Source organism: Cellvibrio mixtus subsp. mixtus J3-8, from assembly GCF_000766945.1.
GTDB classification, from domain to species: Bacteria; Pseudomonadota; Gammaproteobacteria; order Pseudomonadales; family Cellvibrionaceae; genus Cellvibrio; species Cellvibrio mixtus_A.
This window is the reverse complement of record NZ_KN266214.1, coordinates 1,627-54,572: the sequence shown is the minus strand read 5'-3', so window position 1 is coordinate 54,572 and position 52,946 is coordinate 1,627. Positions and strand designations below refer to the sequence as shown.

Annotated in this window: 37 protein-coding genes; 20 read left to right on the top strand and 17 right to left on the bottom strand. The window is 45.8% G+C overall.

The features are described 5' to 3' along the window. Positions 1-389 precede the first annotated feature (389 nt). From A596_RS22365 to A596_RS22980, 3 genes are all read left to right on the top strand, one after another. Complete coding sequence (locus A596_RS22365; protein ID WP_084128682.1) at positions 390-1,439, top strand: polysaccharide pyruvyl transferase family protein; 1,050 nt, start codon at positions 390-392, stop codon at positions 1,437-1,439. A gap of 277 nt (positions 1,440-1,716) precedes the next feature. After that, on the top strand, positions 1,717-2,418 hold the full coding sequence (locus A596_RS19515; protein WP_039918004.1) for a hypothetical protein: 702 nt from the start codon (positions 1,717-1,719) through the stop codon (positions 2,416-2,418). A gap of 114 nt (positions 2,419-2,532) precedes the next feature. After that, positions 2,533-3,051 (top strand): hypothetical protein, encoded by a 519-nt coding sequence (locus A596_RS22980; RefSeq protein ID WP_152600242.1) that lies wholly within the window; start codon positions 2,533-2,535, stop codon positions 3,049-3,051. Between the two features lie 794 nt (positions 3,052-3,845). Here A596_RS22980 and A596_RS19505 read toward each other — a convergent pair. Then, positions 3,846-4,745 (bottom strand): LysR family transcriptional regulator, encoded by a 900-nt coding sequence (locus tag A596_RS19505; RefSeq protein WP_039918001.1) that lies wholly within the window; start codon positions 4,743-4,745, stop codon positions 3,846-3,848. A 184-nt stretch (positions 4,746-4,929) separates the two neighbouring features. Here A596_RS19505 and A596_RS19500 point away from each other — a divergent pair, with 184 nt between their 5' ends. Together A596_RS19500 and A596_RS19495 are read left to right on the top strand one after the other, a co-directional pair. Continuing rightward, positions 4,930-5,367, top strand: coding sequence for a DoxX family protein (locus A596_RS19500; RefSeq protein WP_039918183.1), 438 nt, complete (start codon positions 4,930-4,932; stop codon positions 5,365-5,367). 98 nt (positions 5,368-5,465) lie between these two features. Continuing rightward, positions 5,466-6,158 carry a pirin family protein gene (locus A596_RS19495; RefSeq protein ID WP_039917999.1) on the top strand — a complete coding sequence of 231 codons (693 nt, stop codon included), beginning with the start codon at positions 5,466-5,468 and terminating at the stop codon, positions 6,156-6,158. A gap of 50 nt (positions 6,159-6,208) precedes the next feature. Here A596_RS19495 and A596_RS19490 read toward each other — a convergent pair whose 3' ends face one another. Together A596_RS19490 and A596_RS19485 are read right to left on the bottom strand one after the other, a co-directional pair. Continuing rightward, positions 6,209-6,880, bottom strand: coding sequence for a fumarylacetoacetate hydrolase family protein (locus A596_RS19490; RefSeq protein ID WP_052417716.1), 672 nt, complete (start codon positions 6,878-6,880; stop codon positions 6,209-6,211). 28 nt (positions 6,881-6,908) lie between these two features. Further along, the gene (locus tag A596_RS19485) at positions 6,909-7,475 is read right to left on the bottom strand and encodes a gamma carbonic anhydrase family protein (RefSeq protein ID WP_039917997.1); all 567 of its coding nucleotides are present in this window, start codon (positions 7,473-7,475) and stop codon (positions 6,909-6,911) included. Positions 7,476-7,557: 82 nt separating this feature from the next. Between A596_RS19485 and prlC the strand changes: the two genes are divergently transcribed. From prlC to A596_RS19445, 8 genes are all read left to right on the top strand, one after another. Then, entirely contained in the window at positions 7,558-9,630 is a 2,073-nt protein-coding gene (prlC, locus tag A596_RS19480) for an oligopeptidase A (RefSeq protein WP_039917995.1), read from the top strand. Next, complete coding sequence (locus tag A596_RS19475; RefSeq protein WP_039917994.1) at positions 9,630-9,878, top strand: YheV family putative zinc ribbon protein; 249 nt, start codon at positions 9,630-9,632, stop codon at positions 9,876-9,878. The genes prlC and A596_RS19475 overlap by 1 nt, the downstream gene beginning before the upstream one ends. 476 nt (positions 9,879-10,354) lie before the next feature. Continuing rightward, positions 10,355-13,432, top strand: a complete 3,078-nt coding sequence (locus A596_RS19470) for a TonB-dependent receptor (RefSeq protein WP_039917991.1) — start codon at positions 10,355-10,357, stop codon at positions 13,430-13,432. A gap of 98 nt (positions 13,433-13,530) precedes the next feature. After that, positions 13,531-14,292: a SapC family protein gene (locus A596_RS19465; protein ID WP_039918179.1), complete on the top strand. Its 762-nt coding sequence runs from the start codon at positions 13,531-13,533 to the stop codon at positions 14,290-14,292. Between the two features lie 2 nt (positions 14,293-14,294). Next, the gene (locus A596_RS19460) at positions 14,295-15,314 is read left to right on the top strand and encodes a cupin-like domain-containing protein (RefSeq protein WP_235425788.1); all 1,020 of its coding nucleotides are present in this window, start codon (positions 14,295-14,297) and stop codon (positions 15,312-15,314) included. A gap of 24 nt (positions 15,315-15,338) precedes the next feature. After that, positions 15,339-16,829, top strand: coding sequence for a tryptophan halogenase family protein (locus tag A596_RS19455; protein ID WP_039917990.1), 1,491 nt, complete (start codon positions 15,339-15,341; stop codon positions 16,827-16,829). A gap of 202 nt (positions 16,830-17,031) precedes the next feature. After that, positions 17,032-17,784: an RHS repeat-associated core domain-containing protein gene (locus A596_RS19450; protein WP_084128679.1), complete on the top strand. Its 753-nt coding sequence runs from the start codon at positions 17,032-17,034 to the stop codon at positions 17,782-17,784. A 31-nt stretch (positions 17,785-17,815) separates the two neighbouring features. Continuing rightward, entirely contained in the window at positions 17,816-18,361 is a 546-nt protein-coding gene (locus A596_RS19445; protein WP_152600241.1) for a hypothetical protein, read from the top strand. A gap of 65 nt (positions 18,362-18,426) precedes the next feature. Here the strand turns inward: A596_RS19445 and A596_RS23905 are convergent, their stop codons facing one another. From A596_RS23905 to A596_RS19405, 9 genes are all read right to left on the bottom strand, one after another. Then, complete coding sequence (locus tag A596_RS23905) at positions 18,427-18,585, bottom strand: SymE family type I addiction module toxin (RefSeq protein ID WP_084128676.1); 159 nt, start codon at positions 18,583-18,585, stop codon at positions 18,427-18,429. A gap of 131 nt (positions 18,586-18,716) precedes the next feature. Beyond that, complete coding sequence (locus A596_RS19440) at positions 18,717-21,293, bottom strand: glycoside hydrolase family 3 protein (protein WP_039917985.1); 2,577 nt, start codon at positions 21,291-21,293, stop codon at positions 18,717-18,719. A 355-nt stretch (positions 21,294-21,648) separates the two neighbouring features. Beyond that, positions 21,649-21,849: a CsbD family protein gene (locus A596_RS19435; RefSeq protein ID WP_039918175.1), complete on the bottom strand. Its 201-nt coding sequence runs from the start codon at positions 21,847-21,849 to the stop codon at positions 21,649-21,651. Positions 21,850-22,234: 385 nt separating this feature from the next. After that, complete coding sequence (locus A596_RS19430; protein ID WP_039917984.1) at positions 22,235-22,984, bottom strand: SDR family oxidoreductase; 750 nt, start codon at positions 22,982-22,984, stop codon at positions 22,235-22,237. Then, positions 22,981-24,204 carry an SGNH/GDSL hydrolase family protein gene (locus A596_RS19425; protein WP_039917983.1) on the bottom strand — a complete coding sequence of 408 codons (1,224 nt, stop codon included), beginning with the start codon at positions 24,202-24,204 and terminating at the stop codon, positions 22,981-22,983. The genes A596_RS19430 and A596_RS19425 overlap by 4 nt, the downstream gene beginning before the upstream one ends. After that, positions 24,201-25,553, bottom strand: a complete 1,353-nt coding sequence (locus tag A596_RS19420; protein ID WP_039917981.1) for an SGNH/GDSL hydrolase family protein — start codon at positions 25,551-25,553, stop codon at positions 24,201-24,203. Before A596_RS19420 ends, A596_RS19425 begins: the two co-directional genes overlap by 4 nt. Before the next feature lie 54 nt (positions 25,554-25,607). Further along, positions 25,608-27,008 carry an MBOAT family O-acyltransferase gene (locus tag A596_RS19415; RefSeq protein ID WP_039917979.1) on the bottom strand — a complete coding sequence of 467 codons (1,401 nt, stop codon included), beginning with the start codon at positions 27,006-27,008 and terminating at the stop codon, positions 25,608-25,610. 67 nt (positions 27,009-27,075) lie between these two features. Further along, positions 27,076-28,188: a pectinesterase family protein gene (locus tag A596_RS19410; RefSeq protein ID WP_152600240.1), complete on the bottom strand. Its 1,113-nt coding sequence runs from the start codon at positions 28,186-28,188 to the stop codon at positions 27,076-27,078. A 68-nt stretch (positions 28,189-28,256) separates the two neighbouring features. Then, complete coding sequence (locus A596_RS19405; protein WP_039917976.1) at positions 28,257-29,735, bottom strand: mannitol dehydrogenase family protein; 1,479 nt, start codon at positions 29,733-29,735, stop codon at positions 28,257-28,259. A gap of 259 nt (positions 29,736-29,994) precedes the next feature. On the opposite strand from A596_RS19405, the gene A596_RS19400 reads away from it, so the two are divergent. Continuing rightward, positions 29,995-30,936, top strand: coding sequence for a sugar kinase (locus A596_RS19400; RefSeq protein WP_084128672.1), 942 nt, complete (start codon positions 29,995-29,997; stop codon positions 30,934-30,936). 226 nt (positions 30,937-31,162) lie between these two features. Here A596_RS19400 and A596_RS19395 read toward each other — a convergent pair whose 3' ends face one another. The 5 genes from A596_RS19395 to A596_RS19375 form a co-directional block, all read right to left on the bottom strand. Beyond that, on the bottom strand, positions 31,163-31,567 hold the full coding sequence (locus A596_RS19395; RefSeq protein WP_039917975.1) for a VOC family protein: 405 nt from the start codon (positions 31,565-31,567) through the stop codon (positions 31,163-31,165). Positions 31,568-31,659: 92 nt separating this feature from the next. After that, positions 31,660-33,063, bottom strand: a complete 1,404-nt coding sequence (locus A596_RS19390; RefSeq protein WP_039917974.1) for an NAD(P)(+) transhydrogenase (Re/Si-specific) subunit beta — start codon at positions 33,061-33,063, stop codon at positions 31,660-31,662. Between the two features lie 2 nt (positions 33,064-33,065). Further along, positions 33,066-33,365, bottom strand: coding sequence for a proton-translocating transhydrogenase family protein (locus A596_RS19385; protein WP_039917971.1), 300 nt, complete (start codon positions 33,363-33,365; stop codon positions 33,066-33,068). A gap of 12 nt (positions 33,366-33,377) precedes the next feature. Continuing rightward, on the bottom strand, positions 33,378-34,535 hold the full coding sequence (locus A596_RS19380) for a Re/Si-specific NAD(P)(+) transhydrogenase subunit alpha (protein ID WP_039917969.1): 1,158 nt from the start codon (positions 34,533-34,535) through the stop codon (positions 33,378-33,380). Between the two features lie 247 nt (positions 34,536-34,782). Beyond that, the gene (locus A596_RS19375) at positions 34,783-36,303 is read right to left on the bottom strand and encodes a UxaA family hydrolase (RefSeq protein WP_039917967.1); all 1,521 of its coding nucleotides are present in this window, start codon (positions 36,301-36,303) and stop codon (positions 34,783-34,785) included. A gap of 908 nt (positions 36,304-37,211) precedes the next feature. On the opposite strand from A596_RS19375, the gene A596_RS19370 reads away from it, so the two are divergent. The 6 genes from A596_RS19370 to A596_RS19345 all read left to right on the top strand — a co-directional run. Continuing rightward, positions 37,212-38,591, top strand: a complete 1,380-nt coding sequence (locus tag A596_RS19370) for a glycoside hydrolase family 28 protein (RefSeq protein ID WP_052417735.1) — start codon at positions 37,212-37,214, stop codon at positions 38,589-38,591. A gap of 291 nt (positions 38,592-38,882) precedes the next feature. Further along, complete coding sequence (locus A596_RS19365; RefSeq protein WP_039917965.1) at positions 38,883-41,684, top strand: TonB-dependent receptor; 2,802 nt, start codon at positions 38,883-38,885, stop codon at positions 41,682-41,684. Positions 41,685-41,854: 170 nt separating this feature from the next. Further along, on the top strand, positions 41,855-44,371 hold the full coding sequence (locus A596_RS19360) for a glycoside hydrolase family 88 protein (RefSeq protein WP_235425787.1): 2,517 nt from the start codon (positions 41,855-41,857) through the stop codon (positions 44,369-44,371). Positions 44,372-44,503: 132 nt separating this feature from the next. Beyond that, a complete protein-coding gene (kduI, locus tag A596_RS19355; protein WP_039917963.1) occupies positions 44,504-45,343 on the top strand; it encodes a 5-dehydro-4-deoxy-D-glucuronate isomerase in 840 nt (279 codons plus the stop codon). A 113-nt stretch (positions 45,344-45,456) separates the two neighbouring features. After that, positions 45,457-46,251: a gluconate 5-dehydrogenase gene (locus A596_RS19350; protein ID WP_039917962.1), complete on the top strand. Its 795-nt coding sequence runs from the start codon at positions 45,457-45,459 to the stop codon at positions 46,249-46,251. A 270-nt stretch (positions 46,252-46,521) separates the two neighbouring features. After that, positions 46,522-52,946 (top strand): SpvB/TcaC N-terminal domain-containing protein (locus A596_RS19345; RefSeq protein ID WP_039917959.1); only part of this gene is annotated, 6,425 nt, incomplete at its 3' end.

Here is a 52,946-nt window from a genome sequence, read left to right as displayed (position 1 = left end):
ATGCACAAATGCACAAATGCACAAATGCACAAATGCACAAATGCACAAATGCAAATTTTTTAAAATGGACATTTTTGGATTATCAAGTTGCGAATGATCCATTTATCAATATGTGAGGGTTTTATAAAAATTATTCACACTAAGAAATGTCTCGCTACTTGTCGCATAAAGTTATACCGCTCCCTTATTCTCTTTTATGTAATTCATCCGCTGCTTAAACGCTGGCATTATATTTGCTGAATTCTTTTTCACTATTGCACGTGTCGTTTATTCGTAAGAATTGGGGCGTGTCATCAGGTGGGCATTATCGTATTAACAAAATTTTAGTAAAAGATTCAAACATCGTTTTCTAATTATTTTAAATTCGCCTTTGCAAAGGGATAGTTTTGATGAAAATAAGTATGTACGAAGATGTCCCTAATTTCGGTGACGTTTTGAATAGATACCTCTGGCAGCCTTATTTGGGGGAGTTTATTGGCCGCGATGACAATATCCTGATGATGGGAATTGGCACTTTATTGGGGCACAGCAAAGCCCATGATGGGCAAGTTATTGTTTGTGGTTCTGGCAGCGGATATGGTGGTGATTTCAGTCAACTGAAAAATGAGAACTGGAAAATCTTTTTTGTACGTGGACCATCTACAGCCAAAGCACTTGGCTTGCCCGCTGATTTGGCCATTACCGATCCGGCGATATTGACGCCAGAAATTTTCCCTGCTGGCCCTAAAACAGGAAAAACAATTTTCGTTCCCCATTGGGAGTCATCGTTAAACCCTTTGTGGGAAAGTGCATGCAAGCGTGCCGGGGTAGAATACGTAAATCCGTTGGATGATATCGCAAAAATTATGCAGGCTATTAGTGGCGCCAGTCTGGTGATTGCAGAAGCTATGCACGCAGCAATTATTGCGGATGCTTATCGGGTGCCCTGGGTATCGGTTTCCACTTCCTCAAGGATTAACGGATTCAAATGGCAAGACTGGGCAAGCTCACTGGGTATGCGTCACCATTTCCAGCGCTATGCTGCTCTTGGGTTAACGAATAAGGTGTTTAACCTTACTTCGGGCCGCGCTGATATGTTTGAAACGGCAATGACACCGTCGGCCAATCACAATCACGCTGCACAAGTTATAACGGCGCGGCAATCGCCATCTTTTGCGCAATCCGCCAAAGCAGTTTATAAAAAAGTAATTCCGCAATCCTGGCAGGGTGGAAAGGATCTTGAGGTTATTTCTGCCGCTGCAGTGGTTGCCGACCGGGCACTGAATGGAGTTCTGAAAACAGGAATCTACAATCGTTATTTTGACAAGACACTGGAAGATATTCGCATTTCTGCAGCGCAGCCCGGCATGCTAAGTGATGATAAAATTCATGACGAAAAAAAATCAATTTTGAAAGAAAAGTTGGCAGAAGTTCATAAGTATCTCGCAGATACAATCTGACCTAAATAATCGGTTTGATGTGATTTATAAAAAGCCGCTGTATAAAAACAGCGGCTTTTTATTTGAAGGTGGATATTTACGTTGCCAAGGTATGCCGATGCTAATTTTAAAATTAACTTTTTAATCATATTTTTATTAAATTTTCAAAATAAAATGATTTATATGCAATAAATATTTTCATTTGTAAAAAAATGTTATTCTGGCACCTGATTGCTCGTGTGTTTTTGAGCGTCTGTTATTCTCTTTGAGCTGTTTTGTGCAAGGGATGATTCAGGGTATGAATAAATTAATATTTACGGTATCAATATTTTTATCTGCAATGTTTGGATATTGGTTGGGAGATCATCAGCATATTGATGTAGCACCAGAGTCTAATGTTATTTTCGAAAATGATGATAAAGAAAAACTCCTAGAAAAAATAAAAAACTTAACAACAGAAAATGAAAAACTGATTGCAGATAAATATTCTAGGGCGCAATCTTCACTTCCTTCAAAAGAAAAGCCTCAAAAAATTGCTGTTGAAACAGCAAGCGATTTCAGTTCAGTAAACCCATCTGCGGGCAATATTGCAAAAGAAGAATACGAACTTAAAGAGCGCGCATCCGCTTTTACAAATTGGCTCACCAAAAGCCAGCAGGAAAAACCCTGGTTTGATTTGGGTGTGGAAATGGAAGGTCGTTTTGAGGCTGAAGAAAAAAATTTCACCTGGGCTGATCAGGAAGAAAGTCAAATACAAACATTATTTGGACAGGATAAATCTTTATCTGGCATCGCATTAAAATCAGCCAGCTGCAAATCAACCCAATGTCAGTTGAAAGTTGGTGTCGCTGATCAAGAGCAAGCTAATCAAGTCGCAATGGCAATTAGTAAAACATTTGGTGAAAACAATTTTTCGCAAATAATTATTGATAGTCGTATCACACAAGGCGAAGCCGTATTTTATGTCACTCGTAATGAGAAAGGATTTGAGCTTAATTAAAATTGAATTTTAATTGGCTTAAATAATTCGATAGGACGTCGAATTGCCGGGTTCTGATGTTTTAACACTGAAGAACTTTTGAAGGAAAAATTAATTTAAAAATCAGGAGACGTTATGAGAGTAATAAAAATGTTAGGTGCTGCGCTACTTGGGTTAGCCGTTTTAATTAATGTTGGTGCGAATGCGCAGGGAGTACCGGTATCTTGCACATGGAGTGTTGCCAGTTCAGAAGGCCCTCCAAATGGTACATGGAGAGATGTTGTCCGTGTCTGTAAGGAGGCTAACAACACTTGGGTTGCTTCGCAGAACTTTCGTTCATACAACGGAAGTAACGTTATGGAGAATTGCACGCTAACCCTGGCGGCTAATATTAGCTCTACCGGTGCGTGTTCGTCTCCGAGCTTCTTCAGGACAGCGGTGTCTTCCAGTTCAGCTTCCAGTTCAGCATCTCCAGTCTGCCCGAATGCAGGCAAGTTTCTTGGCCAGGGTTGTGCCAACGGCACTGCTAACATCCCTGTTCCAACACTCTGCGGTAATAACTGTAGTTTACGTTTTGAGACTATCGGATGGACAACTGCTTGCCCATATGCCGGTGAGGGCCGCAGCCCTGAAGTAAAAGTGTTCTGTCAGTAGTAAGAAATCCGTTATTGCAATGCGATAACGGATTTTTCAATAAAAATTTTATTTTGATATTGCGTAATAACGAGAAGGATTGGGTGAATGCAGGGTGCTACTGCAGTAGCCCATTAATCTGAAAAGGATGACAGATTTAATTATCGGCCTATTTTTTTGTTCGACCCCCGGCTGGTGAAGGATGTAAATAATTAATTAAAATCAGGAGACGTTATGAGAGTGTTAAAATTATTTGGTGCTATGGCAATAGTATCTGCAACTTTGTCTGTTACCAATGCAATGGCACAAAGCCAGAATATCCCCGTGTCTTGCAATTGGATTCATACAAGTTCGCAACCGGGAGGAACTTCGGGTGCAATCGTTACTTTTCAATGTAAAGAAGCGAATAATAACGTGGCGGCAACTCAGTCATTAACGTATACCGCACCAACATGGCAAGTGACTTATTGTACGATTTCGCTGGCATCCGGAGTTTATAATTCGGGGACTTGCCAAAATCCGAATTTGTATCGGACTGTGGCGCCATTGTTATCGTCCCAATGTCAAAATGTAGGAAAGTACGTTGGCAGTGGTTGTGCTGTTAGTATTTCGAGCAGCGATGGCTTTGGCCAGTATTTCCAACAACAATGTGGACCCGGCTGTACTCCACGGTACGAAAGTTTGGGGTTTATTAATGGATGCTATTCTGGCCCGCCAAATGGTAGCCCGTATGTAAATGTTTACTGCCAGTAATTAAGTGGTTCCGCTATCACCAATGGTGATAGCGGTCTTATTAAATTTCCTGTAATAAATTTTTATTTGGATAGTAACCAATTCTCCTGTGAGCTTGCATTCACAAACCATTGCAGGGCCCTGCCCGAATTATTTTTTCGCCAGGCAATATAAAGCGGAATATTCGGACGAGGCACCGAGCAATCCAGAACCACCAGTTCCTCGCGTTGAATTTCATCTTGAATTAAATGTTTTGGCAAAAAACCAACACCGATTCCCATTTGCTGCGCCTGAATTTTTGCTATGGCGTTGGGCACACGAATAATTTGCCGGCTTTCCAGCAGACCAGATGTGCGTCCCTGCGAACTGAGCGATGAGTCGGCGATAACGATGGTGGGAAATGCGGAGATAGCTGCTGCATCGACAGGACCTTTATGAAAACGTAGCGGATGTTCCCGCGCTACAGCAAATACGAATTCCACTTCGCCCATTAACCGATATTCAAAAATCCCTTTCGGTAAATCCCCACTTGCGCCCAACGCTAAATCACAACGTTCGGCGATTAATGCATCCCAGGTGCCTCCCAGTACCTCCTCGCTCACCGTAATGGCTACACGTTTATCCAATTGATTAAAGGCATTGATTTGCTGCAGCAATGGTGTGAGTGGCAACACCGTATCCCGGGCAATGCGCAGTTGGGTTTCCCAACCGGACTCCAGTTGTTGTACCGCTTCTTCAATAGCGCTGGCAGCTTGCAGCAACTGCCGTCCCTGTTCTAACAACAACCGCCCGGCTGTGGTGAGTTGGGCTTTCTGTTTACTGCGATCAAATAAACTGATGCCAAGGTCGGATTCAAGCTTCTGGACGGTATAGGAGAGGGCTGATGGCACTTTGAATAAAGCCTCGGCAGCAGCCCCGAAGCTGCCTTTGCGGTCAATAGCATCTAGTACTCTCAGTGCCTCCAGCGTAATGGCGTGGTGCATGATGGGTAATCTTCCCGATGTTCAAAAATTTTGAAGTAATGACTCAAAATCTTCCGCTTTTTTATCTCCGATCACAAGCTTATTCTGGTAACAAGTGAGGCGAACACAGCAACAAGCAAACGCCAAAACGGATCTAAATAGCAACTAAACCCGATTTATGCATTCAAATTTTTTGGAGATTACCATGAGCATTATCCGCAACATTATCGCTACCAATAACAGTTTTTCTGCCCTGGCACTGCGTTTGCCCCTCGGCATCATATTCGCTGCCCACGGTGCGCAGAAATTGTTTGGATGGTTTGGTGGCTACGGCCTGCAAGGCACCGGGCAATGGATGGATTCAATTGGCCTTGGTCCCGGTGTCGTGATGGCAGCGTTAGCTGGTTCCGCAGAGTTCTTCGGTGGATTGTTCCTGATTCTCGGTTTGTTAACTCGCCCGACAGCATTAGTGCTTGCAGTAACCATGGTAGTGGCGATTTTCTCGGTACATATCAACAACGGCCTGTTTATGAGTAATAACGGTTATGAGTTTGGTTTGGCGTTGTTGGCGGGTGCGGTATCCCTGTTGATCTCCGGCGGCGGTCGCGTCAGTGCAGACAGCGTGATTGCCAATAAGCTGTAATTGTTAATGAAAAGTGTGGCCATTAATAAGCAGTAACAAACAGAAATTCATTGTGTCGCGACCGGCCATAGCCGGTCGCACAAAACGGGAGGTGTAAGATGATCAGTATCAGACGTAACCATGAACGTGGCGGTGCCGATTTTGGTTGGCTCAACAGTAAACATACGTTTTCATTTGGCAGTTATTACGATGAGCGCCACATGGGATTTTCCGCGCTGCGTGTTATTAATGATGATCGTGTGACTCCCGGGGCAGGTTTTGATACGCATGGCCATCGCGATATGGAAATCCTTAGTTACGTACTTGAGGGCGAGATCGCTCATAAAGATAGCGAAGGTAATGTCGCCACCCTGCCGCCAGGCGAATTTCAATTGATGTCAGCCGGCAGTGGTATTCGCCATAGCGAATTTAATCCATCGCGCACAAAAGGCTTACACTTTCTACAAATCTGGATTCAGCCTAATGTGTATGGCGAAGCACCGGGTTACCAGCAAAAAGATTTTGGCAGTAATCCGGGGTTAACCCTGGCGGTGAGCCCTGATGGTGAAGCGGGTAGCCTGGTAATCAAACAGGATGCACGTATTTATCAGCTGTTGTTGGCGCCAGGTGAAACTGCGCAATTGAATACCAAAACCAACCGCCATTATTATGTGCATGTGATTGATGGTGAATTGAAAATTGCGGGTGAAACCGTAAGGCCCGGTGATGGTGCGAAATTGGCAGATATTGATTCGCTGCAATTAAATGCCATGGCACAAGCAGTAAAAGCGTTGGTTTTTGATTTGCCATAACGCGGTAATAAAAATTCAGGTGAATAGTTTTCACCTGAATTTTTATTTTGCTATTCAGTTATGCGCAATTTCAATGTTTGCGAAAAACCTTCCAAACGTGCAATTAATTCATCGCCGATCTGCACCGGCCCCACACCGGCAGGTGTTCCGGTAAAAATCAAATCGCCTGCCTCCAATTTTATATAACGTGATACTTCAGCAATTAATTCTGGAATTGGCCACACCATATCGCGCCAGTTGCCGCGTTGCACTTCGTCGCCATTGCGCGTTAATACCAGTGCATTACATTGCTCCAGATCACGCATTGTTCCGCGTTGGATTGCGGTGCAAGGTGCTGAGCCATCAAAACCCTTTGCGAGCTCCCAGGGGCGCCCTAGTTTTTTAGCTTCTTTCTGGATATCGCGGCAGGTCATATCCAGGCCGACAGCAAAACCGAATACAACATTACCTGCATCTGCTGCGGAAATTTTTGTTGCAGATTTGCCTATCGCTACGACCAGCTCCACTTCATGCTCAACGTGCCTGGAAAAATGCGGGTAGTGAAAAACGTCGCCATTTTGCGCCAATGCACTTTGTGGTTTGAAAAAGAAAAAGGGTGGTTCGCGATCAGGGTCATGCCCCATTTCACGAGCGTGCTCGGCATAATTGCGGCCAATGCAAATTATTTTATTCACGGAAAATACATCCGGGCTATCAACAATTGGCAACGAGTATTTCAACATGGTAATCCCTGAAAATAATGGTGAACGATTAGTCGAGGCTTGAGTTGTCTTGTGAAGATTTACATTCCTCAAGATAAGCATTTTTCAACTTCACATAATTATTTGCAGAATAAGAAAAAAAGCTGCGCTCCGAATCTTTTAGCGGGCGAGCTTGCTTAACCGGGGAGCCAATATACAAAAAACCGGATTCGAGGCGTTTTCCCGGTGGGACCAATGAGCCTGCCCCGATCACAACTTCATCTTCAATAATTGCCCCATCAAGAATCGTTGAACCGATTCCGATCAAAACGCGGTTGCCAATTGTGCAGCCATGCAAACACACTGAATGACCGACTGTCACATCATCGCCAATGGTGAGCGGGTGGCCATCCGGGTTGTAATCACTGGCGTGGGTAATGTGCAGCACTGAACCATCCTGTACACTGGTGCGTGCACCTACACGAATACGATGCATATCGCCGCGAATTACCACGCAGGGCCATATTGAGGCATCATCCCCCAATTCCACATCGCCAATAACAACCGCAGATTCATCCACAAAAACCCGTTCACCCAAGTGCGGGGTATGGCCTTGGAAACTTCTTATTGCGCCCATAAATAATTCCTCGAAAACCAACACAATCTTGGGTGTATGATACGCGAAACTGCGTTTGATTTTCGCCCGATGGAGTTATTGCATGACCAATCCCCTGCTTGAAACCCACACACTGCCGCCTTTTTCTGCTATTCGCGCTGAACATGTTGAACCGGCGATTCGCAAATTGGTTGATGATGGCCGCGCCCAATTAAAATCCTTATTGGGTGGGCTGCCTACTGTAACCTGGGATAATCTGGTCGCACCCATTGAAGAACAAGGCGATAAGCTCGATCAAGCCTGGGCACCGGTAAGCCATTTGAATTCGGTTGCCAACAGTGATGAATTGCGCAAAGCCTACACGGAAAGCATCGCACTGTTGACTGATTATTCTACTGAGTTCAGCCAAAACGAAGATCTATATAAGGCTTATCAGCAACTGGTAGAGAGCAGTGAGTTTGCGCACTTAACCCAGGCCCAACAACAAACACTGAATAATGCATTGCGCGATTTTCGATTGGGAGGTGTTGCATTAAATGAAGTGGATAAAAAACGTTTTGGTGAAATCCAAAAACGTTTGTCCGAACTTTCTACACAATTTTCCAACAATGTGCTGGACGCAACCCAGGCATGGTATAAACATTTCGATAATGCCGATGACCTCGCCGGGCTACCGGAATCAGCGCTTGCGCAAGCGACACAAACAGCGGCACAAAAAAATCTGCAAGGTTATGTAATTACCTTGGACTTTCCCTCGTACTACGCGGTGATGACATATGCTGATAATCGCGTGTTGCGCGAAGAAATTTATACTGCTTATGTAACCCGTGCATCTGCAGCAGGAAAAAAAGCGGATGGTTCTTCTGCTGCAGAATGGGATAACAGCGCGCTTATTACCGAGACGCTTGCATTGCGGCACGAATTGGCCCGATTGCTGGGATTTAATAATTACGCCGAGCGTTCGCTCGCCAGCAAGATGGCTGAATCGCCGGCACAGGTGCTGCAATTTTTAAATGAGCTTGCGCAAAAAACCAAACCCTATGCAGAGCAAGACTATGCTGAATTATGTGCATTTGCCGCTGCAAATGGGTGTTCTGATTTACAAGCTTGGGATACCACGTATTACAGTGAAAAATTGCGTGTAGAAAAATATTCGGTATCGCAAGAAGAATTGCGCCCGTATTTTCCCGCAGAAAAAGTTATTGCGGGTATGTTTGATGTAGTGCAGCGGTTGTTTGGAATCCAGGTGCAATCCATTGCGAATTTCGATACATATCATCCGGATGTACGCTTCTACCATATCGAAAAAAATGGCAAGCATATCGCCAGCTTTTATCTGGATTTATTTGCGCGCGACAAGAAAAAAGGCGGCGCCTGGATGGCCGATTGCCGTGTGCGCCGTAAAACACCCAATGGTGTGCAATTGCCGGTCGCTTTTTTAACCTGCAATTTTACGCCGCCAGTAGGCGATACCCCGTCATTGTTAACCCACAATGAAGTAACCACTTTATTCCATGAATTTGGCCACGGTTTACACCATATGCTCACGCAAATTGATGTCGCTGCGGTGAGTGGAATTAACGGTGTTGCGTGGGATGCAGTGGAGTTGCCGAGCCAATTTCTGGAGAACTGGTGCTGGGAGCCGGAAGCGATTCCATTAATTTCCGGGCACTATCAAACGGGCGAACCTTTACCGCAATCCTTGCTGGATAAAATGCTTGCAGCGAAAAATTTCCAATCGGGTTTGCAAATGATCCGCCAGTTGGAATTTTCTTTATTCGATTTCCGCCTGCATGCTGAATACGATTCTGCTGCGCCAAAATCTGCGCAGGACGTATTAAATGAAGTGCGCGACCTGGTTGCGGTTATCAAGCCGCCCGCATTTAATCGATTCGAAAACAGCTTTAGCCATATTTTCGCTGGCGGTTATGCGGCGGGTTATTACAGCTATAAATGGGCGGAGGTTTTATCGGCCGATGCCTATTCGCGTTTTGAGGAGGAAGGTATTTTTAACGCGCAGACGGGCGAGAGTTTCCTGCAAGAAATTCTGCAACAAGGCGGCAGTCGTGCGCCGATGGAATTATTTAAAAATTTCCGTGGCCGTGAACCGCACATTGATGCGTTGCTGCGACACTCAGGAATCACGGTGGGCGATGCCTCCGGGGAGGTAGCCTGATGGTTTACAGCAGCAAGCGTCGTTTTGTCGCGGGCGCGGTTTGCCCGCGCTGTTCAGAGATGGATAAGCTGGTGGTATACAGCGAGGACGGCAAAGATTTTCGCGAATGTGTGGCGTGTGGCTATAAGGATGAGATGCATTTCAAACCGATTGCACGTGAACTGGATACCCGCGTTAATTTGACTGAAAAGGACAAACAGGATGTTCAAGTCATCAATATTTTGCCTTTTGAAAAGCCCGATCACTAGATCGGCTTTTTAGTTTTATGCTTGTATTTTCACCAACAATAAAAACAATTTCATTGATAAATTTATAATATAAATATGAATGGTTGATTTCCTATATTGTTGTTGCAACAGCAATTTTTCCTCCCACCTAAATTTCACTAATCAAAAAACTGCTACCGCTGATTGATTTTTACGCCAATGTGTAGCGTTGCGTAACAGATCAGTGATTTTTACAAATTGGTGCGTCTCAATTTCTTGTAGTCAAACTGAACATATGATACTTGTATTCAACGGTGCCAGTTGCGAGCTATGTCTCATTCAAAAACACAATAAGTGCAGTTGGCAGGTGGAGACAGGCGACAGCCTGGTGCGATCCAAATCATCTTGCTAATAAGGTGAATTCGGGTCTATTACTCCTGCTCTAGGGGGTAATGGATTTGTATAAGCGGTACGATAAAAAAATCCTGAGCATAATTAATCCAATTAAGGAGAGCTCCATGAGTAGAAAAGTCAGTTTTAATAAAAAAATCCTGGCAACGGTCATTGCCTCATCAGCCCTTAGTGGTCTGAGCAGCTTTGCCATTGCACAAGATGATTCAGTTGAAGAAGTCACAGTAACCGGTATTCGCGCCTCTATGGAGCGTGCGATGGACATCAAACGTGATGCAGCGGGTGTGGTCGATGCGATCAGCGCCGAAGATATGGGTAAATTCCCGGATACCAACCTGGCGGAATCGCTGCAACGTATTACCGGTGTTTCTATTGACCGTTCCAATGGTGAAGGTTCGCGTATTACCGTTCGGGGTTTTGGCCCTGACTACAATATGGTGACCTTGAACGGAAGAACACTTCCAACGGGTAGCGCATACGGTGGTAGTTCAGGTGCTGACGCATCCACTCGTGGCGGTAACTCGCGTGCATTTGATTTCGCGAACCTCGCTTCTGAAGCCGTTTCCGGCGTAGAAGTTTATAAAACCGGTAAGGCCAACATCGCTGCGGGTGGTATTGGTGCATCGGTAAACATCAAAACCTCTCGTCCATTGGACGGTGATGGATTCAAAGCAACTATTGGCGCTAAAGCGGTAGCGGATACGACCAATCGTACTGGTGACGACGTAACTCCGGAAGTTTCCGGCCTGGTGAGCTGGGCAGATGACTCTGATGTATTTGGTGTGTCATTGAGCGCTAGCTATCAAGAGCGTGACTCAGGTTTTACCGGGGCTACCGTTAACAACTGGACAGTTGCAGAATGGGGCGGCGGTGACAGCCAAACTATTTATAACACCCCTGCTAACAGTGCGAAATTCAAGAATGCCCCAGCGGTTGGACAACTTTATTCTCGTCCTAACGATGTCCGTTATACCTTCTCCGATCGTGAGCGTGATCGCACCAACGCACAGTTGACCTTCCAATATCGTCCTATTGAAGACCTGACCGCTACCCTGGACTATACCTTTGCTCAGAACAACCAATCTGAACATCGCGGTGAAGTGACAACCTGGGTGCAAAATGGTAATTACCTCCAATCCGTTGAGTTTGATAATTCTGCCATTAAGACGCCTAAATTCATTGTCGAAAACTACGGTATAGATAGAAAAGATATCGGTTTCTCCCAGCAATATCGTTCGCAGGAAGATACCCTGGAGTCAACTGGTTTAAATCTTAACTGGGCAGTGAATGACCAATTGACATTGAATGTCGATGTCCATGACTCAACCCTGGAAAGTCTGCCAACTGGCCCAGGTCATTCCGGTGAATTGGATGTCGGTATTGGCGCGACCATTAAGTCCGGTGCAAGCTGGCAGTTTAGTGGTGCCACTATTCCTAACTGGACTCACACAATAGATGGAACTCTGGGCACAGAGGATCTTAGTTCTTCCGTTATGCGTGTATGGTCAGCTGAGCAAGTGTCTGATGTAACCCAAGCTAAAGTGGATGCGCAATGGCAGTTTGATGATGGCCGTTTTGACTTTGGTATTGAGCGCCGTGAAATGGGTTCAAATACCATTGATTACAACACCAACAATGCTCAGATATTGGGTGGTTGGGGTGCATCTGCGCCGGGCGAATTCCCTGCCGGATTGTTTGAAAACTTCGATGTTGCGGGTGAATTTGAGGATGTAAGCACGGGTAAGTCACCCCATATCGGTTATCGTGCTGACGCACGTGCATTGGCAAAACACCTGGTGAGTATATACCCCACCACTGAGGTTTCTCCTGACTCTCCCCTCGGATCTGGACCAGCTTATATTGGTGTAGAAAACAAACAGAGTCCTAAAGGTATTGTTCGCAATAGCAAAAGCAACAATGACATTCAGGAAGATACCGATGCAGTCTACTTCCAGTTAAGCACGGCGGGTACATTAGCCGGGCTTGAGGTTGATGTATTGACCGGTTTGCGCTATGAAACAACCGATCAAGTCTCATCTTCTGATACTCCACCGCTGGCTTATTACGTATGGCAGTCAGATAACGATTTCAGTACTGTTAGCCAGGCAGCAGGCGCCCAAACTGTAGCCAGGAACAGCTATGACGCATTGCTCCCCAACCTGGATTTGTCAGCCAAACTGAGGGACGACCTGGTAGCCAGATTCTCTTACAGCAAAACCATCGCTCGTCCTGGTTTGGGTCAATTGGGCGCAGCAACTTCATTTGGCAATCCGGACGGTTCTACGCTGAATGAAGGTACTAACGTTCAGGCAACCGGTAACAACCCTTATCTGAAGCCATTAGAGTCAAATAACGTTGACGTGTCCGTAGAATGGTATTTTGATGATGCCAGCTATGTGTCTGCCGGTGTGTTTGAAAAACGCGTTATTAACTTTATCGGAACAGAGCAAGTAACGCGCACCTTCCCAGGTATTCAAGACCAAACCTCAGGCCCAAGAGCAAAAGCAGCACAAGCGGCGTTGCAAAGCAGAGGTATCAATGTTGATGACGCCAGCATTTATGCAATGATGCAAATTTTGGCCAACCCAACTGCATATCCTACCGGCGCTGCGGCATACACCGACTCATTGAAGAACTTCTTCAATGAGCAGAAAGGTTACCCATTCATCACTCCGAATGCAGATGATCCGTTGATGGTATACACCATGAGCAGCCCGGTTAACAGCCGCCAGGCGAAAATTTATGGTGCTGAGTTTGCGGGGCAACACTTCTTTGGTGAGACCGGCTTTGGTATCCAGGCTAACTACACCATCGTAAGAGGCGATGTGAAGTTTGATGACATGGATATTACAGAAAACCAATTTGCATTGTTGGGTCTGAGCGATACTGCAAACCTGGTATTGATGTATGAAAAGTATGGTATTGAAGCGCGTCTCGCTTACAACTGGCGTGATGAGTTCCTCAATAGAACCGGTGCTGGTGCTAACAACCCGGGCTACATCGAAGCATACTCGCAAATTGACGCTAACGTGACTTATCATGTGACCGACAATTTGTCGCTCTCGTTTGAAGGTATTAACCTGACTGGTGAAGATCGTCGTGAGCATGCCCGTAACAAAAACATGTTGTGGGGTTACGATGATTTGGGTGCTCGTTACCAATTGGGTGCTCGATACAGCTTCTAAGTATCACTTAAAGGTTGTTTAATAAAAAAGAGTCGCCCAGGCGGCTCTTTTTTATATGTAGATCAAAATAAATTGTGCAAATTGCCGGTAGTATTTATATGCAAAAGACAGAAGTATTAAACAATATTGCTCACGAACATTTGCGGGTGAATTCAACATTTTCAGCAGCGCTGGGGGATAATGTTGTCAGTACAGTTACATTTATAACTGAATTCGCTGAGGTTCAAAAAGAATACCCGATATTGTGCCGTAAGAATCCGGAGACGAATGAATATCAGGCGATTGTATTTTTTGGCCTGGAAAAAGATGAAAACCTGTTTTTGACGGATGCAAATCCATTAAAACAAAAATATTCCGGATGGGACGCCTATTATGTTCCGGCGGCGCTCGCTAGAGGACCATTTTCTATCGGTATGCATCGCGACGTTGTGGATGGGGCAGAGATTCAAAGGCCGATGGTGCATATTGATATGAACCATCCTAAAGCAAACAGTAATGAAGGCCATTCACTGTTTTTGGAAAATGGCGGGCATAGCCCATACCTGAACCATATCTCCAAGGCGTTGGAAATTATCAATGATGGAATACCGCAGACAAAATTGATGTTTGATGCATTCGCCAAATATCAATTATTGGATGCTGTTGTTTTGGATATCGAATTTCAAAACCAGGAAAAATTAAAAATTAATGGATTTGAGACAATTAATGTTGAAAAATTATCGCAGCTGGAAGGTGTTGCACTGGAAGAGCTGAACAAGGCTGGCTTTCTTCAGGCGGCTTATTTAATCGCGGCATCAATGTCTAATATTCGAAAATTAATTGATCGAAAAAATCGCAAACTGTTGACGGGGAATAACTGACTTTGAAAGAAACAACGATTTTGCATGGAATTAATTCGCACACTATTCCAAAAAATGTAATTAATTCTGCAGAGCCTGTTGTTTTTAAGCAGTTGGTTGGCGATTGGCCTATGGTGCAAGCCGGGCGAGAGTCAGATCGTGCATCAGTCGATTACCTGAAATCGTTTTATAATGGCAGCCCTACGATCGTATGCAAAATCCCTGCAGAAAATAACGGCAGGATGTTTTACAACGATGATTGCACCAGGCTCGATTATGAAAGTTTTAAAGGTCGCATTGATGAAACCCTGGAAGCGATTCTGGATGGGGTGAATCAAATAAATGCTCCAGCGTATTATATTGCATCCAATATTATTGATACGCATTTGCCCGGGTTTAACGATAACAACAACATTGTAATTCCTCGCGATAAACATCCCGATGCAATGGCAGAGCGAGTGAGTATCTGGATTGGCGGTGCAACAACCGCGACCTGTCATTTTGATGCGCTGGATAACATCGCCTGCTGTGTTGCCGGCAAGCGCAGGTTTACACTTTTCCCGCCGGATCAAATCAGCAATCTTTATCCCGGTCCGCTGGAGCCCACACCCGGTGGACAGGTTATTAGCCTTGTTGATTTTAAAAATCCTGACTTTCAAAAATTCCCACGCTTTAGCGATGCACTGTTGACTGCCCGGGTTGTAGAGCTGGAGCCAGGGGACGCGCTATATATACCAAGCATGTGGTGGCATCATGTAGAAAGCCTGGCACCGTACAATATTCTTGTGAATTACTGGTGGGAAGATGCCCCGGCGTTTTTAACATCAGGTATGAACGCTTTGTACATGGCGATGCTTGGTATCAGGGATAAATCCCCCCATGAGCGCGAAGCCTGGAAACATATTTTTAATCATTATATTTTTGACGGAGCAGAAAAATCCAACGCCTTTATTCCGCCAGAGGCGAGAGGGTTTTTACAAGTCCTGGATAGATTGGGTGTCAGGAAATTAAGAGCCCTGCTTATTAATAAACTGAATCGTTGATGCGGATAAGTGAAGAATAATGAAATGCTAAATAAAAAAATGAAGATAGTTATTGCCGGTGGTGGTACAGCAGGCTGGATTGCCGCCGCTGCGTTATCGAATCAAATGGGTGAGCTCCTCGATATCACGTTGGTTGAATCACAGGAAATAGGGACTATCGGTGTTGGCGAAGCGACCATCCCGCCCATGCGGACATTTCACCGCTTGTTGGGAATAAACGAGCAAGAGTTTATGCGCGCAACCAATGCTACGTTTAAGCTCGGCATCCAATTTGAAAACTGGAAGCAAGTTGGTGAAAAATATTTCCATTCATTTGGAATCACCGGCAAGCAAACATTAATTACTGACTTTATTCATTTTTGGCTCAGGGGACGAAAGTTGGGAATCGCCCGGGAGTTTGGTGATTACTGCCTCGAATACAAAGCAGCATTAAAGGATCTCTTCTCTGTCAATGACCAGGCAAAACTAAATTACGCATTTCACCTTGATGCCGGACGCTATGCCAGTTTTCTCAGGGTACGTTCGGAAGCGCGTGGTGTAAAACGCGTTGAAGGAAAAATAGCAGAGGTGCGACAACATCCGGACTCCGGGGATATCGCTGCACTTAAAATGGAATCCGGCCAGGAGATTCCGGGAGATTTATTTTTGGATTGTACGGGGATGAGGGGTTTGTTGATTGAACAAACGCTGCAGACCGGATTTGAGGGATGGGAGCAATGGTTGCCTTGTGACAGTGCTATTGCAATCCAGACAGAAAGCACGGCCCCCGCTGTACCCTATACTCGATCAATTGCACACCATGCCGGTTGGCGCTGGAAAATTCCATTGCAACACAGGGTCGGCAATGGATTGGTGTTTAGCAGTCGTTATATGTCGGATGATGAAGCAATCAATATGTTGCTGACGAGCGTAGAGGGAAAAGTACTTATTGATCCCAGGGTAATAAAATTTAAAACCGGAAAACGCAAAAAAACCTGGAATAAAAACTGTATTGCTGTGGGCTTGTCTTCCGGCTTTTTAGAGCCGCTCGAGTCAACCAGTATCCATATGATTATGACGGCAATAACCCGCCTGCTCCAACTATTCCCCCATGGAGAAATCCGGCAACCGATTGTGGATGAATTTAATATCCAGGCGGAAAGTGAAATCACAAGAATCAGGGATTTTATTATCCTGCATTACAAGGCGACTGAGCGCGATGATAGTCCTTTTTGGCGTTATTGTAAGGATATGGATGTGCCGGAAAACCTTATGCACCGCATAAATTTATTTAAAGATTATGGGAGAGCCTATCAGGTTGAAGGCGAATTATTTCGCCTGGATTCATGGACCCAGGTTATGCTCGGGCAAGGTGTCATCCCCACATCATATCACCCCATTGTCGATTTAATGTCAGAGCATGAATTGCAAAATTTTTTGAATGGCGTTGCTGCCGGTGTTGATAGAAATATGGCAACACTTTTAACGCATCATGAATTTATTAATAAATATTGTAGTAGCACGCTGAATAGCTAAAAGTAAAAACCTATGACGATATTAGGCTTTTAGCCGTTGCTCGATAATAGCTCTTACGAGGAATTGCTTGTTACCATTTTGTTGGATGGGCGCAAGCAGCAAGAGCTGGTAAGCCCGATTTTTTGTGGGGTTTATTGATCTACAATTTTGCATGTATTTCACTTGTGTAGTGACTTAATTCCTTGATGGCTCAGGTAATTACCTGACTAAACTCACCTACGACAGCTTCGGTATTCCAGGTGCATCCAACACCGGCCGCTTTGGTTATACAGGGCAAATTTGGTTGGGTGAGTTAGCTTTATTTCATTACAAAGCGAGATTGTATTCACCGAAACTTGGTCGCTTTTTGCAAACGGATCCAATTTTTTACGCAGATCAAATGAATATGTATGCGTATGTGGGAAATGATCCGGTTAATAAGCGAGACCCAACAGGGATGTATACATGCGGTGGAACAACTGAACAATGTGGTCAACTTAAAAATGATCTTAAGGTGGTCAATGAAGCGTTGAAATCAGGAAAGCTAGATAAAGCGCAAACTGCACAAGTAACTGCAATAAATAAAACTCTTGGTAAAGAGGGTGAGCGGAATGGAGTTACTATTTCCTTTGGTGGTCTTAAATCAGGAGGTAGAGCTGAGTTTGGAGGGCCAGGGAACACCGCAGAAAGCTCCAGAGGAATTATTCGGGTTGATCGATCAAAGATGAAAAGTGAACTTGAAGCTGGTTCTGCTGTTGCTCATGAAGTAGATCATATACATACTTTTGAAAAAAGAGGCAAAAGAGCCTCCGCATCACGTGATGAAGCTTTGGAAGATGAAAAAAGTGCTTATGGGGTAAATGCTGCTATCTACCAAGGTCATGGATATACAACATCAGATGAAAGTATTGAAAAATTTGCTAATCAATCTGTGGACAATTGGTGTAAAAGATCGCCAGGTACACCAGGCTGCTAATGTTTACCATCTATTAATGAGGGTATGGTAATTGAGAAATTACTTTTTTATTTTGATTTTTATGTCTCTTCATGGTTGCTCACATGCAGAAGATTTTGACGTAATGAAAACTGCGCTTGGCGGTTATTGTAAAGGCAATGATGTATATATCTTGCAATCTGAAACCATTAAGCCGCCATCAAGGGATCAGTTAAGCGAATCGTTAATAAAAGATGTTGGGGAAGATTTGATAAATGCCTTATATGCTTCAAAAAATTCTCCATTAATATCTGAGAAAATTTGTTCGCAGATCAATATTGAAAAATCTTTAACAATAGAGAAGGCTCTAGAAGGTAAAAAGGAAGTGAAAGATATAGTGTTCGAGGATGAACATTGGGAGCACTTTTATCATGTGTTCCCTGGTGTGAAAGGAGTAATTTATATATCCAGTGTTGCGTATTCTAGTAACCGTAAATCCGCTATAGTTTTTTTGGCCTCTGCCTGCGGGCCTTTATGTGGCGGTTCGACTTTTATTGTAATGTCATACAAAGAGAAAAAGTGGCGTCACGTAAAATCCGTTCAATTTTCTCAAAGTTAATAAACGTTCACCCCGGCCAGTCCTCTGACCGGGGTTTTGTTTTTATGAGCGCGTGAGTTTGTTCCTCACTCCGTCGTCAACACCAAACACCCTTGCATAACCCGAATCGTCACCGGTGTGTTAATGGTGAATCCCGCCTGTTCCAACCAATGCCCCTTAAGTTGCAACCAGGGCACGGTTGCCTGTGGCGGGTACTGTGTCTTGCGCCGGTAGTCGTAGACCATACTCCCGGTCTTGATTCGGCGAATGTGACAGGGTGGTATTCCCAGGGGATGAAGAATAACGAAGGTTGAAAATAAAAAATCCCCGCCAGCTTTCACTGGCGGGGATTTTATTTTCTAACAGCGAATGTTAATTAAGGGCAAGCAACATCTTTACCTGCACCCTTCACTACGCTCACATTGGCGAAGGTAATATCCAATGTGCCTTTGGTAATGAGTGAGAAAGGTTGCAGAACCTGGGTCCAGAATTCTTCCGGTGGTTGTTGTACACCGAAATTCGCGCCTGAGTTTGGATAACAACTCAGCGGGACAGTAACGGTTTGCCACTCTTTTCCTGCAAAACCTTTCAGCTTTTCAGTGAGGTTGATATCGGATGCGCAATAAGAGCCGCAACCTAAACGCAACCAGGTTGCATCACTGGGCGCTGCGTTTACTTTAATATCAAACACCAATGCTGAATTTTCTTTCACATAATTAATAAAATCCTGGCGATCATTAATTGAGAATGCCACCTGGCCGTTGCCGTTGCCTTGCCATTGCACGCGACGGGCATCTTCCTGTACATCGCGATCGACCGATTGCAGTGTGAGCGACGAGGCTTTTACGGTATTACTGGTCGCTGCCACAACATCATTCTGGAAACCGATAATTTCCAAACGCCATGGGTCAATTGCGCGCTGTTTGAAAATGTCCAGTTTATCGAGCGCTTGTGCAGCTTGTGGGCCTTCTTCGGAGAGGTTATCACCGATGGTATTTTTATCGGCGTAACTCAAACCATAACCGTAAGCGAACAATGGATCATAATTCGCATCGCCCACGTTGAGTGGAGATTGGTTTGGTAATTTCGGCCAGGAGAAACTCAAACGGCCGGTAACATCGTAATTGATCGCGCCAGCCGCATTTTTGAAAATAACATCGGCGACACCATTACCTTCAGTACCGGGCAACCAGATTGCTGCAAATGCGTCAGACGCATTAATTTCACGGTTAACCCACAATGGGCGACCGGAAATAAACAGTGATACGACCGGAATGCCTTGTGCGCGTAATTTTTTCAGCAGTTCCCAATCGCGTGGGTCGCGCACTTTATACGCGAGTGAGCCGGCATCACCTTGCATTTCTGCGTAAGGATCTTCACCAAATACCACGATAGCAACATCCGGTTTTTCTTTGAATGAGCCATCGACACTCAGCGTGGCTTTGCCACCTGCAGCATCAACAACTTCTTTAATACCAGCATAAATAGAGGTGCCGCCCGGGAAGTCTGCGTTGGTATTACCCGTGCCCTGCCAGGACACAGACCAGCCACCGGATTGTTTACCAATATTGTCGGCACCATCACCGGCAACCAATACTTTTTGTTTGCGATCCAGTGGTAATAAATTGCCTTTGTTTTTCAATAATACGATGGACTCGCGCACTGCCTGGCGGGCAACTTCGCGATGTGCTTGTGCGCCGAGCACTTCTTTTTTACCGGCAAGGGGACGAGTAGATGGCGCGCCTTTTTCAAATAATCCTGCGCGAATTTTCACGCGCAAGATTCTGCGCACTGCATCATCCAGACGTTCAGCAGTCACTTCGCCGGATTTGGCTTGCGCCAGCAAATTGTTGTAAAGGTCTTTCCAGTTTTCTTCCGGCACCATGTAAATATCCAGGCCTGCCATCAACGATTCCGGGCAATCCACTGCGGTACAGCCGGGAATAAAACTGTGGCCACTCCAATCGCCTACAACGAGCCCGTCAAAACCCATGCGATTTTTTAATACATCGGTGAGTAAATATTTGTGGCCGTGCATGCGCGTACCATCCCAACTGGTGAATGATGCCATCACCACTTGCACGCCGGATTCAATCGCACTGAAATAACCGGTGCCGTGAATATCGCGCACAAATTTTTCATCGCCCTGGGTTTCACCGCGGTCAACACCATTCAGGGTGCCGCCATCGCCAATAAAATGTTTTGAGGTGGCGATAACGTGTTCGTTGGTAAAGGGTTTATCGGTGCCGCCAGTGCCTTGCAGGCCTTCAACCATTTCGCCGGCAAAGGCGCCGACGATACGTGGGTCTTCCGACCAGGATTCATAGGTGCGGCCCCAGTGGTCATCCCGTGCGACTGCAACGGTGGGCGAGAAATCCCAATCCAGTCCTGTTGCCGCAATTTCGCGTGCGGTGGCCCAGCCGATTTTTTTCAGCAATTCGGGATTATGGGTTGCGCCCAAACCAATGTTATGCGGGAATAATGTTGCGCCGACCACATTGCCCAAACCGTGCACAGCATCGGTTCCCCACATAATGGGAATACCAATGCGTCCATTGGATTTATCAACGGAGGCGTTGTAGTAACTGTCAGCGAGTTTTACCCAATCTTCCAGGGTTGCGTACTTGTTTCCACCCGGCGTGCTGCCGCCGCCGTTAAGCACGGAACCAACGTGATATTTGGTTACGTCTTCCGGTGTGAGATAGCGAATTTCCGGTTGGATTAACTGGCCAATTTTTTCTTCCAGCGTCATTTTTGCCAATAGTTCATCGATGCGTTTTTCAACCGCCGGATCTTTGGCAACAACACTTTTAATAGCGGGCCATTCGACGGCAGCCGTTTCAGCGATGGGCGCAGGTGCGGGTGCTTCCGCTTTTTTGGAGTCGCAGCCTGCAAGTAGTGACAGCAGCACCGCGCCCGAAAGTAGCGAGCGTAGTGGAAATGTAGGGTTCATAGCCGATGACCTTATCAGAAGTAGTAAGCCGGGTTTAACCGAGTGGAATCGAATAATAAGTATTGTTTATCTGTGACAACATAATTCCTTAACTGTAAAGGAATGCTTATAAAAATAGCATTTTGCGCGAAATTCGCGAATAAAATTTACTATTTATGACAGTGCTTGATAACGCACAGGAGTGGATAACGTAGCGTGGATGAAGCAGGAATTGCTGTAATAAGGCTAGTTTTTATACATAAAAGAATATGCCGGGCAACTATTTTATTGGGGATAAACTGTTAATCCGGACAAAATAAAGCTTCGGGCCACGCGTAATGCGCAGCACCGAATTTTCATCTTCCATAAGGAAGAATTAATGAAGCGAGTCCAGATAGGTATCAATATCTTTCTCAGCTTCTTCTTTACGTTTACCGTATTTCTCTTGCAAAACGCCTACGAAGCGCTCGCGGTTACCAGCGATGCGATCAAAATCGTCATCGGTGATATCACCCCATTTTTTTTGCACAGAGCCTTTCAATTGTTTCCATTTACCTTCAACGATATCTTTGTTCATGATATTCACCTCGATATGGTTTAGTAAAAAGTTCCGTTTATTTTTTTGCTTTTCTTCATACTTTTGCGACTGCTTTTTACCTGTCGCGGGATAAAGAAAATTTCCGTAGCGATTTAACTTTTGCAAGGTAAATGCCAATTATTTTTTGCAGATTTTAGCGGGATTTTAGATGAATTAAGCGAATATTTTGCAAAGCCTACAAATACCGGGCGTAGGAGTTTCAAATTAATGTGAGGGTTTTTATTTTTTTAACGTTGATAAATGCGAGCCAAGTAAAATTTTTAAATACTTTAATGGATATTAAAAGCCACATTAATTTCCTTCGAGCTTTTAATTTGACGCAGCTAATTCCATGGATATTAAAAAAAGAAATATCGCGCAGGTTTTACCGTCCACCTGACACATCCAGGATTGTGCCGGTAACGAATGAGGCTTCTGCGGATGCAAGCCACAAAATCGCGTTGGCGATTTCTTCCGGTTCGCCCGCGCGTTGCATGGGCACGGATGGCGCAACACGTTGGATGCGTCCGGGTTCCCCTCCTTTTGCATGCATACCAGTGTTAATTATTCCCGGGCGCACGGCATTAACACGAATACCTTCGCTGACCACTTCTTTAGCAAGCCCCAGTGTAAAAGTGTCGATAGCACCTTTAGTTGCCGCGTAATCAATATATTCAAACGGCGAGCCCACACGCGCTGCAACGGAAGATACATTCACAATTGATCCACCCTTGCCGCCGCTTGTTGTGCCCATACGTTTTATAGCTTCGCGCGCGCATAAAAAACTGCCGATAACATTGACTGCAAATAAATGTTGTAGCGCTTCAGTTTCAATATCGCGAAATAATTTTTGGCGCAAAATCGCCGCGTTATTTACTAATAAATCCATGCGGCCAAAATGCGCATCGACCTGTGCAAACCACGCGAGAATATCGACTTCTTTACTGAGATCAACCGGTGTAAAAATAACCTTGCGGCCTAATGCAGTAATTTTTTCAGCGATGGTTTCTGCGTGTTGTTGTTGGTTGAGATAAGTAAATGCTACATCGTATCCGCGCTGTGCTGCGAGCAATGCAGTGGCGGCGCCTATGCCGCTACTGGCACCGGTAATTAATGCAACAGGATTTAGCGTCATTGCGATTTTTCCCGTCTGAATTTTTCGCGTTTGAGCCCATCATCCATTTCGCGCACTAAGGCCATGTACAGTGCATCGGCACTGGCGGTATAACCTTCGGGGCTCATATGGACAAGGTCCGGGCGCATCAATGGCACCGCTTGTTTGAACCAGGCTTGCGCGCCGCAATTACCGCCCATCATCGCGCCCCAATCCCAGTAAAGGGTTTTTTCCTGACGGGCGATGCGGCGCTGGCTGTTTTGTACTTTGATCAGCGAGGGTGGCAACGGCAGCTTGCAACCGCCATTGATATTGGGCGCTTTGGTTTTGGCTGAACTGGGAGCGCCTATCAGGAGGATGGCCGCGTTGGGGGCAGCGGCGCGCACTTTGCGAATGACATTGCGCAATTCGGTTTCGTAGGTATCGGGAATCAGGTCTTTGCCGAAGGCTTCGTTGGTGCCGTAGGCGAGGATGACCAATTGCGGATCGCGCCACTGTAATTGGGCGCGCAAGCTGGCTTCATCCCAGCGGCTGATCACATTGGCGACGGAACCGTTAATGCCCAACGCATCCAGCGTAATGCCGGGTGCCTGGCGATCAATAATGACCCCGCCCAATTTGCCACCGCTCGGTGCCAGTAAGCGCAAACCATTCACTTTGCTGGCATCGATCAATTGACTGCTCAGGCGCCAGCTCGCCTTGGGGTCACCCTGGCCGGGCAATTTGGATAATTTGCCGCCGACCAGGGCGAGGCTCCAGGGCGTTTGTTTTGATTGCTGCCAGATGCTCACTTGCCACTGACCGCTAGCGAGCTCTTCTTTGGCTTTGATTTCCAAAATCGAATTGCCAGCCGAGGTGTTAATCAAGCCACCCAATGGAAAAGTGCCGGTATGTTTGGCGATTTTGCTATCGCTGAGCGTCCACTTGCCCAAACTGCGTAACAGTACTTGATGGGAGCGTTGGTTAGTGATGTATCCGGGCGTTAACCAGCCAATTCCGGCATTGCCAAATTGGCGCTGCAAGCGCAGGCGCAGTTGGCCGGTAAAATAATCGCCAGCGGTGTGGGAGTCGCCCAACTGGATAATCCGCAAGGGTTGTGTGCGCTGGCCCTGTTCGAGTTGCTGCAAGGCTTCCCATAGTGCTGGCGCTTTGCGATCGCCGTAATCATGGACAGGGGTGGATTGATCGGCGACCGTGTAAGTTGCCAGCAAAAAAAACACGCAAAAACAAAAATATCTCATCGTTGACTAATAGCCGGGTTGGGCTGCTGCGCCGGTGGCGTCGGTTCCACGGGTGCAGGTGACGCAGTAGGTTTCGGTTCGGCAGGTATCACTCCCGGTTCTGCCATGGGTGGTACAGGTGGTTGCTCTGTTGATGGCGCAGCATGGGTAAATTGCGCCAGTGTTAGTTTGGCCAGTAGTTTTTGGCCCTGGGTGGTGAAATGTACGCCGTCATCAGTGCGCACCATCACACTGCCGCGCTCTGGCAACTCCAGGAATTTGGTAAAGGTGCTGCCGTCAGTGCTCAAACTGGGCGCGGTGGCGACAAAGCGGGCGAACAGGGGATACCTGGCTGATTCAGTGGCATAGATTTCATTAAGCAACGGCTCTTTACCGAGCAAATCCTCACGCCCCATGGGTGGTGCGCCCAACCAAATCAAGCGCGCATTATGCTCTGCCGTGGTCTGGATAATTTGCTTCACCCGCGCGCTGTACACTTCCCTCCAGCGCTCGGAACCGTAGCGCACATATTTGCCCTGGAGGGTCATATCCCAGGGGTCGTTAGCGCCCAGAAACACAATGACCACCTGGTAATTTTCCAGCTCAAATGCGGCCTTGACGGTAGCTGGCCAATCAAAAAATGCCGGATAGGTCAGGCCGGTGCTGTGTCGGCTGATATCCATGGATTCCACGTTGTAATTGCGCTTAAGCGCCGTAATCAAATGCGGTGCAACACCCTGCATCAGTGAATCACCCACAAGCAAAATACGGTCGCCGGTTTGCAAGGCGATAGGCGCATTGGCCGCGGCCAGCGCTTCAGGTGTTGCTTCCGGCATCACAAAAGCCGGGTCATCGGTAGTGGACGGGCTCTCCGTTGTATCCACTGTTTTTGCTTCTTTCTTTTCGCTAGGGGCGATATTGATATTCGCTACCACTGGCACAGATGTCTTTGATGGCTCGGCCGTTGGTTTTTCGTTAGTTGCAGGCGCGGGACAAGTAGGAGCAGTTGCTTTGGGCGTTGCAACCTCCGGGCATTTAGTGGGGGCCATTACTACCTGCGGTTTTGGCAGGGCTTTATCACCGGCAAGCAACAATTGTCCTGCAACCAGCATTCGCTCCGCGCGCTCATCGCCCCAACGGTTAAAATCCTGTTGCCAGTGTGCGAAGGTCTGGCTGCCAGGGATCAACTGGCTAGCCGTGGGTAAATTGCCCAACTCCAGAAAAATATGGTGCGTCTGTTGCCAGTATTGCAACAGGGCATTGCCTTTAATGGCCACCAGCAACACACAGGCAAGGCTGATGGCTGCCAGCGCGCTCGGGTGTTGCGATTCCGGCTCAATCGCCAGGAATGGTTTTTCATCTAACTGCATAGCGTTGTGAATCCGTTAAAACGCAGGTATTAAAAATAGAAGGCGACAGCAATATTAAAAACCAAAATAGATAAAACCCGGCATACCGGCAGGTGCCAATTCCATAATTGCCAGGGCGCAGACCAACAGGCAAAAACTTTGGCCCCACCAGGGCAGCTTTCGTAGCGCGAGTGCGGATTTATCCATAATTGCCTGCGCATGCCTGGCCAATGTAAAAAATACCACCATTGCCAGTAATAAACCCAACCAGTTCAGGCTGGGCACAATGTCCCATTCGCCAAAACCTTTTACAAACGCAGATACTGAATCCCAGTCTTCCGCCCTGAATAATAGCCAGCCGAGACACACAAATATAAACGTAATGATCTGGCCGATCACCGCCGGGAGGCGCCATTCGGACACCTTATGCCACAGGTTTTGAAACACCAAGCCAATGCCGTGCCATAAACCCCACACCACAAACGTAATACTTGCTCCGTGCCAAAAACCGGACAGCGTCATGGCGATAACCAGGTTAAGTTGTGTGAGCCCCCAATTGCCACGATTGCCACCGAGCGGGATGTACACATAATCGCGAATCCAGCGCGATAAAGTGATATGCCAGCGCTTCCAGAAATCGCTGAGGTTGGTGGCGAGATACGGCTGGCGGAAATTTACCGGCAGATTAAAACCGAGCAACAAGGCAAGTGCCGTAACCACATCGGTATAGCCGGAAAAATCGAAAAACAATTGCCATGCATAGGCCATCAATCCGCCCACCAATTCCAAGGCGTGATAACTTTCCGGGTTCGAAAAAACCGGATTGGCCCACTCCTCGGCCAACCAGGCTGCGAGCCAGACTTTTTTAATCAGCGCCGAAATAACCAGCAGGATCGCCCACTCAGGTGCAACGATAGCGCGTTGCGATGGTGACTCAATTTGCGCGAGTAATTCGTTAGGGCGACAAATCGGCCCTGCTAATAAAGTCGGGAAAAAAGAAAGGTGCAATAAACCATCGGGCAGTGTTGCTGCTTTGTATTCACCGCGGCCAACGCTAACCAGATAAGCGATTCCCTGGAAGGTGTAAAAGGAAATGCCCACCGGCAGCACCAATTCCAGCACCGGCAAGCTGGCGCCGGTGAATATTGGCGAGAGCAATGCCATCGCTTCTTCACGGAAAAAATTGTAATACTTGAAAATGCCGAGGTTGAGTAATGCAATCGCCACGCCCGCAATTACCGGCCAGCGACGACGGGTTCCATCGGGTGTCCTTATTGCCTGGGCGAGCAACAAAATAACCAGCGAAAAATTGATCAGCAACAACGCAAAACGCCAATCAAAACTGCAATAAAAAAGATAGCTGGCACCGAGCAATAAATGGTTCTGCGCACGCACGCCGTAGGCTGATCCCGCCCACCAGTAGAGCCACAAAAATCCAACGAAAATCAAGGCGAATTCGGGGGAGAGGTAATGCATTAGCCAATATCCATAAGGTCCCTGACAGCGAGGGCGCCATCATACGCAAAGCGCCAGGGAAAATCCTTTATTCCGGTTTCCAATCCCCGAGAATTTTTTCTGTGGAATAGTGTTTGATTTCTTCTGCCGATAGCTGTCGGCGGTGGCGGTTTACCGCTGCACCCGGTCCCTTGCTGTTAGATTCAAAGAAGCGTGAATCTTCAGGGAGGAACTTTGTTCGGGTTCCATCTTTGGCGGTTCCACTCATAGAGTCCCAGCCATCCAGGGTAATGTGTTTATCCATCCAGGAATTAATAAATACCGCTTTCCCAATTGCGTTCGGGTCCGCATAACGGCCGTCGGTAAACTGGGTGGTCGGGTGCCAGGGGCGGCCAAGAGGTACGGAATTATCGGGTACGGATTTACTGCGCGTTAAAATGCAGTCGATAAAGGTTAATCCATATTCACTGCTAATTTGGGTGGATGGCGCAACCAGATAGGCGTGGGGCACGCTGGGTTTGCCGCGCCCGCGCGTTTTTATTTCCGAGTGGGTGAACAGCGCATTACCTTTACCAAAAATAAAATCCACGTTGCCCGCGATGAGGCTTTTATCAAACCAGCTGCGTCCGGCATTGACAAATAATGTGTCCTGGTAGCCGAGCAAACGTACCTCGCGCGCTACAAAACGATCACTGCCATTATCCAGATGCAATGCAACTGCCTGGGTGTTGGCAATACGCTGGGGATCATCATTGGCAAGCGCATCGTTCGCCAGGAAATCAAAAGTATTTTCAATAGTCAGTTGTTGTATATGGATATTGGCCGCGCGAATAATCACTGTGGCAGAACCTGGTGTTCCCCAGATTTGCCCTTTGGTGGCTCCCGTCTCGGTAGATTGTTGGCCGGCATAAGCATTGTAATAAATTCGTGTGTTTTTTTTGTCTGCACCCATTAAATGGATATTGGGTTTGGCGATGGTAAGTTTTTCATAATAATCGCCAGGCGCAATAAAAATCCGGTAAGGTTTTTTGGCAACTGTGGGTGCAGCCTCCAATGCCGCCTGCACGCTGGAGAAATTTTTCTTGCCGAGTTGATGTTGGCTCGCATTATTTTTATCAACTACTGCGTCATAGGGTTTTACGCCGGCACAACCGGAAAAAAATAAAACTGTCATCAATACAGTCACAAAGCGAAGCATCATGGTTTTATTGTCTCCACAAAATAAAAAGAAACGCCCGCATCAGCGGGCGTTAGTGAAGCAACTTGCTATTAATGTGCAAAGCTTTCTTTAACACTTGCAAGTACACCCTTCGCGTAGAATTTTTCCAGCCATTGGGTTGTCGTTTCTACAAAACGTGGCTCATTAATCAGATCAGCACCAAATACCTTTTGAATACCAACAACGGCTTTCACCGTTGCAGCCGGGTTGCCCTGATTTGCATCGCAAGCGGCGCGAAGTTCTTTTGCAAGGGGATCGGAAACTTCAATCGCCTGGCCTTTCTCATCGACACCGGATACGTAGCGAATCCATGCTGCTACGCCGAGGCACAAAATATCGATATGACCGTTACCTGCTAATTGCTCACGCAATGTTTCCAATAAGCGTTGCGGTAATTTTTGCGAGCCATCCATCGCAATTTGCCAGGTGCGATGTTTGAGTGCCTTATTGGAAAAACGGTCACGTAATTGTTGTTTGTAAGCTTCAATATCAAAACCGGCTGGCGCAACCACAGTTTCACCTGCTTCGCGTGCCATATAGGTTTTTACCAGATTAACAAATGCCGGTTGCTCCATGACTTCGCTAATGTATTGGAAACCGGAAAGATAGCCAGTGTAGGCCATGGTAGAGTGAGCGCCGTTTAATAAACGCAGTTTAATTTTTTCGAATATACGAACATCGTTGACTAACAGTACGCCAACTTTTTCCCATTCGGGACGACCGTCTGCAAATTTATCTTCCACCACCCATTGTGAAAAAGGCTCACATACAACCATCCCTTCGTCGCGAACACCGAGGCGAGCTTCAATATCGCGGCGATCATCGTCAGTGGTGGCGGGAACAATACGGTCAATCATGGTGCTGGGAAATGTAGCGTTGGTTTTAATCCAATCGGCAAGCGCCGGAGAAATTTTCTGCGCGAACTGCAGCACTACTTTTTCCAACACTTCACCATTGTTCGGCAGGTTATCGCAACTCAATGCAGTAAATGCTTTCTGTTTATTTTCATAGCGTAGTTTTAGCGCAGCAACGATAAACCCAATAGCAGATACAGGTTCTTCCAGGTTTTGCAGGTCGTGAATAATATCGGGATGTGCTTCATTTAAATTGCCGGTGGCGGGATCATGGCAATAACCCTTTTCGGTCACAGTTAATGAAACAATTTTAATGTTGGGTTGTGCGATTGTTGCTACTAATGCGGCGGGGTTTTCCGGGCCAACAAGCGTATCGGTCACTGCGCCGATAATTTGTAATTTTTCGCCCGCACCGGAACGCTCAACTAATGTATACAAACAATCTTGCGGCACCAGTTGATCGCGCACACTGGCTGACCGTAAGCTGCTGCCAATAATTCCCCAGTCTCCACCGAATTGGTTTAATACCGCTTCCGTATAAAATGCCTGATGGGCGCGATGAAATGCGCCTATCCCCAGATGAACAATACCAGACACTAATTCATCGCGATTATATTTTGGTAAAACAACATCTTCAGGTAACTGTGACAACAAGTTTTTGTTTAAACGATTCATTATAAAATCCAGCAGGGTTGATAGCATTCTTAAAAGCTAAAAATTTAAAAAATAAAAACACAAAATAAAATCTGATTTACCAATCAGCAATAACATTTAAATAACAAAACAACTTCATTTTAATCGCACAAAATTCTAGGGTTGCCATTTAACAAGTGTTATAGTTGCCCGGCTTAATGTCACGCATCTTTATTATTGCGTCACCCATATCGCACAACCCATAACAACATTCTTAACCAGCACATCCGTGGAATTTAACATGGCACACATAGCAGCAATTGGCGAAGTCATGGTGGAGCTTTCCCCGTTCCCGACCGCCGACAGCAATGGCCGCGAAACAATGGCCCTTTCTTTCGCTGGCGATACCTATAACACGTCGGTGTATATGGCTCGCCAGGGTTTAAAAACTGATTACGTAACCCAGTTGGGTGATGACCCTTACAGTGCGCAAATTATGCAGCGCATGGCGAATGAAAATATTGGTACCGGTTTGATCAAACAAATTCCCGGTCGTTCACCCGGTTTGTACATTATTCGCAATCGCCCTGATGGTGAGCGCGAATTTTTTTACTGGCGCAAAGAGGCGCCGGCACGCGAATTATTTAATTCGCAGGATGCTGCCGATCAATTGTGCCAGAAACTGGTCCATTGCAACTGCGTTTACCTGAGTGGCATTACGCTGGCAATTATTGGCGAAAAATCACGTGAATTTTTATACAACGCATTGCATAAATTGCGTCAGCAAGATGTGATTATCGCGTTCGATAGCAACTATCGCCCGCGCTTATGGCGCGATAAAGCTGAAGCCCAACAAGCGATGCTCGCGATTATGCAATACACCGATATCGCGCTGCTTACCCTCGATGACGAACAATTATTGTGGGGCGATGACAGTATCGAAGGCTGCAAAAAACGTTACACATCTTACAACCTGTGCGAACTTGTATTAAAACGCGGTGCTGATGATGCCGTGATCATTACCCCCGATGCGGAAATCCGCGTACCTGTTCCACCTGTGCAAGGTGTTATTGATACTACCGGCGCAGGTGATACATTTAACGCGGGTTATCTCGCGGGTCGTTTGCAGAAAAAATCGATTGAAGATTCTGCGAAACAAGGCATTCGCTGCGCCGGCATTATCATTCGTCACCGTGGTGCGATTATTGATAAAGCTATTTTTGATAAAGAACTTGGCGCATAGGCCGCTTAATATTTTTGGTGAAATCTATATACCATGGATGGTGAAAACGATTATCGGTATTTATCCTTATTCGAACAGTGTTATCCCTTCGAATCCGTTTTTCCGTCAGTCACTGATTTCAAAAACGCATAAACCCGTCCTTGGCTCCCTTTCGCCATCCATGGCTCGAGGGTTTTGAAATCAGTGACTGACGAAAAAACTCACATCGCGACGTTACAATAAATAATCAAAAAAATTCCTGCTGATACTTCAGCATTTTATTCCCGCGTTTGCATAACTGAATTGCTAGTCCCCAGGGGTCGCGCATCATTACTAAATGCGAGCCATCTTTAATATGTACTTCTTCGGCAAAGCTTGCTCCAGCTAATTCGAGCTCTGCACGTTTTTGCTCCGGGTTTTCACACACAAAAGCCAGATGTAATAACAACGGATTCATATTTTTGTAATCGGGAACTTCATCCGGTGGGTTGTTGTAAATTTCAATCATCACATCACCGGAATCATCAGCAAGAAAATGGGTGTTAGCCCCGCCTTCTTGCTTGCGCACAATTTGCAAACCCATATTCGCCACATACCATTTAGCCATCGCAACAGGGTCAGCTACATTTACGGCAAAATGTTCAATCTTCATAACCTACCTAAACCTGGAAAAATGAGTGCCCTCACCGAGCGGCACTCTAGAGGGGCTCCATTACTCATACAAAAAATTGTTGATGGAAAATATTACGCGATATTTTTTACAATAGACTCGACCATTTTCTTCGCATCACCAAACAACATCATGGTGTTATCGCGATGAAACAATTCGTTTTCCACACCTGAATAACCTGAAGCCATAGAGCGCTTCACAAACAATACTGTGCGCGCTTTTTCCACCTCCAGGATCGGCATGCCGAAAATCGGGCTTTGCGGATTGGTTTTGGCGGCGGGATTGGTCACGTCATTTGCACCAATTACAAAGGCAACATCAGCCGTCTGGAATTCGTTGTTAATATCATCGAGCTCAAACACTTCGTCGTAAGGCACATTGGCTTCAGCGAGTAACACATTCATATGGCCAGGCATACGGCCAGCAACCGGATGAATGGCATAACTGACTTTCACGTCCGCGCGTTTTAATTCATCAGCCATTTCGCGCAATGCATGTTGCGCTTGCGCAACAGCCATGCCATAGCCGGGAACAATAATCACCGAGCCGGCATTTTTCATAATGAATGCAGCATCTTCGGCACTGCCTTGTTTAACCGGTTTGTCGTCGCCAGCTGTTGCAGTTGCGGCTGTTGCATCTGCACCGAAACCGCCAAGAATCACATTGAAAAATGAGCGATTCATACCTTTACACATAATATAGGAAAGAATCGCACCCGACGAGCCGACTAGTGCACCAGTAACAATCAATGCATTATTATGCAGTGTAAATCCGATGCCAGCCGCAGCCCATCCTGAATAGGAGTTGAGCATGGAAACTACCACCGGCATATCAGCGCCGCCGATCGGAATAATGAGCAGCACACCAATTAAAAATGCAAGTGCGGTCATGCTCCAGAAAATCCACGCAGATTGGTCAACACAGAAATACACAATCAAACCAATAATCAGTAAACCAATTAACGCGTTCAGAAAATGCTGGCCACCAAACACAATTGGTCTTCCGGAAACCAATCCTTGTAATTTGGTAAATGCAATTACTGAACCGGAAAAGGTAATTGCACCAATCACCACACCCAGGCCCATTTCAATACGGCTGGCAATAAAAATTTCACCCGCTGCATTGGCAATACCAAAACCAATCGGATTACTAAATGCTGCACCAGCAACCAATACCGCCGCCATGCCAACCAAACTATGAAATGCGGCTACTAATTGCGGCATTGCGGTCATGGCAATTTTGCGTGCGATAAAAATCCCGATCACCGCGCCAATCGCTAACGCGGAAAAAATCCAGCCATAGGAGGTAATTTCCGGGCTCAATACCGTAGTAATAATTGCGATTGCCATCCCGATCATGCCGAGCGTATTGCCGCGACGGGATGACTCTGGAGATGACAAACCGCGCAACGCGAGAATAAATAAAACGGCTGCGACTAAATAAGCGAATGCGGTGAGGTTTTCGTGGAAGCTGGCCATGATTATTTACTCCCCGCTTTATCTTTCTTTTTATACATGGCGAGCATGCGTTGTGTGACGGTAAAGCCGCCAAAAATATTAATCGCGGCTAACACCATGGCAACAAAGCCGAGCACTTTGGATAAACTCATGCCTTCAGGGCCAACCGCAATTAATGCTCCGACAATAATCACACTGGAGATGGCGTTGGTCACTGCCATCAAAGGTGTATGCAACGCAGGCGTCACACTCCAGACTACGTAGTAGCCAACAAAAATCGCGAGTACAAAAATCGATAATTGCGAAACAAAACTGGTTTCCATAATGAATTCCCCTTAAGCCGCGCTGGCAGGTTTAAAGTTGGGATGAACAATGTCGCCGTCGCGTGTGAGCACTGTGGCGGCAATAATTTCATCCTGCCAATTAACAGCGAGCTGTTTGTCGGCATTCACCATGGGAGTAATAAAATTCAACAGGTTTTTGGCATAAAGCGCACTGGCATCTGCTGATAATCGGCTTGGGATATTTAATAAACCGATAATGCTTACACCATTTACTTCAATAATTTCACCGGGTTTGGTGAGGGTACAATTACCACCTTGTTCCGCTGCCAAATCGACGATCACTGAACCGGGGCGCATTGAATACACCATCTCATCATTAATTAATGTGGGGGCTTTACGTCCGGGAATTAGCGCGGTGCAAATGGCGATGTCTTGTTTCTTTAATGTCTCGGCAACCAATTCAGCCTGGCGACGCTTGTAATCATCACTCATCTCTTTGGCATAACCACCTGCGGTTTCAGCGTTTTTAACTTCCTCGCTTTCCACCATCACAAATTTTCCGCCGAGGCTTTCCACTTGTTCTTTGGATGCCGCGCGCACATCGGTTGCAGAAACAATTGCGCCTAAACGCCGCGCAGTCGCAATCGCTTGTAAACCGGCGACACCTGCGCCAAGAACCATTACGCGTGCGGGTGCGATGGTGCCGGCAGCGGTCATCATCATCGGCATGGCGCGATCATAAATATGAATGGCTTCCAGCACCGCGCGATAACCGGCGAGATTGGATTGTGAACTCAACACATCCATGGACTGCGCGCGCGTAATGCGTGGCACAAATTCCAGAGTCATTGCGGTAATGCCCGCTTGCGCATATTGAGTGAGCGCTGAAGGATCGGCATAAGGTGAAAGCATGGCGATTAATAATGCCCCGCGTTTTATTAACGCAAGTTCATTAATTTGTCCTTCGCCTTCGAGCAATGGTCGCTGCACTTTTAAAACTATGTCAGCGTCGCGTAATAAATTGACGATATCGCTTTCAATAGTTGCACCGGCGGTTTGGTAATCACTATCGGGAATACGGCTGGATTCTCCGGCACCTTTTTCAATTACCACTGTAAATCCCAGTGCAATAAATTTTTTTACAGTGTCCGGTGTGGCGGCAACACGGCGTTCGTGTGCCCGCCGCTCTTTGGTGATGGCTATTTTCATTGTTGTCGTTCTCTCTGTGGCAAATTTTGGGCAATAGGAAGTCACATCAATATCATTATTAATGTGACCGATGGAACTGCCGTAATTTGCTTTCTAGTTAATCCAGCTTTTTGCCGGTTATCGTTGTATAAAATTTTTTAATTGAGCGTAGTGCGATAAAAATATCGAATGTTGATCAGTGCGCTACATTCCCACCGTTTTCCAAACGGGGGATTTGGCCTGTGCTTTGAAAAAAATGGGAGCGAATTTAAACCACTGCCCCAATTTTCCACGGGATAAATTCATTATCGCCGTAGCCAAGCAATTCGCTTTTGGTTTTTTTCCCGGAAGCAACTGCGAGTATTTCTTCAAAAATTTCCTGGCCGTTTTGTTCCAGTGTAACCTCGCCGTCCAGCACTTTTCCGCAATTCAAATCCATATCCTCATTCATATGCGCAAAGATTTTACTGTTGGTAGCAAGTTTGATACTGGGCGCCGGTTTGCAACCAAATGCAGAACCGCGGCCGGTAGTGAAGCATAAAATCTGCGCGCCCGATGCGACCTGGCCCGTGGCGGATACCGGGTCATAACCGGGGCTGTCCATAAACACAAAACCTTTGGTGGTTATGTCTTCGCCGTATAAAAATACATCGGTTAAATTGGTTGAGCCACTTTTGGCTTGCGCACCGAGTGACTTTTCAATAATGGTTGTTAATCCACCGGCTTTATTGCCGGGTGATGGATTATTATTTAATTCGAAATCATTGCGCGCGGTGTAATCTTCCCACCAGCTGATGCGATCCAATAATTTTTGCGCGATTTGCGGGTTTTCCGCGCGGCGTGTTAGCAAATGCTCTGCACCGAAAATTTCCGGTGTTTCAGACAAAATGACGGTGCCGCCGTGACGAACCAAAATATCGCCGGCAATGCCCAAAGCAGGGTTTGCCGTTACACCGGAAAGTGCATCAGAACCGCCGCATTGCAAACCGATAATTAATTCGCTTGCAGGAACCGTTTCGCGTTGGAATTCGTTGACCAGTGGCAACATCGCGCGCAGGGTTTCAATACCTTTTTCAATCGCGATGCGCGTACCGCCTACGTCCTGAATGGTATACGCGGTAAATGTGTTGGAATCGGCGAGCCCGCATTCTTCCATCACACGCTGGATCTGCATGGTTTCGCAACCCAGGCCCACCATCATCACACCGCCAAAATTCGGGTGACGAGCATAACCGTTAAACGTGCGACGCAAGGTTTCATAACCTTCACCATCCGAGCGCATACCGCAGCCTGAGTCGTGGGTCATGGCGACGACGCCATCAATATTCGGATATTTTTGCAGCTCGCCGGAGAAGGTGAAATGCTGGGCAATGGCTTTTGCAACAGTCGCCGAGCAATTCACGGTAGTGATAATGCCCACAAAATTGCGCGTTCCCACTTTGCCATTCAGGCGCTTATAGCCCTGGAAGGTTGCACGTTTTTCGATGGCTACAAATTCAGTAGGATTGGCTTCTTCACAAAAACCGTAATCTTTTTCCAGAGCACCCATCGCGCAATTGTGCACATGCACATGTTCACCGGCGGGAATATCCTGGCTGGCGAAACCAATGGTTTGCCCGTATTTCAAAATCGCTTCGCCTTTGGCGATGGGACGCACCGCAAACTTGTGCAGGGCGGGAATATCGCGCAGGAGGGTGACATCTTTTTCTGCATACAGAACCCCGGCTGGCAGGGCAACTTTACAAATACCGACGTTATCTCTGTCATGCAAAACAATAATACTGCTCACGCGTGTCTCTCTTTCGATGCTCTCGAATTAAGGAAGCGAATTAAGGAACTAACGAATCAATGTAATGAATTACCGAAAAGGATTGATGCCTCCGCGATCATTTCAAGTGTAGCCGTTCAGAAAATTCTCACTGCTATTCCCTCAACTCCATGCGTCCCTGGACGCATTTGGCTGCACCGATAAATTCGATCTTAAAAAAAAGGCGCCTTGCGGCGCCTCAAAATCGGCAATGGTATTCGGTCAATACCGGGATCAAATCTACGCCCGATTTTTGGCTCTCGCAACCACCCTCCAAAGCCCAAAAACTCAAATGTAACCGGTTTCATATGGCGCAAAACAAATCTTTAGCCTGTTACATAAAAACGAATCTATCATATTATTAAGTTTATCCTAATATTATAAAAATATTAGGATGTTTTATTTTCAATAAAAATCAAATATTTTTTAAAAAATTTCTATTTAAAGTGATGTGTATACGTTTACATTTTAATTAAAAAATAAAAGAAAACGGTTACATGACAAATATGGCGTAAAAAACACTAAATTTACGCTTGTTAAGGAAAATTTTTGTGCTATTGGCTTGCAAATATCAAACATGACATACAGAATGATTTTCGTTCGATAGGAGGATAAGTATCTTCTTCTCGAAAAAGCCGGATTGGACATTTGCCAGTGGCAATCAGAATCGTCTGCTAAAACTCTTTCATAAGTAATGCGGGCGAATTTGTTACTCACTTATCGAAGCGTCCAGGTCTGGCCATAACAACAAAAGCATTCAGCCGATAAAGCAATACACGAGAGAACACGCAGTGACTGAGATGTACCTGGAATATGCAGGCCGCCAGGCCTTTATCCGTCGTCGTACCTTTATTCAACAGGGGTTGACCACAATTGCCGGCTGCTCGGCCATGGGTATCCTGGGCGGTTGTGCCCATCACAATGCTTCAGTCGCGTCTCCAGCCAGTACTGATCCATGGTCGCAAGCGGAACTGATCCGCCAACAAGTGCGTGTTCCTGAATTTCCTGATCGTACATTTGATATCCGTACCTATGGTGCCCAGGCCAAGGCCGGCCACGACAATACCCAGGCAATTGCGGCCGCTATCCTCGCATGCCACAACGCCGGTGGCGGTAAAGTGCTGGTCACTGGTGGTAGATATTTGAGTGGCCCGGTACATCTGCGCTCCAACGTGAATTTGCACATTGATGAAAGCGCAACTATTGCGTTTATCACTGATCCCAAAGCCTACCTGCCGGCCGTGTTTACGCGTTGGGAAGGGATGGAAATCATGGGTTATTCCCCCCTGGTTTATGCCTACGGGCAAACCAATATTGCCGTGACCGGAAAAGGTACGTTGGATGGTCAGGGCAATCGCACGACCTGGTGGCCGTGGAAAGGCAGTAATTTCAGCAGCGTGGATTGGGGTATTCCCGGCGTGCCGACCCAGGAAGCGGCGCGTAATAAATTAATGCAGGACATGGAAAATAATGTACCTGTCGCCCGGCGTAATTACGCTGACGGTTCCTATTTGCGTCCGACATTTGTGCAGCCCTATTCCTGCAAAAATGTATTAATCGAAAATATAACTATCACTAACGCGCCCTTCTGGTTATTGAATCCGGTGTTATGCGAAAACGTCACGATTGATGGCGTCAAGTTGGTTAGCCATGGCCCCAATTCCGATGGCTGCGATCCTGAATCCTGCAAAAACGTGGTTATCAAAAATTGTTTATTTGATACCGGTGATGATTGCATCGCGATTAAATCCGGCCGCAATGCCGATGGCCGCCGTATCAATATTCCCTCTGAAAATATTTTGATCAGCGATTGCCAGATGCGTAGCGGACACGGTGGTGTGGTAATTGGTAGCGAAATTTCCGGTGGTGTGCGTAATGTGTTTGTTGAAAATTGCGTGATGAGCAGTCCTGAACTGGAACGTGGCATCCGCATTAAAACCAATTCCATTCGCGGCGGTGTGATCGAAAATTTCTATATTCGCAACATCACAATCGGCGAAGTGCAAACCGCTATTGTTATCGACTTTCATTACGAAGAAGGCGATGCCGGTAAATTTACCCCGACTGTGCGCAATATTCATATCAGTAACTTGAAATGCGAAACGGCACATAAAGTATTCCAGGTGCGCGGTTACAAGCGTTCTCCTATCCAAAGCCTTCACTTAATTGATTGTGATTTCAAAAAAGTAGATGCAATAGGTGTATTGGAAGAGTTGGATAACTTTGTCGCCAGCAATGTAAAAATCCAGGGCATTGAATTTAAAGCCTGATGCAAATTGCGACATTTGCATTAAATAAATTGTTAATAATTTTTCATAAAGCGAATTGAAATATAAAAAAATTTGAATAGTGCCCATCGTCCTCTCTAAAAGGAAAAGCACTAAAAAGCCGCCCAGGCTAAAAACAGTTATAACAAACAGATTACAAAGTAACGCGAATTCTGCCTGACCTGAATTTGCTCGTTTGTGAAACCGTGTTGATTGCTGTTGCCCACGAGGCGGCAAAAAAACACAGCTCTATTAGCTCAATGATTTAATCACAATAAAAGATGGGGAATAGCTATGAGAAAGTTTGCACTAAATCCAATCGTACTGGCCATGGCCGTAGCGGCATTGCCTGCTGGCGTGTATGCGCAAGAGGCTGGTGACGAAACCGTTGAAGAAGTGTTGGTTACGGGGAGTTTCCGTGACAGCTTGGCAAACGCAATGAATATTAAGAAAAGTCAAACTGGTTTTGTGGATGCGATTGTCGCATCGGATATTGCCGAATTTCCAGATAATAACCTTGCTGAATCATTACAGCGTGTTCCTGGCGTAGCGATCCAGCGTTCTGGTGGTGAAGGTCGCGGCATCACTGTGCGTGGTCTTGGTCCAACATTTACTACTGTTCGTTTGAATGGTATGGAAACTGTTTCAACTACAGGTGGTACAGATGCCGTTGGTGGTAATAACCGCGGTCGTGGTTTTGACTTCAATACTTTCTCTTCTGATTTATTCAGCTCTTTGACCGTGCGTAAAACCAACTCGGCCGAAATTCAGGAAGGCTCATTAGGTGCAACTGTTGACTTGAAAGCTGCTCAGCCGTTTGATTATGAGGGATTTGTGTTCACTGCTGCTGGTCAGCTTGGCTATAACGATTTATCAGAAAAAACTGACCCAGGTGGTTCTTTTCTGGTGAGTAATATTTTTGCTGATGGCAAATTTGGTGCTCTATTTTCCCTGTCTTATTCAGAGCGCGATGTAAAAGATGAAGGTTCGAGTACTGTCCGTTGGAGCAATCAGCATAGTAATCGCTTTAAAACAGTGAAAGGCCAAACGGTTGGCGCTTTGGGGGCCGGAGTAGTTGGTGTTGCGCCTAACCCGAATGATTTTGATGTGGTAAATGGCCCCTGTCTGGATACTGACAACAACGCAAGCACCGCATGTACTTATGACAACCGCAAATTTGCACCACGCATTCCACGTTACGACTCATTCGAACACACTATGGAGCGCTTGGGCTCAAGTTTGTCGTTGCAATTCCGCCCCACTGACACAACAGAAATTAGTGTTGATGGCCTATGGGCTAAATTCGATGCAACTCGTCAGGAAGTTTTCTTACAAGCCTCAATGAACCCAGGTACTAACGTCACTGGCGGTAACCTGTTGGATTACGAAGTTCGAGGGAATACTCTGGTTTATGCAGATATTGAAGGCACTCGTTTACTTTCAGAAAACCGTTTTGATGATATGTCAACAGACTTCTCCCAGGGCACTATCACCTTGAAGCAAGACTTCACTGATAGTTTCCGTATGAAAGCTCTGGTTGGAACTACAAAATCTGATTATGACAACCCTATTCAGAATACTGTGATTATGGAAGCGAATAATCAACGGTTTACTTATGATTATCGCGATTATGATAATCCAAAGTTAATCTTTGACGAAACCGCATATGCCAAAACATCATGGAAAACGAATGGTGTTCGTCAGCGTCCACAATCAACTGTAAATGAGAATGATGCAGCATCTCTTGCTTTTGAATACGATTTTAATGACCACTTAAAATTTAAGATTGGTGCGGACTATAAAGATTTTTCATTTAATACAAATCAATTTGTGCTCACCGCCGGTGAAGGTGTTAATGGCGTAGACATTCTTTCCAATCCGGATTTTATCGTTGAATACGATTCTGGTTTGGGTGATGGTCAGCCATGGTTAATTCCAAATCGTGGATTAATCATGGATAGCTATAAGTTGTTTGATGCAGCAATGACTCCAAACTACGGTAGCACCTACGAAGTGGGTGAAGAAACCACTGGTGCTTATGTGCAAGCAGATTTTAATTTTGATATTGGCTCTGTGCCAGTACGTGGTGATATTGGTGTGCGTCGTTTTGATACCGATCAAACATCAAGTGGTTGGTTGAACGCGAACACGGCAAATCGCAGTTACATTACTGTTGAACATGACTACTCAGATACATTGCCTGCATTGAATTTGTCTGTAGAACCAATTTCAGATTTATTTGTGCGTGCGAGTTATTCCGAAGGTATTTCCAGAGCTGGCCTTGGTTCGATTGTTCCTGCGGTAAACGTCAGTGTCGCTGGTACAAACCGTACTATTACCGGCGCTAACCCAATATTGGAACCAACTAAAGCGAAAAGTTATGACTTGGGTGTTGAATGGTATTTCGCTGAAGAAGGTTTATTAGGTTTAACTTTATTCAAGAAAGAAATTGAAAGCCATGTTCAAACTGTTAGAACACAAGTCAATTATTTAGATACAGGCTTGCCCGCTGAAGCTGCTGTAAATGCCTGTGCCAGCGCTGGTCGACCAGTGACTGAATGTAATACATCGGTTGATTGGTCGTTCTCTGCGCCTGTAAATGGTCCTGGCGGCGATTTGGATGGTTATGAAATTAGTTACCAGCAACCATTTACATTCTTGCCTGGATTCTGGAGCAACTTTGGTTTTATCGGATCCTTCACTCATGTTGAATCCGATTTGGATTATCTAAACGCCGCTGGTCTCTTCCAAAAGACTCGTCCATTGGTTGGTTTGTCTGATGAGACTTATGCGGCAACAATTTATTATGAGAATGATAAGTTTAACGGCCGTGTTTCATTGGCAAATCGTAGCAGTTATTTGACTACACCAGTTGGCCGGGAAGGAAATGATGAAGAGGGTACAAACTCAACCACTAACATTGATGCATCATTCGGTTACCAAGTAAGTGATCGATGGAAAGTTACGCTTGAGGCATTAAACCTGACGGATGAGGTGGACGATCAATGGGTTGGTAGCGAAAGTGAGCAACGCCTGTCTTACTATCACGCAACTGGCCGTCAATTTAACCTTGGCGTTCAATACAAATTTAATTAATGTTCGTACGCTTGTTGCATTAAAAATGAAATCAAAAGGGATGTCAGTTCGCTGGCACCCCTGTTTGATTATTTAAGCAGGTGTTTTGTTGTTTTTTATGCAGGATTGATTGCCAGGTAACAGCTAATTTTCAAGCAGCTACTATTCAAGTAAAAGAGAAGGTGAAGAGCGTGAGTTTATTGTTGAAAAGCAGAACGCCCCGCAAGGCTATTTATGGCGGTATTTTTTTGGCAGCAATTACCGGTTGCTCACCAGAAAAAACCAATGAACAACAAACCACCGCTACAACATCTGTTGCGCAAACAATAGCGGCCAATCCGCAAGTCGCTACTGCAGAAATTTCCAATGCCAATAATTTCGCTTTGCAGCAAGAACCCATTTATTTTCCGTTATACGATTTGGGGTTGGATCCAACTGATGAAGCGGTAAAACATTTAAGTGTGTCAGTCAATGGCACAGTCCAGCCTTCGCAAACAGTGGATACTGACGGCGATGGTACAGTGGATAGTTTGTTGTTAGTGAGCGATTTCGCAGCAGCAGAAAGCAAATCCTTTGTAATCTCCTCCGATCCCGCCATTCAAAAACCAGCGTTGAAAAAACAAACCCAGGCTGAAATTTCCATCAAAGACGGTGGTGAATGGAAAGGTAAGGAATATGTGGGCGGGACTTTTAAAAATGTCGATAAAGTAACGCCACCAGCACAATACACGGATCACTCTTTCTGGATTCGCTATGAAGGCCCCGGTATTGAATCCGATAAAGTGGCATACCGTGTTTATCTCGACTGGCGTAACGGCTTTGATATTTTTGGTAAGAAAACCAACGATGTTGTCCTGCAAAATGTCGGGCAAGATGGTTACGATTCCTATCACATCAACGCCGATTGGGGTGTGGATGTTTTAAAGGTGGGCAAATCACTCGGCATGGGTGGCTATGGTTTCTGGAATGGAAAAAGTGTTGATCTGGTTTCATTGGTTGATACTCGCGATGCCATCATTACCAATAATGGTGATCTTTATTCCGGATTCAAAATCAATTACAACGGTTGGCAAATCAATAACCAAAAAGTGGATTTGACTGCGCATTTGACAATGAATGCCGGCAGCCGTTTAGTGAATGTGAAATTACAAGCGAGCCAGCAATTACCGAACCTCGCGATTGGTTTGGTTAAACATCCCGGCACGACCTTTTTTGAAGGGCCACAAAATATCAGTGGTTACGCCTGGACCTACGCGGCCAGCTGGGGCAAGCAAAGTTTAAGTGGCGAGAATGATCATTTGGGCATGGCGGTAATTTTCCGTCGCGATGATCGTGAAAAACAAACGACCGATGAAAATTCCTACGTCTCTATCATGAAAGATAAAGGCGGCGAGCTGGAATATTATTTTGTGGCGGCCTGGGAGCACGAATTAAATGGCATCAAAACCGAAGCAGAATTTAAAGCGTATCTCGATAGTGAAATTCAACGCCTGACCAAAACTCCACGCGTACGTTTTGAATCGACATTGAGCCAGGCTGCAAAACAAAAACCGGTTGACTCTGAAGCCGCATTGAACTGGGCGAAGAAATTAGCGGATTCCGAACTGGAACGCAAAACCCTGAATTACCACTATCAAGGTTGGGATGAATACCGTAAACGTCCGGGCAAATTTGAATACGATGTAGTGGGTATGCAAATCGCTGTGTTACAAGATATTGATGCAATCAGCCCTAATCCTGCGTATCGCCAAGCCTTGGAAACTGTAACCGGCAGTTATATCCGCGATGATGGACACATTGAAACCTTTGAGCCGGATTTATTCAGCATCGATTTGACCAAGCCGGGTGAAATGGTGATCTTGTTGGAGCAACGCACCCGGCAAGAAAAATATCGCAAAGCCGCTGATTTTTTGCGTGAAAATTTAAAACGTCATCCCCGTACCAGCGAAGGCGCGTTCTGGCATCGTGCAACCTATCCAAATCAATTGTGGTTGGACGGTGTGTACATGGGTATGCCATTTTTAGCGCGTTATGCTGCTGCTTATGAAACGGGTGAACAGCAACACAAAAGTTTTAAAGAAGCCGTACATGAATTTGTAATCGCGCGCGATCACCTGCGCGATGCAAAAACCGGCCTTTATTACCACGCATGGGATGAATCCAAAAAAGCGGATTGGGCCGATAAGCAAACCGGTCGTGCCCCACAATTCTGGTCGCGCGGTATGGGCTGGTATGCAATGGCATTGGTTGATGTGCTCGATTTTATTCCGGAATCAGAAACGGAATTACGCAAAACGTTGACGGATATCATCGTGGAATTGGCTCCGGATATTTTGCGTTACCAGGATCAAGCCACAGGCACCTGGTGGCAAATTACCGATAGGCCGGGCGACATTGGCAATTACCGCGAGTCATCCGCAAGTGCAATGTTTACTTATTTCCTTGCGAAAGCCGTTAACAAAGGTTATTTGCCGGAATCCTATCGCGATGCAGCTGTAAAAAGTTACCAGGGCCTCATCAATGAATTTATGACGGTGCATAAAGATGGCAAAGTCAGTATGAATGATCAATGCCTGGTAGCCGGTTTGGGATTTGGTCGCGATGGTTCCTATGATTACTACATGACCGAGCGCATTTTCTCTAACGATGCCAAAGGCAATAGCCCGTTTATCGGGGCGAGCCTTGAGATTTATAAATTACTCAAGTAGTAACAATGAATTGCATAGCCAAATTTCATTATTCACTGGTTATGCAATTCACTATCCTCATAGAAAGTGATCATTACCTGCCCGCCTATTGCGCGCAGGCACAAGTAACAAACCGTGATAGAAGGTTTTATTATGAAAGTCGTAGAAGAGCGTTTTGCAGTACATATCGATGATTTCAAACATTACGATACCCAAAAACTGCGTAAACATTTCCTGGTGGAAAATATTTTTGCTGCCGATGAAGTATTGTTTACCTACACCCATTATGAGCGTTTGATGGTTGGTGGTGCATTCCCGGTAAATAAAGCAATTGCGCTGGAAAGCTACGATCAATTGAAAGCGGATTTTTTCCTGCAGCGTCGCGAATTGGGCGCTATTAATATTGGCGGGGCGGGAAAAATATCGGTTGATGGCGAAGTTTATGCCATCAATACTAAAGAGGCTCTATATATCGGCCGCGGTGCCAAAGAAGTTATTTTTAGCAGCGACGATGCGAATAACCCGGCAAAATTTTATTTAAATTCCACTCCGGCACATCAGGCTTTTCCGACCAAAAAATTGAACAAGGAAAATAGTAAGGTATTGCAAGTCGGCGCTGGCGATACCTGTAACGAGCGCGAAATCTATCAGCTGATGATCAGCACGGTATTGGATACTTGCCAATTACAAATGGGCATGACCGAATTAAAACCCGGCAGCATCTGGAACACTATGCCGATGCATACGCATAGCCGCCGTATGGAAGCCTATTTTTATTTCAATATCCCGCAAGATCACGCTGTGTGTCATTTTATGGGGCCCGCGGAAGAAACCCGCCATATCTGGGTTGGGAATGAACAAGCGGTTGTATCACCACCCTGGTCAATGCACTCCGGTGTAGGCACTGCCAACTACACATTTATTTGGGGTATGGCGGGTGAAAACCACGATTACACCGATATGGATTTCCACAAGCCCAGCGAACTCAAATAAATTATTGCCAATACGTAGCCCGTATGAAGTCTGACGAATACGGGTTTTCCCAACGTTTAAAAATTTTATCCCACTCAAGAAATTTTAAAAAAATTCCCAATCGAGATCACCTTATGACTCACCCACTCTTCGACTTAACCGGAAAAGTTGCCCTGGTTACCGGCGCCACCCATGGCCTGGGTATGGCCATGGCTTCAGGTCTCGCCAGCGCCGGTGCAAAATTAATTATCAACGGTAATTCCTCGCAGGAAAAAATCGATAATGCCGTTAACGAATATCGCGCAAAAGGTTTCCAGGCATTTGGTTACAAATTCAATGTCACTGATGAAGACCAGGTTGCCGCTGCTGTTGAGCAAATCGAAAACGAGCATGGCCCTATTGATATTCTGGTCAACAATGCCGGCATTATTAAACGCACACCGTTGCTGGAAATGTCGCTGCAAGATTTTGAAGAAGTCATCAAAATTGATTTAACTGGCGTGTTCACTATGACGCGTCCGGTTGCGCGCAAAATGGTTGAACGTCGCCAGGGAAAAATTATTAATATCTGTTCAATGATGAGCGAATTGGGCCGCAATTCTGTGGGTGCTTATGCAGCCGCAAAAGGTGGTTTGAAAATGCTTACTAAAAATATGGCCACCGAGTGGGCAAAATATAACGTGCAAGTGAATGGTATTGGCCCCGGCTATTTCGCCACCAGCCAAACCGAACCCATTCGCGTAGATGGTCATCCCTTCAATGAGTTTATTATCAACCGGACTCCCGCCGCAAAATGGGGTGATCCGGATGACCTGCAAGGCGCAACCATTTTCCTCGCGTCCAAAGCGAGCGATTTTGTTACCGGGCAAATTGTCTATGTGGATGGTGGGATTCTGGCAACTATTGGTAAGCCGGGTAATGAGGTTTAGTCGTTAGGGTATGCAGGGCATTGGTTTGCCCTGCATATTATTGATCTCGATCTTTTATATCCTTTTCAAGCAATTAATCCATATTTGCAACGGTTGTTGATTTTTTAGTATTAAAGTGACTATTGTCACGCCGTGTTTTCATCGATATTATGCCCTCCGCTTAAATTTAAACCAGATGGCGCTATGGATAGGTGTCCTACCCTGCATTGCCCTCTCTCCTTTTTTTCTCTCTTGCTATCAATCATAGATCCATAATATGGAGGTTTACTTATGTCTGAATATTTAAGGATATTTCGCTCGCTAAACAATCATCAAAAATACCTTCCGAGTTTTTTCAGACAACTTCATATTTTTATTTATGTTGCTCTGGCAATAATTTCATTCAACACCTTTGCCCAGACTGCCCAAATCGCCAATCCTGTTGGCAGTGATCAATCAACCATTCCGCAATTTTCAGCAGTAGCATCAAGCCTTGTCAGCGGTGTGACTTATAACGTTGCGGTTTCGGAAAATCCACGCGGCGGGGTTAATAATCAATACGTTGATTGGTGGATAAAACAAAACCTCACAGCTAATGACCTTTCACCGACTAACTCAAATCGTTTGACCTGGAATTCAGGTTGGACACGCAATATTCGCAGTGGTGGTTATGATGGTGCGGTAAGCAGTAGTACGGTCGGCTCACCCGCAAGCCTCACTCCTGGTAAAACCTATTATTGGCACATTGTTGGATCCAACGGCACCAAATCTGCGCAAGCCAGTTTTACAGTGATGTCTCTACCTGCACAACCCACACCGACTATTAGTAATAATCTCAATCGCAACATTTTTGAAATTTCCTGGAATGCTGTCAGCAATGTTTCGCGTTACGAGTTGTACCGGAATAATTTACTCATTTACTCCGGCATGGCTACCTATCAGGAAGTGCCAATCATCAGCGCTGGTGTTAACTACACCTTTTTATTAAAAGCCTGTAATGCAGCCGGTTGTACTACTGGCTCAAGCGCAATTGGTAATATCCCGGTACCACCAACTACTGCAATTATACAAAGCCCGGCAGTTGGTGGAACTGGCTCAACGATTCCATTCTTCGCTGCTACTACTGCTAGTCTGGTTTCAACAGCGTCTTACAGCATTGCAATTTCCGAATCACCCCGGGCTGGTCTGAGTGGTCAGTATGTAGATTTCTGGTCAATTAATAATTTGGGTAGCAGTGCATTAACGGCTGGAAATGCAGCACAATTAACCTGGAGCACAAATTGGGTAAAACGAACCCGTTACGGTAATCCGGATGGTGCTGCAACAATTGTTAGCAATACTTCCCCACCAACACTAACTGTAGGTAAAACTTATTACTGGCATATTGTTGCTAGTGGTTCGAATGGGGGAATGTCGAAGTCGGCAGAAGGTCGGTTTGTGGTTGCTGCTGCAAGCAGCTCATCGGCGTCAACCTCAAGCTCGGCGACGTTATTCGATTTCAATTCACAAGCACCCGCAATATTTAATTATTCATTAACAAATTCCGGACTCCCTTCTCTGGGAGCCAATCAGCTCGTTGCATCAACGCAAGGTAATCTCAGTGTTAGTAATGGTGCAGCAAATTATTCAATTGGTATTGAACTGCCGCCAGCCGTGCGTGATTTGAAACCAAAACTGGCGCTTGCTTATAACAGTCGTGCTGGAAATGGCTTGATGGGTGTTGGTTGGAATTTGAGTGGTCTTTCCGCTATTACGCGATGCCGTAAGACTTTTGCGACGGAGGGTGCAGAAGCGCAAAAACCCAATCTGCGTTACACAATTGGCGATCGTTTGTGTCTGGATGGACAAAAACTGGTAATTGCTTCCAGTGCAGCCCCGGCAAATTCCACGTATTGGGCAACCGGAACGGAATACCGAACGGAACTGGATAACTTTTCGCGCATTGTTGCTTATGGTTCCAGTGCAAATGGCGATCACGGTTATTTCAAAGTGTGGACGAAGGATGGACGTGTTCTGACATTTGGCGAGGCGGATTCCAGCCAGGGTAGCAAAGTTTATTCCTCAACGACAACTGCATCGGCAGTAGCCAGTTGGTTACTGGACAAAGTAGAAGATACTTATGGCAATACCTATACGATTTCTTACATCAATGATCTTGCTAGTGGTGATTATTATCCACAGAGAATCAATTTTGCTCCGGGTTCCGCCGTTGTTTTTAATTATCAGGATCGATTGGGCCAAATACCCTGGGGTTATTCAAGAGGTAATTATTACAAACGCAAAAAAGTATTGGACACTGTTACAACCTATATCAATGTGACAAATCCACTGTTTCCTGAAAATGGCACGCCCATTAAGCGCTATGATGCTGATTATGTATTAAGCCAGGCTACGCAGCGTGAGCTTGTGGATTCCATCACCGAGTGCGGTTATGAGTCATCCAGTTGGAAATGTGCAAAACCACTCAAATTCAGTTGGGATAGCGGTGAGTTCGGTTTTGATGTGAATAATCCATACACCTTGCAATATTGCAACGGAGCTAAGATCTCCGATGCGAGGCAAATTGTTGATCTGGATGGCGATGAACGCAACGATATAATTACAACAACCGGCAAGGTAGCCTGGGGAACTACCAGCTTGTGTTTCGATAATGGTGACTGGGTGACCGCTGGCTACACCATTGATGCAGCAGCCCCGGTGATGACCAACAATGGTTATGCACTCCTCATTCAAACCATTGATAAGACGGTCACGCCTAATAAGAAAGTTGTTGGCTTGATCACCAATATTAATCGAAGCACCAATACCAAAACTTATAGTGAAATTGATCGTGATTCCACAGACGTTGGTTCATTTATAGTGGACGATCTCAATAATGATGGACTAGATGATTTTAATTACAAGGGAATCAACTTTATCCAGTCATACCAATCGATACCTGCATTTGTGCAAACAGGCTCCCGCGATACCACCAAGAGTGCGGGTACGGTGCTTCTTGATATTAGTGGCGATGGCTTAAAATCCCGTATTACAACCGATGTTAATTTTTCAGCCACTAATGGCAAGCCGGTAGGTGTATTTGTTGTGTTTCCTTTCGGTGATTCTTTTGAAGCGAATACCACTAAACTCTATACCGTCGCAGAACCTTTCAAAGATAGCCCCATTAGGCAGACCGGTGGATTGTACAGGGTGGTGGCGGATATCAATGGAGATGGCAACAAAGATTTCCTCTATCATCAAGTGACAGGTGACACCGGTAAGTGGTTCTACCGCATTAACGCGCAAAATGGCTCATTTGGAAACCAGATCGATACCGGCATCATTGCTGGCCAGGCAGGTCAATCGTATTACGTCTATAACCATTTCTCGTACGCATACGATTACGATCAGGATGGACGAGACGATTTGTTAGCGATAGTTCCCAGCGGGCCTAACGTCTGCAAACTAAGAGTATTGCTAGCGCGAGACAATAACGGTGGTTCCGCTAACTTTGTTGAAGCAAAAGATTCGTCAGGGAATCAAGTTGCCTTTTTGTCCAATCTCAATGTGTGCAATCCGGTGTATGGTGAGGTCCAGGCGAATATACTGATGGGCGATGTCAATAACGATGGTTCATTGGATATCAATTACAGCGGTACGATTTACCCCGGCAAACAAAAACAACCGGATTTATTAAAGGGCATCACAGATGGATTTGCTGCAAATACAGAAATACGTTACAGCCCCTTAATACCCACAGTTAGCTTTGAAACACCATTGTATTCCCCGGGGATTAGACCGCAATTTCCACAAATGCCCGCCAGTCGCGGCATGCCAGTGGTGTCCATGGTGGGTACCAGTAATGGTTGGGGAAGTTTGAATTATCGGAATTATTTTTATGCCGGCGCAAGGGTTGATCGCCATGGACGTGGATTTATCGGTTTCGAAAATATAAAAACCATCGATATTAATAAATCATTGGTAACCTCAACAGATTATCGTCTGGATTGGCCATATAACGGACGCGTAAAAAAGCAGGTAATTAAAGATACCTCAGGAAAGTTAATTGCTGTTACTGATCATACCTATGAATTGCATCCAGCAAATAATCGTTTTCCTTACCTGCGTTCATCTGTGCAGAAAAAATATGAATTAAGTACAACCAATGAATCCCTACCTGTCAGTGTTGGAAAAACGGTTAATACATTTGATACGTGTGGAAATCTCACCCGGCAAACTATAAAAACCGGCAATGGAATAAATGGTACTGAGGTAACAGGCGAACAAGCCAACCAACAAGTTGATAATTATTATGATTATTACGGCACACCGGCAAATTGCAGCGATGATTTTCTATTAACATCGACTAAAGAACTGACAAAAGCCGGAGGTAATGGGCTGAAGCGGATCATTACCGAATTCACGCCTAACGCGCAACGCGATATTTGGTCGCGCATTGATTTCAAGGGTGAACCAATTCAGAAAACGACAACCTATGATCGTGAAAACAATGGCATTGTGAACAAAATTACTGAAGTAGCCAGGGATATTGATGGCACCGATGAACCTGCACGTATCACGGCATTCAGTAATTTTGCGTCCGGCATATATCCGCAAACCATTACTAATGCAGAAGGCCACACAACCACATATGCCTATGATTATCGTTTTGGTGCCATTAGCACGGAAACTTTCCTGGGGCAATCTACGACCAATATTTACGACGCATTAGGGCGGTTGCATCATCAAAAAGGACCTGATGGCACAGTCTCTGACAGCATCGCATTTTATTGTGCCAATGCGCCGGTGACCTGCCCGACAGGAGCAATCTTTGGTATCGCATCCCAGGTAACGCATACCGCCCAGCCAGGGAAGTTGGGTGAACCATTAAGCATCGTCTTTTACGACTTATTGCAACGTGAAATTCGCAATGTGGCGTATGGTTTGGATGGAAAAATGGTTAATAAAGCTACGCAATATTCCGAAGCCGGCAATCTGTTTCGAATTTCTGAGCCCTATGTAACTGATGGGCTATTAGCGAGCAGCGCCTCAGCCAGTGCATGGACTGTTTACAGTAGTTACGATGCGATGGGCAGAGCTAATAGCATTGTGGCTGCCGATGGTGGTAGCAAAACAGTTAGCTACACCACCGATGGCTATGGTTACAAGGTTTCAGAAAACGTAAATGTAATAAAACCCGTGGGTGGCTCTGAAATACAAACCAGCAATAGCTGGATTAATGCATTGGGCCAAGTGGTTCGCGTTGAGGACGCACTCTATAACACCGTGGCATACAGTTACGATGCTGCTGGCAACCTTGAAACAGCGCAGGTAAACAATAATATTGTTACGCAAATTGATACCCGCCATGATCTTGCCGGAAACAAAACCTATATCAAAGATCCCGATGCGGGTATTGTGAATTTTGATTTCAATGGTTTTGGCGAACTGCGCAAACAAACCTGGCAAAAAGGTATTGACGGTGTTGAAAAATATATCAGCTACGATTACGACCGCTTGGGCCGCCAAACCAGCCGTATTGATAAACCTGCTAATGGCAGTAATATTTCTTACTCATGGGTATGGGATACCAGACAACAAGGCCAGTTAACAAGCCGCAGCGGCAATGGATTTAGTGAAGATTATTTTTATGATGGTTTCTCACGTTTATCTCGCCAGATTGTCAACACTGCGGGATTAAATGGTGGTGAATTTACTTACACCTACGACAACTTCAGCCGCCCGGAAACCGTTAAATATCCAAACGGTTTCAAAATCCAGCGCGATTACCATGCGGCGGGTTATCAAGTCCAAACGCGCGATGTAACGTCCACGTCGCGCGTGTTGTGGGCGTTGGGTAATACCGTTGATACTCGCGGTGCGTTCAATAACCAGCTATGGGGCAACGGTGTTGTTACCCAAACCGGCTTCGATAATAAAAATGGTCGCTTGACCACTATCAAGTCCGGTCGCCTGAGCAGCATCAACAATGTCACCAGCTTATACGGCGACATCCAAAACCTGAATTACAGTTACGACACACTGGGCAATCTCGCCACACGCACGACAGCAAGGACCAATGCCAATGGCGTGGCGCAGGAAAATATCATCGAGTCTTTCGGTTACGACAAACTCAATCGCATAAAAACCATCACCACCAGCGGGCTGTTTTCGCGCGCGCAAACCTTTACGTATGACAACGGTGGTTTGGGTAATCTGGTTAATCGTTCCGATATGTTCAGCGGCATGGAAAACGATGTGGGCGAATTGCTCTATCAACAAGTGCGCAATGCCGGTGTGCATGCAGTGACTTCTGCTGGTGGTGTGAATTACAGCTACGATAAATACGGCAACATGACGGCACGTGGCAGTGAGTCCATTACCTACGATACATTTAATAAACCCACACGTATTTCCGGTACATTCACCGTAGATTTTTACTACGACCCGGATCACGAGCTGTATAAGGAAGTTAACTTCACCAAAACCACCTACAAGTTAGCGGGCGGTACTTATGAAGTGATTGTTGATGGTGCTACCACCACACAAAAAAGTTATGTGGATGGTGTGATCATGAACAACCGTGTGCTCACCAATGGCACACAAAGCGCGAATGATATTGTGTACTTACACACGGATAACCTGGGCTCAGTAGAAGCCACCACCAATGCGCTCGGCCAGTTTGTGAATCGCATGAGTTTTGGTGCCTGGGGTGAGCGGCAAAAATCGGATTGGAA

Excerpts from the sequence above, each read along its gene's own strand:
- A596_RS22365 (WP_084128682.1), top strand. The coding sequence starts at position 390 with ATGAAAATAAGTATGTACGAAGATGTCCCTAATTTCGGTGACGTTTTG.
- A596_RS19515 (WP_039918004.1), top strand. The coding sequence starts at position 1,717 with ATGAATAAATTAATATTTACGGTATCAATATTTTTATCTGCAATGTTT.
- A596_RS22980 (WP_152600242.1), top strand. The coding sequence starts at position 2,533 with ATGAGAGTAATAAAAATGTTAGGTGCTGCGCTACTTGGGTTAGCCGTT.
- A596_RS19505 (WP_039918001.1), bottom strand. The coding sequence starts at position 4,745 with ATGCACCACGCCATTACGCTGGAGGCACTGAGAGTACTAGATGCTATT.
- A596_RS19500 (WP_039918183.1), top strand. The coding sequence starts at position 4,930 with ATGAGCATTATCCGCAACATTATCGCTACCAATAACAGTTTTTCTGCC.
- A596_RS19495 (WP_039917999.1), top strand. The coding sequence starts at position 5,466 with ATGATCAGTATCAGACGTAACCATGAACGTGGCGGTGCCGATTTTGGT.
- A596_RS19490 (WP_052417716.1), bottom strand. The coding sequence starts at position 6,880 with ATGTTGAAATACTCGTTGCCAATTGTTGATAGCCCGGATGTATTTTCC.
- A596_RS19485 (WP_039917997.1), bottom strand. The coding sequence starts at position 7,475 with ATGGGCGCAATAAGAAGTTTCCAAGGCCATACCCCGCACTTGGGTGAA.
- prlC (WP_039917995.1), top strand. The coding sequence starts at position 7,558 with ATGACCAATCCCCTGCTTGAAACCCACACACTGCCGCCTTTTTCTGCT.
- A596_RS19475 (WP_039917994.1), top strand. The coding sequence starts at position 9,630 with ATGGTTTACAGCAGCAAGCGTCGTTTTGTCGCGGGCGCGGTTTGCCCG.
- A596_RS19470 (WP_039917991.1), top strand. The coding sequence starts at position 10,355 with ATGAGTAGAAAAGTCAGTTTTAATAAAAAAATCCTGGCAACGGTCATT.
- A596_RS19465 (WP_039918179.1), top strand. The coding sequence starts at position 13,531 with ATGCAAAAGACAGAAGTATTAAACAATATTGCTCACGAACATTTGCGG.
- A596_RS19455 (WP_039917990.1), top strand. The coding sequence starts at position 15,339 with ATGCTAAATAAAAAAATGAAGATAGTTATTGCCGGTGGTGGTACAGCA.
- A596_RS23905 (WP_084128676.1), bottom strand. The coding sequence starts at position 18,585 with ATGGTCTACGACTACCGGCGCAAGACACAGTACCCGCCACAGGCAACC.
- A596_RS19440 (WP_039917985.1), bottom strand. The coding sequence starts at position 21,293 with ATGAACCCTACATTTCCACTACGCTCGCTACTTTCGGGCGCGGTGCTG.
- A596_RS19435 (WP_039918175.1), bottom strand. The coding sequence starts at position 21,849 with ATGAACAAAGATATCGTTGAAGGTAAATGGAAACAATTGAAAGGCTCT.
- A596_RS19430 (WP_039917984.1), bottom strand. The coding sequence starts at position 22,984 with ATGACGCTAAATCCTGTTGCATTAATTACCGGTGCCAGTAGCGGCATA.
- A596_RS19425 (WP_039917983.1), bottom strand. The coding sequence starts at position 24,204 with ATGAGATATTTTTGTTTTTGCGTGTTTTTTTTGCTGGCAACTTACACG.
- A596_RS19420 (WP_039917981.1), bottom strand. The coding sequence starts at position 25,553 with ATGCAGTTAGATGAAAAACCATTCCTGGCGATTGAGCCGGAATCGCAA.
- A596_RS19415 (WP_039917979.1), bottom strand. The coding sequence starts at position 27,008 with ATGCATTACCTCTCCCCCGAATTCGCCTTGATTTTCGTTGGATTTTTG.
- A596_RS19410 (WP_152600240.1), bottom strand. The coding sequence starts at position 28,188 with ATGATGCTTCGCTTTGTGACTGTATTGATGACAGTTTTATTTTTTTCC.
- A596_RS19405 (WP_039917976.1), bottom strand. The coding sequence starts at position 29,735 with ATGAATCGTTTAAACAAAAACTTGTTGTCACAGTTACCTGAAGATGTT.
- A596_RS19400 (WP_084128672.1), top strand. The coding sequence starts at position 29,995 with ATGGCACACATAGCAGCAATTGGCGAAGTCATGGTGGAGCTTTCCCCG.
- A596_RS19395 (WP_039917975.1), bottom strand. The coding sequence starts at position 31,567 with ATGAAGATTGAACATTTTGCCGTAAATGTAGCTGACCCTGTTGCGATG.
- A596_RS19390 (WP_039917974.1), bottom strand. The coding sequence starts at position 33,063 with ATGGCCAGCTTCCACGAAAACCTCACCGCATTCGCTTATTTAGTCGCA.
- A596_RS19385 (WP_039917971.1), bottom strand. The coding sequence starts at position 33,365 with ATGGAAACCAGTTTTGTTTCGCAATTATCGATTTTTGTACTCGCGATT.
- A596_RS19380 (WP_039917969.1), bottom strand. The coding sequence starts at position 34,535 with ATGAAAATAGCCATCACCAAAGAGCGGCGGGCACACGAACGCCGTGTT.
- A596_RS19370 (WP_052417735.1), top strand. The coding sequence starts at position 37,212 with ATGGGTATCCTGGGCGGTTGTGCCCATCACAATGCTTCAGTCGCGTCT.
- A596_RS19365 (WP_039917965.1), top strand. The coding sequence starts at position 38,883 with ATGAGAAAGTTTGCACTAAATCCAATCGTACTGGCCATGGCCGTAGCG.
- kduI (WP_039917963.1), top strand. The coding sequence starts at position 44,504 with ATGAAAGTCGTAGAAGAGCGTTTTGCAGTACATATCGATGATTTCAAA.
- A596_RS19350 (WP_039917962.1), top strand. The coding sequence starts at position 45,457 with ATGACTCACCCACTCTTCGACTTAACCGGAAAAGTTGCCCTGGTTACC.